This window comes from Caballeronia sp. NCF2, from assembly GCF_023631205.1.
Lineage (GTDB): Bacteria > Pseudomonadota > Gammaproteobacteria > Burkholderiales > Burkholderiaceae > Caballeronia > Caballeronia zhejiangensis.
Genome location: NZ_JALQDN010000019.1, coordinates 113,050 through 169,518, shown reverse-complemented (window position 1 = coordinate 169,518; position 56,469 = coordinate 113,050). Strand labels below are relative to the sequence as shown.

General features: G+C 63.5%; 52 protein-coding genes (1 of these 52 only partly in view). 28 read left to right on the top strand and 24 right to left on the bottom strand.

Annotation, left to right across the window (positions count from 1 at the left end; translation table 11 throughout):
- The 3 genes in view from NCS02_RS09675 to NCS02_RS09665 are tightly spaced (at most 11 nt apart) and all read left to right on the top strand, a layout consistent with a single transcriptional unit that may run on beyond the window.
- A protein-coding gene (locus NCS02_RS09675) for an ABC transporter ATP-binding protein (protein ID WP_250523021.1) crosses the window boundary here: on the top strand, positions 1-666 show its 3' portion. The gene continues 60 nt to the left of window position 1, outside the view; only the last 666 of its 726 coding nucleotides appear in the window; the start codon falls outside the window, past its left edge; its stop codon occupies positions 664-666.
- 11 nt (positions 667-677) lie between these two features.
- Positions 678-872: a FitA-like ribbon-helix-helix domain-containing protein gene (locus tag NCS02_RS09670; RefSeq protein ID WP_250523020.1), complete on the top strand. Its 195-nt coding sequence runs from the start codon at positions 678-680 to the stop codon at positions 870-872.
- Positions 869-1,207: a PIN domain-containing protein gene (locus NCS02_RS09665; RefSeq protein ID WP_250523019.1), complete on the top strand. Its 339-nt coding sequence runs from the start codon at positions 869-871 to the stop codon at positions 1,205-1,207. Before NCS02_RS09670 ends, NCS02_RS09665 begins: the two co-directional genes overlap by 4 nt.
- Before the next feature lie 43 nt (positions 1,208-1,250).
- Here NCS02_RS09665 and iolB read toward each other — a convergent pair whose 3' ends face one another.
- The 7 genes from iolB to NCS02_RS09630 all read right to left on the bottom strand — a co-directional run bounded on the left by iolB (position 1,251) and on the right by NCS02_RS09630 (position 10,694).
- Positions 1,251-2,063, bottom strand: coding sequence for a 5-deoxy-glucuronate isomerase (gene iolB / locus NCS02_RS09660; RefSeq protein WP_008341974.1), 813 nt, complete (start codon positions 2,061-2,063; stop codon positions 1,251-1,253).
- Positions 2,060-2,965, bottom strand: a complete 906-nt coding sequence (gene iolE / locus NCS02_RS09655; RefSeq protein ID WP_250523018.1) for a myo-inosose-2 dehydratase — start codon at positions 2,963-2,965, stop codon at positions 2,060-2,062. Before iolE ends, iolB begins: the two co-directional genes overlap by 4 nt.
- A gap of 682 nt (positions 2,966-3,647) precedes the next feature.
- A complete protein-coding gene (gene iolD / locus NCS02_RS09650) occupies positions 3,648-5,531 on the bottom strand; it encodes a 3D-(3,5/4)-trihydroxycyclohexane-1,2-dione acylhydrolase (decyclizing) (protein ID WP_250523017.1) in 1,884 nt (627 codons plus the stop codon).
- Positions 5,528-7,519 carry a bifunctional 5-dehydro-2-deoxygluconokinase/5-dehydro-2-deoxyphosphogluconate aldolase gene (locus NCS02_RS09645; protein WP_250523016.1) on the bottom strand — a complete coding sequence of 664 codons (1,992 nt, stop codon included), beginning with the start codon at positions 7,517-7,519 and terminating at the stop codon, positions 5,528-5,530. Before NCS02_RS09645 ends, iolD begins: the two co-directional genes overlap by 4 nt.
- A gap of 13 nt (positions 7,520-7,532) precedes the next feature.
- The gene (locus tag NCS02_RS09640; protein WP_008341966.1) at positions 7,533-8,318 is read right to left on the bottom strand and encodes an ATP-binding cassette domain-containing protein; all 786 of its coding nucleotides are present in this window, start codon (positions 8,316-8,318) and stop codon (positions 7,533-7,535) included.
- A 14-nt stretch (positions 8,319-8,332) separates the two neighbouring features.
- The gene (locus tag NCS02_RS09635; RefSeq protein WP_008341964.1) at positions 8,333-9,499 is read right to left on the bottom strand and encodes an ABC transporter permease; all 1,167 of its coding nucleotides are present in this window, start codon (positions 9,497-9,499) and stop codon (positions 8,333-8,335) included.
- A 142-nt stretch (positions 9,500-9,641) separates the two neighbouring features.
- A complete protein-coding gene (locus NCS02_RS09630; protein ID WP_008341961.1) occupies positions 9,642-10,694 on the bottom strand; it encodes a sugar ABC transporter substrate-binding protein in 1,053 nt (350 codons plus the stop codon).
- Between the two features lie 200 nt (positions 10,695-10,894).
- Here NCS02_RS09630 and NCS02_RS09625 point away from each other — a divergent pair, with 200 nt between their 5' ends.
- The 4 genes from NCS02_RS09625 (at position 10,895) to NCS02_RS09610 (ending at position 14,072) form a co-directional block, all read left to right on the top strand.
- A complete protein-coding gene (locus NCS02_RS09625) occupies positions 10,895-11,773 on the top strand; it encodes a MurR/RpiR family transcriptional regulator (protein WP_008341959.1) in 879 nt (292 codons plus the stop codon).
- Positions 11,763-12,767, top strand: coding sequence for an inositol 2-dehydrogenase (gene iolG / locus NCS02_RS09620; RefSeq protein ID WP_008341957.1), 1,005 nt, complete (start codon positions 11,763-11,765; stop codon positions 12,765-12,767). The genes NCS02_RS09625 and iolG overlap by 11 nt, the downstream gene beginning before the upstream one ends.
- Complete coding sequence (locus NCS02_RS09615; protein ID WP_250434921.1) at positions 12,764-13,780, top strand: Gfo/Idh/MocA family protein; 1,017 nt, start codon at positions 12,764-12,766, stop codon at positions 13,778-13,780. The genes iolG and NCS02_RS09615 overlap by 4 nt, the downstream gene beginning before the upstream one ends.
- Before the next feature lie 64 nt (positions 13,781-13,844).
- Positions 13,845-14,072: a sulfurtransferase TusA family protein gene (locus NCS02_RS09610; protein ID WP_008341954.1), complete on the top strand. Its 228-nt coding sequence runs from the start codon at positions 13,845-13,847 to the stop codon at positions 14,070-14,072.
- An 88-nt stretch (positions 14,073-14,160) separates the two neighbouring features.
- On the opposite strand, the gene galU is transcribed toward NCS02_RS09610, so the two are convergent.
- Together galU and NCS02_RS09600 are read right to left on the bottom strand one after the other, a co-directional pair.
- Positions 14,161-15,042, bottom strand: a complete 882-nt coding sequence (gene galU, locus NCS02_RS09605; protein ID WP_008341953.1) for a UTP--glucose-1-phosphate uridylyltransferase GalU — start codon at positions 15,040-15,042, stop codon at positions 14,161-14,163.
- A gap of 78 nt (positions 15,043-15,120) precedes the next feature.
- Complete coding sequence (locus NCS02_RS09600) at positions 15,121-17,988, bottom strand: valine--tRNA ligase (RefSeq protein WP_250523015.1); 2,868 nt, start codon at positions 17,986-17,988, stop codon at positions 15,121-15,123.
- 215 nt (positions 17,989-18,203) lie between these two features.
- On the opposite strand from NCS02_RS09600, the gene NCS02_RS09595 reads away from it, so the two are divergent.
- From NCS02_RS09595 to NCS02_RS09570, 6 genes are all read left to right on the top strand, one after another.
- A complete protein-coding gene (locus NCS02_RS09595) occupies positions 18,204-19,412 on the top strand; it encodes a hypothetical protein (protein WP_250523014.1) in 1,209 nt (402 codons plus the stop codon).
- An 86-nt stretch (positions 19,413-19,498) separates the two neighbouring features.
- Positions 19,499-21,865, top strand: coding sequence for a UvrD-helicase domain-containing protein (locus NCS02_RS09590; protein ID WP_250523013.1), 2,367 nt, complete (start codon positions 19,499-19,501; stop codon positions 21,863-21,865).
- Complete coding sequence (locus NCS02_RS09585) at positions 21,862-22,620, top strand: 5'-methylthioadenosine/adenosylhomocysteine nucleosidase (protein ID WP_250523012.1); 759 nt, start codon at positions 21,862-21,864, stop codon at positions 22,618-22,620. Before NCS02_RS09590 ends, NCS02_RS09585 begins: the two co-directional genes overlap by 4 nt.
- A 131-nt stretch (positions 22,621-22,751) precedes the next feature.
- Positions 22,752-23,045, top strand: coding sequence for a hypothetical protein (locus NCS02_RS09580; protein WP_250523011.1), 294 nt, complete (start codon positions 22,752-22,754; stop codon positions 23,043-23,045).
- On the top strand, positions 23,042-23,500 hold the full coding sequence (locus tag NCS02_RS09575; RefSeq protein WP_008341944.1) for a hypothetical protein: 459 nt from the start codon (positions 23,042-23,044) through the stop codon (positions 23,498-23,500). Before NCS02_RS09580 ends, NCS02_RS09575 begins: the two co-directional genes overlap by 4 nt.
- A 95-nt stretch (positions 23,501-23,595) precedes the next feature.
- The gene (locus NCS02_RS09570) at positions 23,596-25,488 is read left to right on the top strand and encodes a propionate--CoA ligase (protein ID WP_250523010.1); all 1,893 of its coding nucleotides are present in this window, start codon (positions 23,596-23,598) and stop codon (positions 25,486-25,488) included.
- A gap of 61 nt (positions 25,489-25,549) precedes the next feature.
- On the opposite strand, the gene NCS02_RS09565 is transcribed toward NCS02_RS09570, so the two are convergent.
- Entirely contained in the window at positions 25,550-26,824 is a 1,275-nt protein-coding gene (locus NCS02_RS09565; protein WP_008341940.1) for an MFS transporter, read from the bottom strand.
- A 344-nt stretch (positions 26,825-27,168) separates the two neighbouring features.
- On the opposite strand from NCS02_RS09565, the gene NCS02_RS09560 reads away from it, so the two are divergent.
- Complete coding sequence (locus NCS02_RS09560; protein WP_250523009.1) at positions 27,169-28,797, top strand: methyl-accepting chemotaxis protein; 1,629 nt, start codon at positions 27,169-27,171, stop codon at positions 28,795-28,797.
- A 157-nt stretch (positions 28,798-28,954) separates the two neighbouring features.
- Positions 28,955-29,398: a hypothetical protein gene (locus NCS02_RS09555; protein WP_008341938.1), complete on the top strand. Its 444-nt coding sequence runs from the start codon at positions 28,955-28,957 to the stop codon at positions 29,396-29,398.
- A gap of 37 nt (positions 29,399-29,435) precedes the next feature.
- Here the strand turns inward: NCS02_RS09555 and NCS02_RS09550 are convergent, their stop codons facing one another.
- Positions 29,436-30,908, bottom strand: coding sequence for an HDOD domain-containing protein (locus NCS02_RS09550; RefSeq protein ID WP_008341937.1), 1,473 nt, complete (start codon positions 30,906-30,908; stop codon positions 29,436-29,438).
- A gap of 137 nt (positions 30,909-31,045) precedes the next feature.
- Positions 31,046-32,926, bottom strand: a complete 1,881-nt coding sequence (locus tag NCS02_RS09545) for a putative bifunctional diguanylate cyclase/phosphodiesterase (protein ID WP_008341936.1) — start codon at positions 32,924-32,926, stop codon at positions 31,046-31,048.
- A gap of 464 nt (positions 32,927-33,390) precedes the next feature.
- Between NCS02_RS09545 and NCS02_RS09540 the strand changes: the two genes are divergently transcribed.
- Genes NCS02_RS09540 through NCS02_RS09530 form a run of 3 tightly spaced genes read left to right on the top strand, consistent with a single transcriptional unit; the run spans position 33,391 to position 35,819 of the window.
- Positions 33,391-34,689: an EAL and HDOD domain-containing protein gene (locus tag NCS02_RS09540; protein WP_008341935.1), complete on the top strand. Its 1,299-nt coding sequence runs from the start codon at positions 33,391-33,393 to the stop codon at positions 34,687-34,689.
- 41 nt (positions 34,690-34,730) lie between these two features.
- Positions 34,731-35,297 (top strand): peroxiredoxin, encoded by a 567-nt coding sequence (locus NCS02_RS09535; protein ID WP_051996614.1) that lies wholly within the window; start codon positions 34,731-34,733, stop codon positions 35,295-35,297.
- A 39-nt stretch (positions 35,298-35,336) separates the two neighbouring features.
- Positions 35,337-35,819, top strand: coding sequence for a hypothetical protein (locus NCS02_RS09530; RefSeq protein WP_250439974.1), 483 nt, complete (start codon positions 35,337-35,339; stop codon positions 35,817-35,819).
- Here the strand turns inward: NCS02_RS09530 and cydB are convergent, their stop codons facing one another.
- Both cydB and NCS02_RS09520 read right to left on the bottom strand, forming a co-directional pair.
- Complete coding sequence (cydB, locus tag NCS02_RS09525; RefSeq protein ID WP_034473035.1) at positions 35,820-36,827, bottom strand: cytochrome d ubiquinol oxidase subunit II; 1,008 nt, start codon at positions 36,825-36,827, stop codon at positions 35,820-35,822.
- A 20-nt stretch (positions 36,828-36,847) separates the two neighbouring features.
- Positions 36,848-38,305, bottom strand: a complete 1,458-nt coding sequence (locus tag NCS02_RS09520; protein ID WP_250523008.1) for a cytochrome ubiquinol oxidase subunit I — start codon at positions 38,303-38,305, stop codon at positions 36,848-36,850.
- A gap of 243 nt (positions 38,306-38,548) precedes the next feature.
- Between NCS02_RS09520 and sugE the strand changes: the two genes are divergently transcribed.
- The 9 genes from sugE to NCS02_RS09475 all read left to right on the top strand — a co-directional run bounded on the left by sugE (position 38,549) and on the right by NCS02_RS09475 (position 47,003).
- On the top strand, positions 38,549-38,869 hold the full coding sequence (sugE, locus tag NCS02_RS09515) for a quaternary ammonium compound efflux SMR transporter SugE (RefSeq protein ID WP_008341930.1): 321 nt from the start codon (positions 38,549-38,551) through the stop codon (positions 38,867-38,869).
- 233 nt (positions 38,870-39,102) lie between these two features.
- Positions 39,103-39,732 carry a DUF4126 domain-containing protein gene (locus NCS02_RS09510; RefSeq protein WP_008341929.1) on the top strand — a complete coding sequence of 210 codons (630 nt, stop codon included), beginning with the start codon at positions 39,103-39,105 and terminating at the stop codon, positions 39,730-39,732.
- A 71-nt stretch (positions 39,733-39,803) separates the two neighbouring features.
- A complete protein-coding gene (locus tag NCS02_RS09505) occupies positions 39,804-42,320 on the top strand; it encodes an ABC transporter permease (protein ID WP_502800872.1) in 2,517 nt (838 codons plus the stop codon).
- Positions 42,321-42,337: 17 nt separating this feature from the next.
- Entirely contained in the window at positions 42,338-42,751 is a 414-nt protein-coding gene (locus tag NCS02_RS09500; protein WP_008341927.1) for a group II truncated hemoglobin, read from the top strand.
- An 82-nt stretch (positions 42,752-42,833) separates the two neighbouring features.
- Entirely contained in the window at positions 42,834-43,565 is a 732-nt protein-coding gene (locus NCS02_RS09495) for an alanyl-tRNA editing protein (RefSeq protein ID WP_250523007.1), read from the top strand.
- 2 nt (positions 43,566-43,567) lie between these two features.
- Positions 43,568-44,146 carry a DUF924 family protein gene (locus NCS02_RS09490; RefSeq protein ID WP_250523006.1) on the top strand — a complete coding sequence of 193 codons (579 nt, stop codon included), beginning with the start codon at positions 43,568-43,570 and terminating at the stop codon, positions 44,144-44,146.
- Positions 44,147-44,336: 190 nt separating this feature from the next.
- On the top strand, positions 44,337-45,212 hold the full coding sequence (locus tag NCS02_RS09485) for a DUF5672 family protein (RefSeq protein WP_033535778.1): 876 nt from the start codon (positions 44,337-44,339) through the stop codon (positions 45,210-45,212).
- Positions 45,213-45,390: 178 nt separating this feature from the next.
- Positions 45,391-45,825: a S8 family peptidase gene (locus NCS02_RS09480; RefSeq protein WP_075583547.1), complete on the top strand. Its 435-nt coding sequence runs from the start codon at positions 45,391-45,393 to the stop codon at positions 45,823-45,825.
- A 302-nt stretch (positions 45,826-46,127) separates the two neighbouring features.
- The gene (locus NCS02_RS09475) at positions 46,128-47,003 is read left to right on the top strand and encodes a DUF5672 family protein (RefSeq protein ID WP_034473046.1); all 876 of its coding nucleotides are present in this window, start codon (positions 46,128-46,130) and stop codon (positions 47,001-47,003) included.
- On the opposite strand, the gene NCS02_RS09470 is transcribed toward NCS02_RS09475, so the two are convergent.
- The 10 genes from NCS02_RS09470 to NCS02_RS09425 form a co-directional block, all read right to left on the bottom strand.
- Positions 47,004-47,750: an SDR family oxidoreductase gene (locus NCS02_RS09470; protein ID WP_008341918.1), complete on the bottom strand. Its 747-nt coding sequence runs from the start codon at positions 47,748-47,750 to the stop codon at positions 47,004-47,006.
- Positions 47,751-47,762: 12 nt separating this feature from the next.
- Positions 47,763-48,347, bottom strand: a complete 585-nt coding sequence (locus NCS02_RS09465; RefSeq protein WP_244807439.1) for an LOG family protein — start codon at positions 48,345-48,347, stop codon at positions 47,763-47,765.
- Entirely contained in the window at positions 48,348-49,094 is a 747-nt protein-coding gene (locus NCS02_RS09460) for a TetR/AcrR family transcriptional regulator (RefSeq protein ID WP_008341915.1), read from the bottom strand.
- A gap of 144 nt (positions 49,095-49,238) precedes the next feature.
- The gene (locus tag NCS02_RS09455) at positions 49,239-49,793 is read right to left on the bottom strand and encodes a diacylglycerol kinase (protein ID WP_034473049.1); all 555 of its coding nucleotides are present in this window, start codon (positions 49,791-49,793) and stop codon (positions 49,239-49,241) included.
- A complete protein-coding gene (locus tag NCS02_RS09450; protein ID WP_034473050.1) occupies positions 49,790-50,821 on the bottom strand; it encodes a glycosyltransferase family 4 protein in 1,032 nt (343 codons plus the stop codon). The genes NCS02_RS09455 and NCS02_RS09450 overlap by 4 nt, the downstream gene beginning before the upstream one ends.
- Positions 50,822-50,850: 29 nt before the next feature.
- Positions 50,851-51,813, bottom strand: a complete 963-nt coding sequence (locus NCS02_RS09445) for a UDP-2,3-diacylglucosamine diphosphatase (protein ID WP_250523005.1) — start codon at positions 51,811-51,813, stop codon at positions 50,851-50,853.
- 67 nt (positions 51,814-51,880) lie between these two features.
- On the bottom strand, positions 51,881-52,402 hold the full coding sequence (locus NCS02_RS09440) for an RDD family protein (RefSeq protein WP_008341911.1): 522 nt from the start codon (positions 52,400-52,402) through the stop codon (positions 51,881-51,883).
- The gene (locus tag NCS02_RS09435) at positions 52,399-53,166 is read right to left on the bottom strand and encodes a DUF3106 domain-containing protein (RefSeq protein WP_250439961.1); all 768 of its coding nucleotides are present in this window, start codon (positions 53,164-53,166) and stop codon (positions 52,399-52,401) included. Before NCS02_RS09435 ends, NCS02_RS09440 begins: the two co-directional genes overlap by 4 nt.
- Before the next feature lie 28 nt (positions 53,167-53,194).
- Positions 53,195-53,641 (bottom strand): DUF3619 family protein, encoded by a 447-nt coding sequence (locus NCS02_RS09430; protein ID WP_034473052.1) that lies wholly within the window; start codon positions 53,639-53,641, stop codon positions 53,195-53,197.
- Positions 53,638-54,201 (bottom strand): RNA polymerase sigma factor, encoded by a 564-nt coding sequence (locus NCS02_RS09425; RefSeq protein ID WP_244807436.1) that lies wholly within the window; start codon positions 54,199-54,201, stop codon positions 53,638-53,640. The genes NCS02_RS09430 and NCS02_RS09425 overlap by 4 nt, the downstream gene beginning before the upstream one ends.
- 423 nt (positions 54,202-54,624) lie before the next feature.
- Here NCS02_RS09425 and NCS02_RS09420 point away from each other — a divergent pair, with 423 nt between their 5' ends.
- Complete coding sequence (locus tag NCS02_RS09420; protein ID WP_008341907.1) at positions 54,625-56,388, top strand: acetolactate synthase 3 catalytic subunit; 1,764 nt, start codon at positions 54,625-54,627, stop codon at positions 56,386-56,388.
- Positions 56,389-56,469 lie beyond the last annotated feature (81 nt).

The window sequence follows — 56,469 nt, the reverse complement described above, 5'->3', positions numbered from 1 at the left end:
CACGGCGTGCACCTGTGCATTGACGAAGGCGAAGCGGTGGCGCTTGTCGGCCGCAACGGATCGGGACGATCGACGCTCGCGAAAGCCATCATGGGACTCGTGCGATGCGCGGGCGACATGCGCTATCGCGATGTTCAGCTCGTCGGCTTGAGGGCGCATCGCATCGCGCGGCTGGGCATTGGTTACGTGCCCGAAACGCGCGATGTGTTCCCTGCGCTCACGGTGCGCGAAAATCTCGTGCTGGGCGAAAGAAGGGGCACGCGTTTTAGGTTGCGCGATGCTTATCGGCTGTTTCCCGTGCTCGAAGAACGCGCGTCGGTGAAGGCGGGCGCGCTGTCGGGCGGCGAGCAGCAGATGCTCGCGCTCGCGCGCACGTTGACGGGCGATCCGTCGCTGGTCGTCATCGACGAACCGGGCGAAGGGCTCGCGCCGCAAGTGCTCGCGCAAGTGGCCGCGTGTCTCGCGATGCTGCGCAACCGCGGCGTCGCGACGCTGCTGATCGAAGAGCGATTGACGATCGCGCGCACGCTCGATGCGCGCGTCGCGGTCATGGGGCATGGGGCGATACAGTTCGATGGGACGATCGAGACGCTCGCGCGCGATGAAGCGATCTCGCGGCAATGGCTGTCGGTCGGTGGGACGTTCGATTCGAGTCAATATGCCTGAAGTTCCTGCGTATGCAGGCAGCGAAGCACGGTCGCTCGATGGAGGAAGAGGCTCGCGACATTCTGCGGACAGCTCTTTGGACAGAACCGGCGCAAGGAAAGATTCTTGTCGAATCGATTCGTGGCCGCATCGATCCGCTTGGCGGAGTCGAGTTGGAGCTTCCCAAGCGCGAGGCGATTCGTAACCCGTCGGGGTTCGATGAATGATCGTTCTAGATACCAACGTCCTTTCCGAGTTGCTGCGTCCGGCGCCGGAACAGCGCGTTTTGACATGGCTCGCCAACGAGCCGCGTTCGGCACTGTTCACCACGACTGTCACGCGTGGAGAAATTCTCTATGGAATATGGTCGATGGCCGCAGGTATCAGGCGGCAGCGCCTATGGGACGCCACGCGGATCATCTTCAGTGAAGATTTCGCTGGCCGTCTGCCGAGTTTCGATAACGATGCAGCCGATGCGTACGCGGAAATTGCTGCGTCGAGAAGAGCATCGGCACCCATTAGTCAGTTCGACGCGACGATCTTCGATCCCTGGAACGCGTAGTGCAGCGAATGCCGCGACATGCGGCATTCGCCTTCCCGCTCGCTTAACCCTGCGCCTTGCTATCCCTCTCCACGATCCACTCATGCTTCGGATCGTTCTTGAAGTGCCACGTCCGCTTGTCGCCGGCCATCACGTTCAGATAGTAGTTATCGTAGCCATACGGCACGACCACCGGATGATACCCACGCGGCACCATGACGACATCGTGATCCTCGACGGCCATCGTTTCATCGAGATCGCGTTCATCGGTATAAACGCGCTGAAACGCGAATCCTTGCGGCGGATTCAGTCGATGGTAATACGTCTCTTCGAGCGAGCTTTCGACGGGCACATTGTCCTGATCGTGCTTGTGCGGCGGATAGCTCGACGCATGTCCGCCCGGCGTGCGCACTTCCACGACCAGCAACGACTCGGCATCTTCCGTTTGCGGAAGAATGTCGCACACGTAGCGCGTATTCGCGTTCTTGCCGCGCGTCGAGCGCTTCATCTGCGATGGCTCGATGAGACGCGGCGGAAACTCGCCCTTCGCGGGCGCGCTCGCGACGCCGATCTGCGCATCGCGTTCCGCACGCACGATGGCGGCGAGCTTCGGCGGCACGTAGACGGCATACGGCGCGGCGTCTTCGAACACGCTGTCGCGCGAGCCGATCGACTGATAATGCTCGTCGCCCGCTTCGACGCTCACCGTGCCCGTTAACACGACGATGCAGCTTTCGCGATCCGCGTCGTAGACATGCACGACATCGCCCGCATTCAGGCGATACGCCGCGAAGCCGACGTGCTTCCAGCCCGCGGAATCGGGCGTGACGCGCGCGATGGTTTGTCCTTCGCGCGATGCTTTCACTAGCAGGCTCATGCTGCCTCCTTGAATGTTGCGTCGACGAGCGTACGCAGCGTGCGATAGCCCTTGTCGGCGTATGCGTAGCTCGGCGCGATCACCGGATCCTGTTCCGCTTCCACGACGAGCCAGCCTTCGTAATCATGCTTCGCGAGACACGCGATGATGCCCGGATAGTCGACGCAGCCATCGCCGGGCACGGAGAACGCGCCGTTGATGACCGCATCGAGAAAGCTCCAGTTGCGATTGCGCGCGAGCTTCACGATTTCGGGGCGCACGTCTTTGCAGTGGACGTGGCATACACGAGCGATGTGCTTTTGCAGCACGCTCAGGGCATCGCCGCCCGCGAACGTGATGTGTCCCGCGTCGAACAGCAGGCCGACCGAATCGTTGGTGAGCGCCATGAGGCGGTCGACGTCGGCGGGCGTTTCGACATACGCGCCCATGTGATGATGATAGGCGACGCGCACGCCGCGCGAGAGGGTGTATTCGGCGAAGCGGTTCAGGCGGTCTGCGTACCCGGTCCATTGCGCATCCGAGAAAAAGCGCGGACGTTGATAGAGCGGTTTTGGCGCGCCCTGGATCGAGTTGGCGACCTCGCCGTAGACCATTACGGTCGCGCCGTTTTGCGCGAGCAGGTCGAGATGGGGGCCCACGGCTTCGATTTCTTCTTCTGCGCTGCGTTCTGCGAGTCGGCCTGAATACCAACCGGAGACTAGCGCTAGCTCGTACTGCGCGAGCAAGGCTTTTAGCGCTTGCGGTTCGCGAGGGAACTTGTTGCCTAGCTCGAAGCCTTCATAGCCGATCTGTTTTCCTTCCGTCAGGGCGGTGGAGAGAGGCGTCTCGCCGCCGAGCGAAGGCAGGTCGTCGTTCATCCATGACAATGGATTGATGCCGATGCGTATCTTTTTCAAAGGCATGATGTTGGGTTCTCCTTTTTGCTTTTTGCTTTCGCTTTCGCCGGATCCCTTATTCGCGTCGGTCTATTAGCACTGCCCCTGTGCGGGGCGGCAGTCACTTTCTTTGCTGCTGCAAAGAAAGTAACCAAAGAAAGCAGCTACTGATACGCCCGCGGTCACACGCAATTTGGGTAGTCCTCTCGTCGTTCGTGGGCTGCCTAAAGAGTGCCCTCATAGGCCCCATCGGGCTTGGCCCGCGCACGGTCTGCCACCTCGCACCACACACCAAACTGGTTCAGCACCAAATAGCTCCAGCCCGCTTCGCGGCCGACCGGTCAATCGGGAATGCGCGTGCTTCGCTACTAACATCTTTATCGCACTGCGCGCGCAAACCGATGGTTTCCCTTGCAGACCCGGCGGCAGCGCGCAGCGCTGTGCCGATACTGTTTCGTGCTGAACCAGCGCGCTCAACGTCTTCGGGCGGCGGACCGTGCGCGAGCCAAGCCCGGTTGGTCCTACGAGGGCACTCTTTAGGCGAGGGCCGCCGTGGACGAGAGAACTACCCAACGTGCGTGTGACCGCGGGCGGTGACGAGCTGCTTTCTTTGGTTACTTTCTTTGCAGCAGCAAAGAAAGTGACTGCCGCCCCGCACAGGGGCAACGCCAATAGACCGACGCGATCACAGGCTTCCATAGAAGCTCAATCAAACACTACGAGCTTTGACGGCCTGCTCATAGGCCTCACGCGCAACGACGACAGCCGCGCGATCCGACACTTCAGGAACGGCGACTTCCCACCACCATCCACCTTCCTCGGTAGTCCTCGAAGGATCCGTATCGATAGAGATGAGATAACTGCGATCCGCCGCCCGCGCGCGCTTCATCGCGACGATAAGCTCATCGATGCTGGAAACATGCTCCGCCAAAGCCCCGAGCGACCGCGCATGCATCGCGAAATCGATCTCCGGCGCCCCAAGCGCGCCCTGCTTGCAATCATCGATGAGATTGTTGAACGGCGCCCCGCCACAAGCCTGCTGCAAGCGATTGATGCACCCGAACCCGCGATTGTCGAGCAACACCACGATCAACTTCGCGCCGAGCATCACCGACGTAGCGAGCTCGCTATTCATCATCAGATACGAGCCGTCGCCGACAATCACGATCACTTCGCGCTCGGGCCGCGCGAGCTTCACGCCCAGTCCGCCCGCGACTTCATAGCCCATGCACGAATAGCCGTATTCGACGTGATAACCGCCCGGCGCGCTGGTGCGCCAGAGCTTCTGCAAATCCGCGGGCAAAGTGCCCGCAGCACACACGACGATATCGTTGGCTGAAGAAGCATCGTCCGAGCGCTGCACCGCGCCGATCACATCGGCTTCGCGCGGCAGCTTGCCATCCGCGACGGGCGTGTTCGTCACATGCGCCACGGTCTCGCGCCATTCATTCGCAAGCCGATGCGCGCGCGTCGTCCATTGCGGCGATGCGTGCCAGTCGCCGAGCGCCTCGGACAACGCTTCCAGCGCGGCACGCGCATCCGCCTGCACGGCGAGCGCGTTCTGCTTGAGCGCATCGAACGGATTCGCATTGACCGCGACAAGCCGCGCCTGCGTGAATAGCGTGTTCGATCCGGTCGTGAAATCCTGCAGACGCGTGCCGATAGCAAGCACGCAATCGCTCGCATGCGCGAGTTCGTTCGCAGCGGTGCCGCCCGTCACGCCGATACCGCCGACGTTCAACGCATCGTCCCAGGCGAGCGCGCCTTTGCCCGCCTGCGTCTCCGCGACGGGCACGCCATGCCTGTGCGCGAACGTGCGCAACGCATCGGTCGCGAGTCCGTACAGCACGCCGCCACCCGATACGATCAACGGCTCGCGCGCTTCACGCAGCATCGCGGCGGCGCGTTCGATCTCGCGCGGAATCGGTGCCGGCGCATGAAACTCGACGGCGCGCGGCTCGAAGAACGAAGCAGGGTAGTCGTACGCCATCGCCTGCACGTCCTGCGGCAACGCGAGCGTGACCGGGCCGCATTGCGCCGCATCGGTGAGCACGCGTATCGCGCGCGGCAATGCGCTCAACAATTGCGCGGGATGCACGATGCGATCGAAGTAACGCGATACCGCCTTCAACGCATCGTTAGCGGAGACGCCGCCATCGTGACCATCCTCCACTTGCTGCAACACCGGATCGGGCGCGCGCGACACGAAGATATCGCCCGGCAACAGCAGTACCGGCAAGCGGTTCACATGCGCGAGCGCGGCCGCCGTCACGAGATTGGTCGCGCCCGGACCGATCGACGTCGTCACCGCCATCATGCGTCGCCGCATATGCGCCTTCGCATACGCGATCGCGCTATGCGCCATCGCCTGCTCGTTGTGCGCGCGATACGTCGGCAATTCATCGCGATGCCGATACAACGCCTCGCCCATGCCCGCGACATTGCCATGCCCGAAGATCGCGAACACGCCGCCGAAAAGCGGCTCGCCGTGTTCGGTGCGAAGCGCCGCGAGATAGCGCACGAGCGCTTGCGCGGCGGTCAGTCGAATGGTCGAACTCACTGCAGTCTCCGATTGCGTTGCACGCTGGTTCATGCGGCTTGCTCCTGTGTCACTCGAAGTTCTGCGCCCGAAGACGAACGCGCCTCGCGCCATGCATCGATCAGCGCTTCGAACGTGCGTCGCACGCGCGCGATCAATTCGCGGTCGTCGATCTCATTGGCGAGCCACGCATGACTCGGCTCATGAAAAATCGTGCGCCCGACGGTGAAGCCCTTGCACGTCGTCGAGGATGCCGCCGCTGCGAAGCCTTCACGCAACTGATCGACGCCCGCCGACAAGCCCAGCAGCACGACGCCACGGCAATACGGATCGCGCTGCGCAATCAGCGCATCGATGGCTTGCCATTGCTTCGCGCTCATCGGTTCGAGCTTCCACCATTCCGGATAGATGCCGAGGTTATAAAGACGCTTCAACGCACGATGCACGGTGTCGTCTTCAATCGGTGGCCCGTTCTTCGGCACGATCACTTCGAGCAGCAGTTCGTTGCCGCTTTCCTGAACGGCATCGTAGAGCGCGCGCAACTGCGCTTCCTGTTCGAGACGCACGTCATGCGGATGATCGGGGTGATATTGAACGAGACACTTCGCGACCTGCTCGCGCGGCCACTGCACGAGCGTCGTGCCGATGGAGCGGCCATGATCGAATTCGAGCGGCATCGAGCCGGGCAATTCGACCGGCCGGCCGATCCACCAGCCGCGTCCCGTCGCCGCGTTCAACGCATCTTGCCCGTAGCGATCGTCGATCAGCACGCCAATGCGTCCTTCGAGCGCGAGTTCTTTCTCCGTCTGTGCAACGGCTTCGACGAACAGGTTTTTCAACGTCGAGATGCGCGCTTCGCTCGCGCCCGTTTGCTGCGCGAGATCGAAGAACTGATTGCGATGATCGAACGCGAAGCCGAGCACTTCGTCCCATTGCTTGCGCTTCGGACTCACGCGATGCAGACGCGCGAGCTTTGCATCGCGATCGGGGCGGCGCATGCGCGCGGGGTCTTCCTTCGCCGCGGCGAGAAAGTAATCGAGCTCGGCGGGCGTGGGCATCGCGGGCGCGCAGCCGTGACGCGACACGACGAGCGCGCCGCATGCATTGGCCGTTCGCGCGCAGGCTTCGAGCGGCTCGTCGCGCAGCCATCCCGACAAGAAGCCTGAAGCGAACGCGTCGCCGGCGCCGAGCACGTTGAGCACTTCCACTTCGACGCCGCCATGAACCGGCGCATCGTCGATGGACGACGGCACCGCGCCTTCGATGATCGAACAGCCGAGCGGCCCGCGCTTCACGACGAGCGTCGCGCTCGTGACCTTGCGGACCATCGCGAGCGCATCGATCAGACGGTCCTTGCCGCCCGCGATGCGAAATTCTTCTTCCGTGCCGATGACGAGATCGATCAACGGCAGAATGCGCTGCAAATGCGCAGTGACGCCTTCATTCGCGATGAAGCGCGTCTCGCCATCCGCCTTGCCCGTGAGACCCCACAAGACAGGCCGATAGTCGATGTCGAGAATCGTGCGAACGTCGTTGCTTCGCGCGTAGTCGAGCGCGCGACGGCTCGTGCGGTTCACCTGTTCCGTCGAGAAGTGCGTGCCCGTAATGAGCAGCGCCTTCGATGACGCGATATACGCTTCATCGAAATCGTTTTCGTCGACGGCCATGTCCGCGCAGTTCTCGCGATAGAACACGAGCGGAAACGTGTCGCGGTCTTCGAGGCCGAGCAGCACGAGCGCGGTGAGCCGGTCACGATCGATGCGAACGTGACTCACATCGCAGCCTTCGCGTTCGAGCGTCTCCGTGAGAAAGCGCCCCATGTGATCGTTGCCGACGCGCGCGAGCATCGACGCATTCAGCCCGAGCCGCGCGCAGCCGAACGCGATGTTCGCCGACGAGCCGCCGAGATACTTCGCGAACGTCGATACATCTTCGAGCCGCGCGCCGACATTTTGCGCATAGAGATCGACGGCGAGGCGGCCGAGACACACGATATCGCGCGTGCGATCCGGCGCGAAGCGAGAGGGATTTTGCGTTGGCATGGATTCAATGTCCTCAGATCGTCGCGCCTTCGAGTTCGGTCATCATCTGCTGCATTTCTGCGCCGCCCGCCATCATGTCGAGCACTTCGTTCTTGCTGATGTTGTCCTTGGTGAACGTGCCCATCGAGCGGCCGCGATTGAGCAGCGTGAACGAATCGCCGATCGGATAGGCATGGTGAACGTTGTGCGTGATGAAGATCACCGAGATGCCTTTTTCGCGCGCCTTGTGGATGAGCTTCAACACATTGAAGCTCTGCTTCACGCCGAGCGCGGCGGTCGGTTCGTCGAGGATCAGCACGCGCGCGCCGAAGTGAATCGCGCGGGCAATCGCGAGACATTGCTTCTCGCCGCCGGACATCGTGCCGATCGGCTGATGCGGATCGCGCACATTGATGCCCATTTCGGCGAGCTTGGCGCGCGACGTTTCGGCGGCGAGATCGAGGTCCATCACGCTGATGCCGAAGCGCTTCTTTTGCGGCTCGCGTCCCATGAAGAAGTTGCGCGCCACCGATAGCAACGGCACGAGCGCGAGATCCTGATACACGGTCGCGATACCGAGATCGAGCGCTTCTTTCGGCGAGTCGAAATGCACGGGGTTGCCATCGACGAGATAGTCGCCGGAAGAGGGCTGATGCACGCCTGCGAGCGTCTTGATGAGTGTCGATTTGCCGGCGCCGTTATCGCCGAGCAGACAATGCACTTCACCGCGTTTGAGCCGCAACGTGACGCCGTTCAGCGCGATCACCTTGCCGAAGAACTTGCTGACGTTTTCGAGCGCGAGGATGTTGTCGTCTTGCATGATCGTTGCTCCTCTCATTGAGCCTGGGACACGCGGCGGCGCACGTAGTGATTGAAGAGCACGGCGATGAGCAGCATCACGCCAAGGAATACGCGGAACCAGTCCGAGCTCACGTTCGTATAAGTGATGCCGATCTGCACGACACCGAAGATCAGGGCACCGAAACATGCGCCGACGACCGATCCGTAACCGCCCGTCAGCAAGGTGCCGCCGATGACCGCCGCGATGATCGCTTCGAATTCCTTCTGCAAGCCGCGATCCGCCGCCGCCGAGCCGATATCGCACACTTGCAGCACGGCGAAGAGGCACGAGCAGAACGCGGTGAGCACGAAGAGCGATATCTTCACGCGCTTCACTGGCACGCCGACGTTCTTCGCGGCATTCGCATCGCCGCCGACCGCGAGAATCCAGTTGCCGTAGCGCGTCTTGGCGAGCACGAACGCGCCGACCGCCGCGAGCGCGAGCCACCAGATGATGACTTTCGGAATGCCCGGCACGAGCGGCTGGCCGCTGTCGAGCAGCTTGCCGATGCCCATGTGCGCGAGCCAGGTGAACAGGCCGTGAAACGCGACGCCATGAAAGAGCGTGTCGGCGATGGGATCGGCCTGGGCCAGATCGCCGACACCCGAGATGATGGTGCGGTCCGCGAACATGATCGACAGCGCGAGCGTGAGGCCGCGCAGAATGAACAGGAACGCGAGCGTGACGATGAACGACGGCAGGCGCGTGCGCATGACGAGATAGCCATTCAATGCGCCGAGCAGCATCGACATGACGAACGCGAAGAGAATCGAAAGGGATAGCGGCCAATGAAAATAGACCGCCGGCAACGCGACCATCATGCCCGCGAAGCCGATCATCGAGCCGATGGACAAGTCGAACTCGCCCGCGATCATGAGCAGACACGCGCCGACCGCGAGCAGGCCGAGATAGGCGGCCACTTGCGACCAGTTCATCACGCCGTCGAGGTTGAACATGCCCGACGATCCCGCGCCGAAGCCGAACACGATGAAGACGAGCACGGTGCCGGAAATGGCCGCGAACTCCGGGCGATTCAGCAAATGACCGAACCACGACGTGTGGCGTACGCGCTCATCCGAGGGCTTGGCCTGGTCAGGTGTTTCAGCGTTGTCCTGCTGACGGTTCACGTGAGGAGGGTAGTGTTTGCCGGCTACGCCCATGATGGCTCCTTGAGACTCGATGTCGATGCGGTACCGATGCGCGCGTCGCCGCCGCGTCCGCGAACGGACGCAGCAAGGCGCGCTGAACGTCGATAAAAGCGGGCGGTGCGCGAAGCGCCGCCCGAATCAGGTCACGCCGGGATCAACGATATTGACCCGCGTACTTCACGACCTTGTCGAGATTTTCTTTGGTGATGAAACCCGGGCCCGAACGAATGTTCTTGGGTCCGTACGACGGCTGCAATCCGTAGGTTTCGAGGCGCGCCTTGAACTTCGGATTGGCTTCCAGAAGCTGACGGATCTTCGCCGGATCGGTCGTATGTTCCTTCTTCACGATCGCGAGCACGGCCACCGGGATATAGCCTTGCAGATACGGCTGCTGATCGATCGCGAACTTGATCGTGCCGTCCTTGATGGCCTTCGCGATGTCGTCCGAGAAGTCGAAAGTCACGAAATACACCTTGTTTTGCAGGCCCATTTGCGTGACGGCCTTGAGCGTCGCGGATGCGGGCGTCGGTCCGAGCGTGAGGATCGCGCCCGTATCCGGATGATTGCGCAGATACGCCGATACCTTCGACTGAATCTCGGTCGGGTCTTGTCCCGAATCGATCGTCGATGCCTTGTAGTCGATGCCGAGTGCGTCCGCGAAGCCCTTGCAGCGATCGAACGACACCGTGTTCGTCGCGATGTGATTCACGCAGACGAACGACTTCACGCCCGCGGCCTTCGCCTTCTCGCCGGCCGCCTTGCCCGCCACATATTCCGGCTGGCCGACGTGCATGATCGCGCCCAGTTGCGCGCTCTGTTCCTCGGTGCCCGAGTTGATCGTGACGAGCGGAATCTTCTTCGCCGTGACCTTGTTGATGGCGCTCTTCAGCACATCGAAGTCGGCGATGGTCGTGATGACGCCATCGTAGTTGCGCGCGGCGGCCTGCTCGATCAGGCGCGACATGTCCGCGATATCGCCGTTCGGCGGATTGCGGTAGTCCGTCTGCACGTTGAAGTCTTCGTCGGCCTGCTTGATCGCGTTCTTGATGGTGTTCCACCAGGAATCCGAGTCCGGCGCGTGGCTGATCAGCACGAACTTCGCGTCGGGCGCCGCGTGTGCGGGACTCGCCGCCATCATCGATGCGCTGCACAACGCAGCAGCAGCCACCAGCGCGCGCAGCGCGGCCCGACCGTTGCAAATGGTCATTGTCTCCACCTATCTCGGTTGTTGTTTGGTGTGATGTTTCGCGAGCCGACCCTTCGATGTGCCGTGCTCAGGACCAAGAGTAGGTCAGTTTTCGGTGGCCTGCAATAGAAATTTCATTGGTGCGGCAAATGGAAAATACATTCCAATTTGCTTGCCGTGTTCCTATAATCGGTTCACGACGAACATCGAAAGAGCCTGTGATGGATGAGACCAGCACCGACGTGCAAAGCGTCGACGAACTGATGCAGCGGATCACCGACGCCTACGACTCGCTGCCGCGCCAGCTGAAGAGCGTCGCGACGTATATCGAGCAGCATCGGCCAAGCGTGATGATGGATCGCACGAGCGATATCGCCAACGCGTGCGGCGTGCATGCGTCGGCGGTCGTGCGGTTTGCGCAGCGCTTCGGTTTCTCCGGTTTCTCCGACTTGCAGGCCGTGTTCCGGCAGGCGTACACGGGCGCGGGCGGTTCGCAGCAGACGTATCAGCAGCGCATACGCAAGCTCATCGACGAGAAGGCGGGCGATGCGTCCGGCGTGTCGGTCGCGCGCGAGTTCATCGCGGCGAGCCGCACGGGTCTCGACGAGCTCGAAGCCGGTCTCGACGACGCGCAGTTCGAAGCCGCCGTCGAGATGCTTTCGCAGGCGGAGAACATCTACGTGATCGGCGTGCGCCGGTCGTTCGCGGTCGCGAGCTACATCGTCTATGCATTGCAGCACACGAAGAAGCGCGTGCATTTGATCTCGGGCTTCGGCGGCATGTTTCGCGAACAGGTGCGCAGCGTGAAGAAGGGAGACGTGGTGATCGCGATCAGCTTCGCGCCCTACGGCAAGGAGACGCAATATTGCGTGCGCGCCGCGCAGCATCACGGCGCGGCGACCCTCGTCATCACCGATAGCCAGCTTTCGCCGCTCGCGCGTCACGCGAGCGCGAGTCTGTTCGTGAAGGAGGGCAGCGCATTCGCGTTTCGCTCGCTCACGAGCACCATTTGCCTGTGCCAGGCGTTGTTCATCGCGCTCGCGTACCGGCTCGAGTTGAACGTTGAGGAATCCAAGGAGACAGGTGGCTATGACGATTGATGTGGCGGTGTTTGGGGCGGGGCGCATCGGCAAGATTCACGCGGCCAATCTCGCGCGGCAACCGGGCGTGCGTCTGAAATACGTCGTCGATGTGAATCGCGACGCGGCCGCCGCGCTCGCGAAAGCGCATGGCGCGACCGTCGCCGATGTCGATGGCGCGATGGGCGATGCCTCCGTCGGCGCGACCGTCGTGTGTTCGAGCACGGATACGCACGCGGATCTGATTCTGGCGTCGGCGGCGCAGAAGAAGCATGTGTTCTGCGAGAAGCCCGTCGATCTCACGACCGAGCGTGCGCGCGCGTGCGCCGATGCTGTCGAGAAGGCGGGCGTCGTCTGCATGATCGGCTTTCAGCGTCGCTTCGATCCGACGTTCTCGGCGTTGAAGGCGCGTATCGACGCGGGCGAGATCGGCGATCCGGAAATGCTGATCGTGACGAGCCGCGATCCGGGCGCGCCGCCGGTCGAGTACATCTTGCATTCGGGCGGCATCTTCAAGGACATGCTGATTCACGACTTCGACATCTTCCGCTGGATTCTCGACGACGAAGCCGACACGCTGCACGCGACGGGCAGTTGCTTGAGCGATGCGGCCATCGCCGAAGCGGGCGATATCGATTCGACCGCGGTCACGATCCGCACGAAGCGCGGGCGTCTGTGCCAGATCAATACGGCGCGGCGCGCGGCGTATGGCTACGATCAGCGCTTCGAGCTGCTCGGCAGCGCGGGCATGCTGCAGGCGGGCAATGTGCGGCCGACGGAAGTCACCGCGTACACGTCGGCGTCGGTGTCGAGCGACAAGCCCGAGGCGTTCTTTCTCGAACGTTATCGCGCAGCGTATGCGGCGGAAATCGCGCATTTCTTCGATGCGGTCAGCAACGGCAAACCGGTGCGAACCACCGTCGCCGATGGCCTGAAGGCGCTGGAGCTCGCCGAAGCGGCGACCTTGTCGTGGCGCGAGAAGCGCATCGTCAAGCTCGGGGAGAACGTCGCATGAGCGCGGTGCGCTTCGGTATCGCCGGACTGGGGCGGCTCGGGCGCCGGCATGCGGAGAATCTCGCGTGGCGCGTGCCGGGCGCGAAACTCGTCGCGGCGTGCAGTCCGGTTGTGGACGAGCGCGAGTGGGCTTCGTCGAGTCTTCCCGAGTTGTCGCTTTATGCGGATTACGATGAACTGCTCGCCGATGCCTCCGTCGATGCCGTGTGGCTCGTCACGCCGACGTCGCTGCATGCGCGGCAGATCATCGCCGCGTTGCGCGCGGGCAAGCATGTGTTCTGCGAGAAGCCGCTGTCGCTCGATCTCGCCGAATGCGACGCGGTGATCGAAGAGCACGCGCGGCATCCGCATCTGCAAGTGATGATCGGCTTCGTGCGGCGCTTCGATGCGAGCTATCGCGATGCGTTCGATCGCGTCGCGAGCGGCGCGATCGGCCGGCCGTTCATGGTGCGCTCGCAGACCTGCGACAAGAACGATCCCGATGGCTTCTTCGTGCGATTCGCGCCGACATCGGGCGGGCTGTTTCTCGATTGCAGCGTGCACGACATCGATCTTGCGCGCTGGCTGCTCGGCAATCCGCGCGCGAAACGCGTGTATGCGAGCGGAACCATCGCGATTCACGAAGGCTTGCGCGAGTGCAATGACATCGACAATGGCGTGGGCACGATCGAGTTCGATGACGGACGGCTCGCGGTGCTGTATGCGTCGCGGACGATGGCGCATGGGCACGACACGCAGACGGAAGTGATCGGCACGGCGGGCGCGCTGTCGGTGGGACGCAATCCGCGGGCGAATCGCGTGGAAATCGCGGATGCGCAGGGCGTGCGCAATGCCTGCACGCCGACGTTCTTCGAGCGCTTCGAGGATGCGTTTTTGCGCGAGGCGCAGGCGTTCGTCGGGTTGCTTCGGCAAGGGCAGCCGACGGGGCTGACGCTCGACGATGCAAGAGAGGCGACGCGCATTGGTATTGCGATGCGGCAGGCTTATGAGAGTGGGCGGGCGGTGGAGTTTTGACCTCTGCGTTAAAATCGAACCTTCACGAGCGCTCCCCTCACCGGCAAACAAAGGTTCAATCGCGATGGAAGTTCACAAGGAAGTCGACGCGCGCGGGCTCAACTGCCCGTTGCCGATTTTGCGGGCAAAGAAGGCGCTCGCCGACATGACGAGCGGTCAGATTTTGAAAGTGCTCGCGACCGATCCCGGATCGCAACGCGATTTCGCGGCCTTCGCGAAGCAGACCGGCAACGAGATCGTCGAATCGACCGCACAGGACAAGACGTTCATCTTCCTGATGCGCCGGCGTTGAAGCCAACGAACGCACAAGCAAACGCCCAAAAGCAAAATGCCCGTCACGCAGGTGACGGGCATTTTTTTCATCCGATCCGGCCAGAAAGTCAGTCTTCGAGAATCGGCGCGCGATTGCGCAGATATTCCTCGAATTCCTGCTTCACTTCCGGATGACGCAGCGCGAACTCGACCGTCGCCTTCAGATAGCCGAGCTTGCTGCCGCAATCGAAGCGCGTGCCCTGATACTTGTACGCGAGCACTTGCTCATCCGACAGCAGCGATTGAATCGCGTCCGTCAGTTGCAGTTCTCCGCCCGCGCCCGGCTTCAGCGCGCGAATGTGATCGAAGATGCGCGGCTTCAGCACGTACCGGCCGACTACGCCCAGGTTCGACGGCGCCACGGCGGGTTCCGGCTTTTCGACGATTCCCGACAGCTTGAAGATGTTGTCTTCCCATTCCTTGCCGTCGATGATGCCGTAGGACTTCGAATCCTCCGGCGGGATTTCTTCGACGCCGATCACCGAGCTGTGATAGTGATCGAAGACTTCGATCATCTGCGACATGACGGGCGGCTTGCCGTACAGCAAGTCGTCCGCGAGGATCACGGCGAACGGATTGTCGCCGACGAGCTTCTCCGCGCAGAGCACAGCGTGGCCGAGACCGAGCGCTTCGGCCTGACGCACGTAGAAGCAGTCGACATGGCTCGGCTTGATGCTGCGCACGAGTTCGAGCAGCTTGTCCTTGCCGCGCGCTTCGAGTTCCGCTTCGATCTCATAGGACTTGTCGAAGTGATCTTCGATGGCGCGCTTGCTGCGTCCCGTCACGAAGATCATTTCGGTAATGCCGGCCGCCATTGCTTCTTCGACCGCGTACTGAATCAGCGGCTTGTCGACGACAGGCAGCATTTCCTTCGGGCTGGCCTTGGTCGCGGGAAGGAACCGCGTGCCCAGACCTGCGACGGGGAAAACCGCTTTGGTAACTTTTAGCATGTGATGACCCTGATCCTCTTAATCAATGAAACGTCGAGACAGACGGAGCGGATCGATAAATGATTCGAACCCTCAAATTCAAGCAGGCAGACGCAATAATTGGGCCTGAAGCTTCTCGATAGTGGTTCCGTATTCTGCCAGCCTTTTACGCTCCTGTTCAACGACAGCGGCCGGCGCTTTTGAAACAAAGCTTTCGTTTCCGAGTTTCGCGTTACATTTTGCGATCTCGGCCGTCAGACGGTCCACTTCCTTGGTCAGGCGCTCGCGTTCCGCGGCGATATCGATTTCGACTTTCAACACGAGCTTGCTCGTGCCGACGATCGCGACGGGCGCGCCATGAGCTTCCTTGTCGAGGGCGGCTTCGTCGTCGATGATTTTCACTTCGGAAAGACGCGCGAGGGCAGCGATATACGGTGCGAACGCGGTGAGGCGCGCCGCGTCGCCGTGCGCGAGCAACGGCACCTTCACCGCGGGCGACAGATTCATTTCGCCACGTAGATTACGACATGCATCGATGACACTCTTCAGTTCGGCAGCCCACTGTTCTGACGATTCATCGATCTTTTTCTGCTCGGCGCGCGGATAAGGCTGCGTCATGATCGAGACTTCGCCTTCCTTCGCGCCTTGCGGGAAGGCGTCGGTGAGAGGGGCAACCTTCTGCCACAACGCTTCCGTGATGAAAGGAATGATCGGATGCGCGAGGCGCAGCACCGTTTCGAGCACACGCAAGAGCGTGCGACGCGTCGCCCTCTGCCGCTCGGGCGTGCCGGTCTGGATCTGCACCTTCGCGAGTTCGAGATACCAGTCGCAGTACTCGTCCCACACGAATTTGTAGATCGCGCTCGCGACGTTGTCGAAACGATAGTCCGCGAAACCCTTTTCCACTTCGGCTTCCACGCGCTGAAGCAGCGACACGATCCAGCGATCCGCCTGCGAGTAATCCGTGTAGCCGCCAGGGCCGCAATCGCCTGGCTTGCACGCGCCCGGATTCGCAAAACCGCAATCGTGGCCCTCGCAGTTCATCAGCACGAAACGCGTGGCGTTCCAGAGCTTGTTGCAGAAGTTGCGATAACCCTCGCAGCGCGCGAGATCGAAGTTCACGTTGCGGCCGAGGGTGGCCATCGAGGCCATCGTGAAGCGCAGCGCGTCGGTGCCGAACGACGGAATGCCTTCGGGGAATTCCTTGCGCGTCTTCTTCTCGATCTGCGCGGCGGCCTTCGGATTCATGAGGCCGGTCGTGCGCTTGGCGACGAGCGATTCGAGGTCGATGCCATCGACGATATCGATCGGGTCGAGCGTGTTGCCCTTGCTCTTCGACATCTTCTGGCCTTCGGCGTCGCGCACGAGTCCGTGCACATAGACGGTGTCGAACGGCACCTTGCCGGTGAAATGCGTGGTCATCATCACCATTCTGGCGACCCAGAAGAAGATGATGTCGAAGCCTGTCACGAGCACCGACGACGGCAGGAACGCCTTCAGTTCCTTCGTCTCGTTCGGCCAGCCGAGCGACGAAAACGGCACGAGCGCGGACGAGAACCAGGTGTCGAGCACGTCTTCATCGCGCTTGAGTGCGCCTTTGTAGCCTTGCGCGTCGGCTTCGGCGCGGGCTTCTTCTTCGGTCTTCGCGACGAAAATCTCGCCGTTCTCGCCGTACCACGCGGGAATCTGATGGCCCCACCACAACTGGCGCGAAATGCACCAGTCCTGGATGTTTTCGAGCCACTGATAGTAGGTGGTCGTCCAGTTCTCCGGCACGAACTTGATCTGGCCGTTGCGCACGACATCGAGCGACGTTTCCGTGATCGACTTGCCCGGATTGAACGTGCCTTCGGGCGCCGGCTTGCTCATGGCGACGAACCACTGGTCCGTCAGCATCGGTTCGATGACCACGTTGGTGCGGTCGCCGCGCGGCACCATCAGCTTGTGCGGCTTGACGGATTCGAGCAGGCCGAGCGCTTCGAGATCTTTCACGACGGCTTTGCGCGCGTCGAAGCGATCCATGCCGCGATATTTTTCAGGCGCGTTGTCGTTGATCTTCGCGTCGAGCGTGAGAATTTCGATCTGCGGCAGCTTGTGGCGCTGGCCGACGGCATAGTCGTTGAAGTCGTGCGCGGGCGTGACTTTGACGACGCCGGTGCCGAATTCGCGATCGACGTATTCATCGGCGATGATCGGGATTTCGCGATCGCATAGCGGCAACGTCACCGTCTTGCCGATCAGATGCTGATAACGCTCGTCTTCCGGATGCACCATCACGGCGGTGTCGCCCAGCATGGTTTCCGGGCGCGTGGTCGCGACCGTCAGATGACCGGAACCGTCCGGCAGCGGATAGTTGATGTGCCACAGGCTGCCGTTTTCTTCTTCGCTCACGACTTCGAGATCGGACACGGCGGTGCCGAGCACCGGGTCCCAGTTCACGAGCCGCTTGCCGCGATAGATCAGCCCTTGTTTATAGAGCGTGACGAACACGTCGCGCACGGCGGCCGACATCTTGTCGTCCATCGTGAAGTATTCGCGCGACCAGTCGATCGATGCGCCCAGACGCCGAACCTGATTCGTGATGGTCGAGCCGGATTGCTGCTTCCACGCCCAGACGCGCTTCAGAAACTCTTCGCGGCCGAGGTCATGGCGCGAGATGCCTTGCGCATCGAGCTGGCGTTCGACGACGATCTGCGTCGCGATGCCCGCGTGGTCCGTGCCCGGCACCCACAGCGTGTTTTCGCCCAGCATGCGGTGATAGCGCGTCAGGCCATCCATGATGGTCTGGTTGAACGCGTGCCCCATGTGCAGCGTGCCGGTGACGTTCGGCGGCGGCAACTGGATGGAGAAATTCTTCGCGCCTTCCTTGAACGTGGGAGCGGCGTATCCGCGCTTTTCCCATTCCGGGCCCCATTGGGACTCGATGTTTTGAGGCTCGAAGCTTTTTGCCAGTGTGTTGTCGCTCATGTCGTCGTTCGTCTAGATCTGAAAGCAGGGAATCCGTCAATTATAGCGGTGCCCACGTGGCCTACTCGTACGGTGCCCGAGTGCCCCGTAAGAGCGATATCTGGAAGTAATTGTCAAAAGCGCGCTCTGTCCCTGTATCGCAAAAAGCCATGGTTCTACGCTGGCGGATTCGCACGCGTGCATCCGGCACGAGTGGCGCAAGAGAAAGGGGCGAGATGACCACAGATCAGGAGTGTCAGAAGGTTAGCGTCGCGGGCATGGTCCGCTTGCAGACCTTGGCAGTGTTGAATAGTTGCGGCTATATCGACGATAAAACGGCCCTGCGGGTGCTAGAGTCGATGGACCAGATGTCGGAGATCGACCTGCGCTTCGATTCCGCGCGCGCGATGCTCGACTGGCTCATTCAAGAAGGTTTCCTGGATGAGCAAGCGGCGGAAGCGGCGGCGGTCCGTTTCGTGGAAACGCTGGAGACGGACAAGGCGCCTGAGGACTTGTTGCAGTACGAGTCGGTCGTCGGGCAGATCGACCCGCGTTTCCGGGCGCCATTCGCGGCGTTCGCCGCGCGCACGCGCAAGAAGGTGAAACGTCGCATGATCGGATACGCATCGGCGTTTTGCGTGATCTTCGCGGCGGTCGGGGCCTACACTCTCTGGTCGGCAAGCACGCCATCCTGCGCGGCAACCAGCACGAAGGACGCGCTGTTCCGGATCGGCGTCCAATCGAAGACCGATCTCGCCACGAAGCGTCCGGGCCTGTCGCTGAACGATGACCGCGATTTGACGCCACGATTTTCGGATTTCCAGGAAGTGGGCTACGACGATGGCGACAGATCGCGCGGTTGCACAGCGGTCATCAAAGCGGGGGAGGCGACGAGCCCCATAGGCTACGTGATCCGGCCCAGGGAAAAGAATGGTGAGTTCGAAGTGCACACCTATCCGTACGAATACGTGGCCGCGCGCTACAACGAGGCCGGGCTGAACAAGGCGCTGGGCGCCCCGCTCGGCCGCGACGCGATTCGCGCGGCGGTCATCGCGGGAATCAAGGGAATCGACGATCGCATGGGCAGACGGTCGCCGTCGTATCACAAACCGGTGTACGGGGAAGATGTGCCGAGGACGATGGAAGCGAGGGTCATCGGCGTGCTTCCGGCAGCGGATTGCCGCAGGATCGATGATCATTCCTACGCATGTCCGGTTTTGGTCGACTATAAGGACAATCTGTTGAGCGTTATCGGTGCGATGCCATACGTGCAGCTCAAGGGCGAATTCGTGTTCGAGCGGGATCGGGACGCCTGGAAAGTGGCGAATGGCTTCGATGACAAATTTCTGAACACGCTTGTGAACGGACGTGTGCGAAATACGCTAGGCGCGGACGCGGCCCAGAAAATGCAACAATCCATGGAAAGTAGGCCGTCTGCGCCGTAATCGAGTGTCGGCTGCGATGGGCGACGCGGAAAGTCGTCGAAGAACCGGACATTTATAATGCTCGCTTACCTCGACGCCTCTTTCCCATGCCCGACCTGCTCGCGAATCTGAATCCCGAACAACTCGCCGCCGTGACGCTCCCGGACGAGCCCGCGCTCATTCTCGCGGGCGCCGGCAGCGGCAAGACGCGCGTGCTCATCACGCGCATCGCGTGGCTGATCCAGCAGGGCTACGCGTCGCCGCCGACCGTGCTCGCCGTCACCTTCACGAACAAGGCCGCGCGCGAGATGATGGCGCGCCTGTCCGCGCTGCTGCCCATCGATACGCGCGGCATGTGGATCGGCACGTTTCACGGCTTGTGCAACCGCATGCTGCGCGCGCATTACCGCGACGCCGGCCTGCCGCAGACATTCCAGATTCTCGACACGGCCGACCAGCTGTCCGCGATCAAGCGGCTGATGAAGGGCCTGAACGTCGACGACGAGAAGTATCCGGCGAAGAATCTGCAGTACTTCATCAACAACGCGAAGGAGCAGGGCCTGCGTCCGAAAGACGTCGACGCCACCGATGCGTTCAATCGCAAGTTCGTCGAGCTTTACGAAGCCTACGATCAGCAATGCCAGCGCGAAGGCGTCGTCGATTTTCCCGAGCTGCTGCTGCGCTGTTATGAACTCCTCGCGCACAATCCGCCGCTGCGCGCGCATTATCAGGCGCGCTTTCGCAACATTCTCGTCGACGAGTTTCAGGACACGAACAAGCTGCAGTACGCGTGGCTCAAGCTGCTCGCGGGCGAGCACAACGCGATCTTCGCGGTCGGCGACGACGACCAGTCGATCTACGCGTTCCGCGGCGCGAACGTCGGCAACATGCACGATTTCGAGCGCGAATTCCGCGTGCGCAATCTCATCAAGCTGGAGCAGAACTATCGCTCGCACGGCCATATTCTCGATACCGCGAACTATCTGATCGCCAACAACGCCAACCGGCTCGGCAAGAATCTGCGCACCGACGCGGGACACGGCGAGCCGGTGCGCGTCTACGAGGCCGCAACGGATTCGCAGGAAGCGGGCTGGATCGTCGAGGAAATCAAGGCGCTCATCAATACGGGCGTGTCGCGCGGCGAGGTCGCGGTGCTTTACCGCAGCAACGCGCAGTCGCGGACCATCGAACATACGCTCGTGAACGCGGGCATTCCGTATCGCGTGTATGGCGGTCTGCGCTTCTTCGAGCGGCAGGAAGTGAAGCATGCGCTCGCGTATTTGCGTCTCATCGACAATCCGAACGACGACACCGCGTTCGCGCGCGTCGTCAATTTCCCGACGCGCGGGATCGGTGCGCGCTCCATCGAGCAAGTGGCCGACGCGGCGCGTCTCTACAACTGTTCGATGGCCGCCGCCGTGCCGTACGTCACCGGCAAGGCGGGCACGAGCCTCGGCGCATTCGCGACGCTCATCGCGAAAATGCGCGCCGAAACGCAGCAGATGAGCCTGCCGGAAACCGTCGAATACGTCGTGCGCGCGAGCGGTCTCGCCGCGTTCTACGAAACCGAGCGCGAGGGCCAGGATCGGCTCGAGAACTTGCGGGAACTCGTGAATGCGGCGGCGGCGTTCGTCAGCGAGGAAGGCTACGGGCTCGATACGCCCGCGCGCTCCATTCCGCTGCGTCCGGGCGCGTCGGCGTTGCCGGAGATCGTCAGCGAGGACGGCGAGATCGAAGTGCTCGATGCGCCCGGCATCGCCGATCCCGCGCAGAATCCCGACACGATGACGCCGCTCGCCGGTTTCCTGTCGCACGCATCGCTCGAAGCCGGCGACAACCAGGCGCAGGCCGGCCAGGACGCCGTGCAACTGATGACCGTGCACGCGGCCAAGGGCCTCGAATTCACGGCGGTGTTCATCACCGGGCTGGAAGAGGGCTTGTTCCCGCACGAGAACAGCGCGCAGGAATCGGACGGGCTGGAGGAAGAGCGGCGTCTCATGTACGTGGCGATCACGCGCGCGAAAGAGCGGCTTTATCTGTCGTTCGCGCAGAGCCGCATGCTGCACGGCCAGACGCGCTACAACATCCGTTCGCGTTTCTTCGACGAATTGCCCGAAGGCTCGCTCAAGTGGCTCACGCCGAAGATGGAGGCGGGCGCGCGCTGGGGCGGACGCGCCGACAACGCCGGCTGGGGCCGCGACTGGTTTGCGCGTCCCGGACAGGAGCGCGGCGGTTCTTCCGGCTATGCGCGGGATCAGGGCGCCAGCGCGGCATTGCCGTCGTTCGCCAACGAGCAGCGCGCGGCGGAATCCGGCTTCAAGGTCGGCCAGGCCGTGTTCCATACGAAGTTCGGCGAAGGCACCGTGACCGCGCTGGAAGGCTCGGGCGGCGACGCGCGCGCGCAAGTGCGCTTCAAGCGCCACGGCGAAAAGTGGCTCGCGCTGGCCGTGGCGAAACTGCAGGCCGTCGAATGAAGACGAAGCGGCTCGGCATCATGGCGGCGCTGCCGCAGGAACTGGGCGACCTCATCGCGCAGATGCGCTCGGCAGGCGAAGTTCGCACCGTGACGCTCGGCCAGCGCGAGTATTACGTCGGCGACGCGCATGGGCTGCCGGCCGTCGTCACGCTCGCGCGCATCGGCAAGGTGGCGGCGGCGGCGACCGCGAGCGCGCTCATCCATGTGTTCGAAACCGATGCCATCGTCTTCACAGGCGTCGCGGGCGGCGTGCGGGCGGACGTGCAAGTGGGCGATGTCGTCATCGCCGATGCTTTGCTGCAGCATGATCTTGACGCATCGCCGCTCTTTCCGCGCTACGAAGTGCCGCTGCTCGACCGCGCGCGCTTCGGCGCCGATCGCGCGCTTTCCGATGCGCTCGCCGCCGCCGCCGATGCGTTCATCGCCGACGAGGGCGGTACGCTGACGGAGCGCTTCGCCGTCGCCGGGCCGCGCGTGCATCGCGGGCTGATCGTGAGCGGCGATCGCTTCATCGCGGGCCACGACGCGCTCTTCGGCTTGCGCGACGCGCTGCCCGACGCGCTCGCGGTCGAAATGGAAGGCGCGGCCATCGCGCAGGTCTGCTACGAGCACGGCGTGCCGTGCGCGGTCGTGCGGACCATTTCCGATGCGGCGGACGCCCCCGCGCCGCTATCGTTCACCGAATTTCTGACGTCGATCGCCGCGACTTACTCGTCGGGCATTTTGTCGCGCTTTCTCCGCGCTGCCGGCTGATCGAGCGCCGAGTCCCACGCGGACGCGGCTTTCCACGGGCCGCGCATCGTCGAAAATCCTGCTTGTAGTTGAGAATGATTCTCAATACAATGACTCGCACACCGTGAGGCAGACACAGGAGGCCCGACGACATGACCAACGATTTCACCGCCATCGGCACGATGGGCGAAGCGCGCCCGGCGTCCGAAAGCGGCGAGCGGGGCGAGCGTTGCGCTGTTTCGGCGAACGCCGCGAGAGTGCTCGAAACCACGCGCCGCGCGTGGACGGAGGCGACGGCGCAGGCGGCGCAGGCGGCGCAGGCGGCGCAGGAATCGGCTCGCCGCGCGCCACGCGCCACGCAGCCCAAGAAACGCGTGGTGCCGCGGCGTTCCCGCTGGCCGTCGCTCGTCGCCGCGCTCAACCACTGGAGTCCGAAACCGCTGTGAACGCCGCCGACCTCGCACCGAAATCCATCGAACTCGACGAGCGTCTTTTCGACGCGAGCCGATTCCCGCTCGTGCGCCTGCGTCCGCGCGCCGTGAAACCGGGCTATGCGTTCGCATGGGGCGCGCAGATGCGCCGTCTCGTGTCCCTCGCGACGCCTTTCGTTCTCGTGGCCGAGCACGACGCAAACGAAACCGCCGACGACGCCCGTCTGCGCGCCGCGTGGATGCGCACGCATCGCGCGATGCTGGCCGCGTACTGCCGCGGCCTGATCCTGATCGAACCGCGCATCGAGGCGCGCGCGAGCACGCGAGAAACGCTGCGCGCATTGACGGACGGATGCGGCGTACGAACGGTCGTCGTGTCGAGCATGCGCGTCGCGGGCGAGCTTGCGCCGGTGCTGCTCAAGCACACCGCGTCCGAGGGCCGCGCCGCAGCGCGAACCCGGGCGCTCTGACGCGCCGGACCGATCAGGGCGCGCCCGGTCTGGCGCGGGTTGGACGGCTGCTCTATGCTCAGGGCTCAGCCAACGCCGCTTTGCAGAGGACGCGCATGCCGACTTACCGAGAAGCGTATCGACGGTCGATCGACGAGCCCGAAGCGTTCTGGGCCGAACAGGCCCGTCGCATTCACTGGCAGACGCCGTTCGAGCGGGTGCTCGACCGCAGCAAGCCGCCGTTCGCGCGGTGGTTCGTCGGCGGCAAGACCAATCTGTGCCATAACGCCGTCGACCGGCATCTCGCGTCGCGTGCGCAACAGGACGCGCTCGTCTACGTATCGACGGAAACGGGCATCGAGCGCCGCTACACCTACGCCGAGCTGCACGCGGAAGTGAACCGCATGGCAGCCGTCATGCGCTCGCTGCACGTGAAGAAGGGCGATCGCGTGCTCATCTATCTGCCGATGATTCCCGAAGCGCTCTTCGCGATGCTCGCGTGCGCGCGCATCGGCGCGATCCACTCGGTCGTGTTCGGCGGCTTCGCGGCGCCGAATCTCGCGGCGCGCATCGACGATGCCGAGCCTGCGCTCATCGTCACCGCCGATGCCGGCGCGCGCGCGGGCAAGGTGATCGACTACACGCCGCTCGTCGACGAAGCGCTCTCGCGCGCCGAATACAAGGTGCCGCAAGTGCTCTTGATCGACCGGCAACTCGCGCCCGAGCGCTTGCAGGCGAGTTATCTCGTCGCGTACGAACCGCTGCGCGAGCAATTTTTCGACGCGCACGTGCCGTGCGAATGGCTCGAATCGAACGAGCCGTCGTACGTGCTCTACACGTCCGGCACGACGGGCAGGCCGAAGGGCGTGCAGCGCGATGTCGGCGGTTACGCGGTCGCGCTCGCCGCATCGATGGAGCACGTCTTTCAGGGCGCGCCGGGCGACACGATGTTCACCGCATCGGACATCGGCTGGGTCGTGGGGCACAGCTACATCATTTATGCGCCGCTGATCGCCGGCCTCACGACCGTGATGTACGAAGGCACGCCGATTCGTCCCGACGGCGGCATCTGGTGGCGGCTCGTCCAGCAGTACAAGATCAATCTGATGTTCACCGCGCCGACCGCGATCCGCGTGCTGAAGAAGCAGGATCCGGCGCTGATGGAGAAATACGATCTGTCGAGCCTGCGCACGCTGTTTCTCGCGGGCGAGCCGCTCGACGAGCCGACTGCGCACTGGATCCAGAGCGCGTTGAAAAAGCCCGTCATCGACAATTACTGGCAGACGGAAACCGGCTGGCCGATGATCGCGATTCCGCGCGGCATCGAAGAATTGCCGTCGAAGCTCGGTTCGCCGGGCGTACCGTCGATGGGCTTCAATCTCACGCTGCGCAACGAAGCGACCGGCGATGCCTGCGCGCCCGGCGAGAAGGGCGTCGTCACGCTGGCGTATCCGCTGCCGCCGGGCTGCATGCAGACGGTGTGGCGCGACGACCAGCGCTTCGTCGACACGTACTGGAAGAGCGTGCCGAATCAGATGGTCTATTCGACCTTCGACTGGGGTGTGCAGGACGAGGACGGCTACGTGTCGATCCTCGGCCGCACCGACGATGTCATCAACGTGGCGGGGCATCGGCTCGGCACGCGCGAGATCGAAGAGGCGTTGTCGGCGCATCCGGCGGTCGCGGAGGTCGCGGTGGTCGGCATCGCCGATTCCGTGAAGGGGCAGGCGGCCGCGGCGTTCGTCGTGCTGCGCGATGCCGATCGCATCAATGCGCCGGGCGCGCGCGAGGGCATGGAAGCGGAGTTGTGTCACGCGGTGGATTCGCAGCTCGGCGCGATCGCGCGTCCGGCGCGCGTGCATTTCGTGACGATGCTGCCGAAGACGCGTTCGGGGAAGCTGCTGCGACGCGCGATCGCGGCGTTGGCGGAAGGGCGCGATCCGGGCGAGCTGCCGACGATCGAGGATCCGGGCGCGTTGATGCAGGTGAGGGAGGCGTTGGGAAACTGAGCGCCCAAAACACAACGGGCACGCGGTCCGGCGTGCCCGTTGTTATCGTCATCGCGTGCGCTCAGGCCTTCGCCTTCCCCTCATGCGTCTTCGGCAACAACACCGTCAACACGCCCAGCAACGGCAGGAACGCGCAAACCTTGTACACATAATCGATGCTGGTCGCATCCGCGAGATGCCCGAGCACCGCCGCGCCCACGCCGCCCATGCCGAACGCGAATCCGAAGAACAAGCCCGCGACCATCCCGACCTTGCCCGGAATCAGTTCCTGCGCATACACGAGAATCGCCGAGAACGCCGATGCCAGCACGAGCCCGATGATCACCGACAGCACGCCCGTCCAGAACAGGTTCGCGTAAGGCATCAAGAGCGTGAACGGCGCGACGCCGAGAATCGACACCCAGATCACCGCCTTGCGCCCGACCTTGTCGCCGACCGGACCGCCGATGATCGTGCCCGCCGCCACCGCCGCGAGGAACACGAACAGATGGATCTGCGCGGCCTGCACCGAGATGCCGAACTTGCTGATCAGATAGAACGTGAAGTAACTCGTGATGCTCGCCAGATAGAAGTACTTCGAGAACACGAGCAGCACGAGCACGCTCATCGCCATGACGACCTTGTTGCGCGGCAGCGTCGCGTGCGCGGTCTGCGCGCGGCCCTTCTTCGTCGCCGGATGACGCTTGTACCAGCGGCCGATATTCGCCAGCACGAACATCGCGACGAGCGCGGCCACCGAGAACCACGCGATGCTCTTTTGCCCGTGCGGGATGACGATCAGCGCGGCGAGCAAGGGACCCAACGACGAACCCGCGTTGCCGCCGACCTGAAAGAGCGACTGCGCGAGACCGTGCTTGCCGCCCGACGCCATGCGCGCCACCCGCGACGATTCCGGATGAAACACCGACGATCCGCAGCCGACCAGCGCCGCCGCGATCAAGAGCGTGCCGAAGCTGCCCGCGACCGACATCAGCAAGAGACCCGACAGCGTGAAGCCCATGCCGACCGGAAGCGAATACGGCTTCGGATGCTTGTCCGTGTACAGGCCGACGAGCGGTTGCAGCAGCGAAGCCGTCACCTGATACACGAGCGTGATGAGGCCGATCTGTCCGAACGTGAGCGCGAATTCGCTCTTGAACATCGGATAGATCGCCAGAATCAGCGACTGGATCATGTCGTTCAAAAGGTGCGAAAAGCTGATCGCGCCCAGAACGGAATAAACGGTGCGTTGCGCGCCCGCTGATGTCGCGGCGGAAGCGTTTGCAGAAGCGTTGGCGGAAGCGCCGGCCGATGCGCCGGAAGGCGACAAAGCGCCCTTGTCGATGCTCGTTTGCATAGTGATGGCTTGTGAAAGCAGGAAAGCGTCTCGGAATCGATCTTTTGTCAGTGCGACATTTATGCGCAGACTGAATTTCTGACAAGTGTAGGCTGTCCCCGACGCGTTGTCCTGCCAAGCTTTGTCGCGAATCGGACAGGATCGGCAGCGAATCAAGCTGCGATTTCGTCGCACGCAAGGTTTTTTGGCCGGTTATAAGAAGCGACGGCGGAGCGAACGAACGTGCGCTCCTGCTAAAAAAAGGCTCAAGAAAGCCCGCAAACCTGCCGTAGTCCCGGCAGGGATCAGACCAGGACACGCCTCACGACGGCCCAGTCCAAAGAACAAATTCGGGGATTCGATCGATGAAACTGTTTTCGCTACGCGGCGCAAAAGACGCGGGCTTCATGGCGCATGACGAAGCGAAGCGCACGCTATCAGTCAAGGCATCGCTCAGGCTGGCTTTCGGACTCGTGCTCGCGGGCACGCTCGTCATCGGCGCAATTTCGCTCACGCAGATCAGCCGTCTGAACGGCGCGACCGAATCCATCTACACGCAAGGCTACGTCGCGAGCCGCGCGGCCGAGGAAACGCGCGGCTATCTGCTGCGCGCGAGCCGGTCGCAGAAAATGCTGCTCACCGCGAGCACGGTGAAAGAGCGCGACGATCTCGGCGCGCAGATCGAGCAATCGCTCGCCGAAATCGGACGTGAACAGGCGCAGCTCGCGCAATACATCGATCACGCCGACAAGGACGCGCTCGCGCAGCAAAAGAACTTCTCGATCGCGCTCGGCAAGTGGGCCGAGAATCTGCGGACGTTCGTGAAGCTCGTGAAGGAGCAACCGCTCGATCTCTCGCAGATGAACTGGCAAGTCGGCATGCAGGACGTGTCGCTGCTCGTCGAAACGGGCAAGCTCGAAAAGATGGTCGATGAACTCGTCGCGCGCCGCGGCGCCGCAGCCAAGGCGACGATCGAATCCGCCGCGTTCATCTTCCATTCGTCGTTCGTGATGGTGTCGGTGCTGACGCTCGCGTTGTTCGCGCTCGCGATCGTCGTCTCCGAATGGGTCGTGCGGCGTCTCGCCGGCCAGCTCGGCGGCGAGCCCGGTTATGCGAAGGACATCGCGCGTCGCATCGCATCGGGCGATCTCGCGTATCCGGTCAAGCTCAAGCGTCGCGACGACGCGTCGATGCTTCACGCGCTCTCCGAAATGCAGGCGGGACTGTCGTCGACCGTCGGCGATATAGCGGCGAGCGCGGAGGCGATCGCTTCGGCATCGAGCGAGATTTCAACGGGCAACGTCGACTTGTCGCGCCGTACCGAGGAGCAGGCCGTCGCGCTGGAAAAAACCGCGGCCAGCATGGAGCAGCTCACGTCGACGGTGCGTCAGAACGCCGACAATGCGAAGCAGGCGAGCACGCTCGCGGCGAGCGCGTCGGAGATCGCGGAGAAGGGCGGCGCGGTCGTGGGCCGCGTCGTCGAAACGATGCAGCGCATCGATGCGAGCGCGAAGAGCATCGGCGACATCATCGGCGTGATCGAGGGCATCGCGTTCCAGACCAACATCCTCGCGCTGAACGCGGCGGTCGAAGCGGCGCGCGCGGGCGAGCAGGGACGCGGCTTCGCGGTCGTCGCGGGCGAGGTGCGCAGTCTCGCGCAGCGTTCGTCGTCGGCGGCGAAGGAGATCAAAGGGCTCATCGATACATCGGTGTCGCGCGTGTCGGACGGCTCGACCTACGCGCAGGAAGCGGGCGCCACGATGGAGGAAGTCGTCAAGGCCGTGCGCCGCGTGACGGACATCATGGGCGAGATCTCGGCGGCATCAGCGGAGCAGAAGACGGGCATCGAGTCGATCGGCGAGGCCGTCACGAAGATGGACGCGAACACGCAGCAGAACGCCGCGCTCGTCGAACAGGCGGCGGCCGCCGCGCAATCGCTCGACGATCAGGCGCGCGCGCTCAAGTCGCTCGTCGGAAAATTCCAGTTGGCCTGACGCAAGGCTTGAGGATAGAATCGCGGACGGGCGCGGCAGGGCGCCCGGTCTCGCGAAAGTCTTACGCACCTGCCGTGCAGCACCTCAACTTTGGATCGAACCGCAACGTCGAACCTTTATAGCCGCAGCGAGAACGGCGCAACAAAGGAACAACGTCATGTGGTCTACATCCTGTCCGATCTCTTCTTCCGTTTCCAATAGCGACTATCTGCGCGAACATGCGCGGCGTCTGCTTCGTCACGCCCGCGACGGCGATACGAGCGCGTCGATGCCCGTTCTGCGCCGCCTGCTCGCGACGAACGTCACGCGCGCGGAACGCCTCGCCGATCTGCACGCGATGCGCGACGATCTGCAACTGAAGCATCTGCTTTCGATGCTCGCCGTCGAACTCGGCTACCCAGGCTGGGACGCGTGCAAATCCCACATCGACGAACAGCCGGACGCGGCGATCGACCGCTATCGGCTCGACGCCGGCGCGTTCAACGACTACGAAAAGAACTGGTTTGCGAACGAATCGGAAGCACGCGAATGGCAGCGCGCGCACGGCGGCTATATCGTGCGATACGGCGAGCAGGCCGTGGCGATTCTGAAGCGGGAATAAGGCGGAGGAAGGGGTCTGCGCGCAAGAAGGAAGCCGCTCAGATGAGCTCGACTTCCTTCCAGTTCGCGCTAAAGAAAAAACGGCTCAGCTCCTTCGTGAGCTCGTTCAGTGCGCTCATCTCGGCGGGCGAGATCTTGCGCACGTGTTGCGGCGAGGTCCAGTCGCCGTAGATCAGCGCGACGGTCGTATCGTTCGATTTCACCGGCAGCACGACGAACGCCTGCGCTTCGCCGAGCGTCTCCTTGTACCAGCGCGGCAGGCGGGCGTCGATGCGCGCGTCGTGCGCGTTCTCGATGAAGATGCCGACCGGATTGCTGATCGCGAGATGAAACACGTCGGGCCGGAACTCCGCCGAGAAGCGCAGTTTCGGCAACATCGGCTCGACGCCCGCGCCGAGGCCGAGACGCGCGTGGAATTCGTTGTTGGCCTGGCGCACGAACACCACGGTGCGCGACAGATGCAGGCTGCCGAGTATCGATTCCGACGCGAGCGCGAGCGCGGGCGCCAGCGCATTCTTTGACGGCAACGAGCGCAAGTCCGCGACGCTCGCGCCGATGCGCGCCTCCGCCGATACGTTCGCGCGCGCCATGGCATCGGCGTTGGCCTGCAGCTCGGAGATCTCGCGCATCACGCCGTCGCTCGCTTCTTCGTTCGCGAGCGCGAGGCTCATCGACGTGAGCGTGTCGGCGTCGGTGTTGAGCGGTCCGGTGTAGCGGTTCGCGATATCGAAGAGCACCGATTCGCGGCCGTCCGCGGCCACGTTTTGCGCCGTGAGCGCGTCCGCGACTTCGGTCGAATAGTTGGAGATCGCGCGCAGCCAGCGAACGTGCTTCGGCACGGTTTCATCGACGGGCGCGTTCGGATCGGTCGCGCGCATGCCTTCGCGAATCGTCTCGGGCAGACGCCAGCGGTCCGCCGCTTCGAGGCCGATCTCGTCGAAGGTGACGCCGAGCAGCGCGGCACAGGCGGCGCTGTCGGGGATGTTTTCCGAAGCGGCCTTGCGGCGCAACTGATCCCACTCGTGTTCGAGATAGAACGCGACGAGCAGCTTGCCGATCTGCCGCATCAGCGTGCAGACGACCGCTTCCTCGGCGGAGCGCAAGTCCTTGTGCTCGGTGAGCTGCCGCGCAACCGCGCCCGAGAGCAGGGTGCGGTTTAGTTCGAGCTTCGCGTCGATACGGCGCGGCGCGCTCTGATGGAAGTGGTCGACGAGCTTCAACCCGACGACGAGATGACCGACGGCGTCCATGCCGAGCACCATCAACGCGCGCGTGACGGTGGTGATGTTGCCGCCGAACGCGATGTACATCGCCGAGTTGGCGAGCCGCAGCACCTTCTGCGTGAGGCCGACGTCCGACAGCACGACTTGCACGAGGGACGTGAAGTCGAGGTCGTCATCGCTCATTGCGGACACAGTCGAGCGCAGCGCCTGAGACAGCATGGGGAAATCCCCGCGCTCGCTCATGCGCGACCACAGCTTGTCCAGTAGTTCGGCCTTGGTGCGTGCCATTGCAAAAAAATAAGAACTCGTTCGTTACGCGACGGCTAACCCGAGGCGGTCCTGCAATCCAGCACCCAACAACGAAATGTACACGTTATTAGGGAGTTACGGCGCGTGCTTCGATTAAAACACGAACAATCGTCCGTTCATAATGTCTCGTGCAATACGAGCGAATGCGACTGGAACGAGCGCGCCAGCTCGTCCGACGGCAACGCATGGCTGATGAGCCAGCCCTGAATATGGTCGCATCCCAGGTCCGCGAGCAAATCCCGCTGCGCCTCGGTTTCGACGCCTTCGGCCACCAGCTCCAGTCCGAGCGATTGCGCCAGCCCGACCACCGCGCTCACGATCGCGCGATTGTTTCGGGACGTAATCAGGTTCTCGACAAAGCTGCGGTCGATCTTGAGCTTCGAGAGCGGAAAACGTTGCAAATAGGCGAGGCTCGAATAGCCGGTGCCGAAATCGTCGACGGCGAAGCGGATGCCGATCGTCGTCAGCGTTTCGAGCAGGCGCGTCGCTTCCTCCGGATCGTGCATCAAAAGGCTTTCGGTGATCTCGAACACGAGCCGCCGCGCGTCGATGCCGGTGAGCGCGAGCGCTTCCTTCACTGCGGCGGTGAATCGTTTGTCGCGGAACTGCTGCGGCGACACGTTCACCGACACGTAATCGAGCCGGATGCCGATCGCGTCCCACTGCACGATCTGCATGCACGCGGCCTTCAGCACCCAGTTGCCCAGATAATTGATGAGGCCGATGGATTCCGCGAGCGGAATGAACGTCGACGGCGGCACGAGCCCGTGCACCGGATGATTCCAGCGCATCAGCGCTTCCACGCCGACCACCGCGCCCGTGCGGATCTTCGTGATCGGCTGGAAGTAGAGCGAGAACTCACCGTTGCGCACGGCTTCGTACAGGTCCGCTTCGAGCTTGAGGCGCTCGGCGTCAGCGGGGTTGTCGTCGATCGTGTGGAAGACGAGCGCATTGCCGCCCGATTCCTTCGCCTGCGCGAGCGCCTGATCGGCCATGCGCAAGAGGTTGGTCTGCGCTTCGCTTTTCGCGAGCCTGCCCGCCTGATCCGGATACAGCGCGACGCCCACGCTCGCCGACAAATGCGTGTGCTGCCCGCGATGCCGGTAGGGCTGCGCGATCGCGGTGAGCAAGCGCCGCCCGAGACTTTCGGCGAGTTCCGCCGTGGTGCCGGGCGGCAGCAGCACGGCGAATTCGTCGCCGGCCACGCGCGCGACCCGCTCGCCGTGTCCCGCCGTATGCTGGATGCGCCGCGCGGTTTCGCGCAGCAGCTCGTCGCCGGCGTCGTAGCCGAGCGCGCGGTTGATGCGCTGATAATCGTCGATGTCGAGCAGCACGAGTCCCGCGTGCGTGCGCGTGAGTTCGGCTTCGTCCTGCGCCGCAACGATCGCGGCCTTCAGGGCGATGAGATTGTCGAGGCCCGTCAGCGCATCGTGATTGATCGTATGCACGAGCGCCGCTTCGCGCTCGCGCCAGTGCGTCACGTCGAAGGCGGCGAGCGCGAAGCCGGGCATGCCGCGCGCGGCCGTCGACACGAGCCGCAACTCGACGCAGATCGGATAGGTGAGCGACTTCACGACCGTCAGCGTCGCCGATTCGAGCTTGCCGCTCACGCGCGCCCGCGCGACGAGCGCATGCAGCTCGTCGGCTTCCTCGGATGCGACGAGATCGTGCAGCGTCAGCATGCTCAGATAATCGCGGTGATAGCCGATGAACTCGATGCTCGCATCCGATACATACTGGAAGCGCAGCGCGTCGTCGAGCTGGGCGAGGAAGTCGACCGCGCCGAGCGTGGCCTCGGACGCGTCGGTCAGGGCATTCGCGACGGCGGCGACGGGCGCATCCGGCGCGCCGGCCCCGGGCGATGTCGCGGGCGCGGGCGGCTCCCCGGCGCTCTCGGGATGCCGCTCGCGCGCGGCGCTTCCCCATGCGCGAGAGAGCGCATCGAGCGCGATGCGCCACGGTGCGCGGCGGGAGACGTTGATCCGGTTCGCTTGCATGGTCTCGTTGGTTTCTGGCGGCTGCGCCTGCTGTTTCGGCCAGGCGGCGGCGCGCGGAACACGCGCCTCGCGGGTTCCGGCCGGGACGTGCCGCAATGAGGCGCGACACGCTCTATCAGGCGAGTTATCGGCGCGATCGGGGATTTCTTTAACCGGCGGCGCGGATGCGGCGGGCGCATCGCGGCATCAAGAATGTCCAGTTATTGTCGATATGAGGTTTCATATTATCTCGTCAGGAGAATTCGGTTACAGTGGCGCGTTTGCGGCCGGGAACCCGTTCTCTCGTCGGTGTGCCGCCGGACGCAGGGCTTTCGCCGTGCTGTTGACCATCAGAATTCCGTTCGACTCGTTCGCCCCATGATCGAATCCACCAAGCGGCCGGCCTGTGCCATAGCCAAGGCCATCGAGCCGGCCATCACGCAACGCTTCACGGCGCCGCCGCGCGCATCCGACCGGTCCGCGCCATGCCCGATTCTTCCCTGAAGCGCGCGGCATCGGCGCGGCGCGGGCAAAGCGTCTATGTCGGGCGTCAGCCGATCCTCGACGGCGAAGGCGCGCTCGTCGCCTACGAACTGCTCTTTCGCGACAGCCCCGACAATCGCGCCCGCATCCACGACGACGTGCAGGCGACCGCGCATGTCGTCGCGCGCACGATCGGCGAGATGGGCGTGCCGGCGGTGCTCGGGCCGCATCCCGGTTACGTGAACATGAACCGCGAGCTGCTGTTCGACGACATCGTCCACATCATGCAGCCCGAGCGTTTCGTGCTGGAGCTGCTGGAAAGCATCACGTTCGACGAGTCGCTATTCAAACGCTGCGCGCAGTTGCGCAACGCGGGCTTTCGCTTCGCGCTCGACGACGTCGTGAAGCTCGACGACGCGCTGCATGCCGCGCTGCCGACCGTCGATATCGTCAAGGTCGATTTCCTCGCCGCGGACGATCGGCATCTGCCGCTACTCGCTGCGGAAGTGAAGCGGCGCGGCAAGCTGCTCGTGGCGGAAAAGATCGAGACGTTCGACGATCTGACGCGCGCCAAACGTCTCGGCTTCGATCTCTTTCAGGGCTATTTCTTCGCGCGGCCGCAGGTGCTTTCGGCGCGGCGCGAGAGCCCGGCGCGCGGCTCGCTCCTGCGCCTCATGGCCGTGCTCGCCGGCGAGCCGGGCCTGCGCGAGCTGGAAGCGGAACTGAAGCGCAATCCGGATATCGTCGTGCAGCTGATGCGTCTCGCGAATTCGAGTGCGCAGACGCGCGGGCGGCGCGTGTCGTCGTTGCGCGAGGCGATCGCCGCGACCGGCACGCGCCAGTTGATGCGCTGGGCGCAGCTGCTGCTTTACGCGGACGGCAGCGGTTTGCCGTGGCGCTCGGATCCGCTGCTGCAACTCGTCGGCACGCGCGCGCGCTTCCTGGAGCTCGCGGCCGAAAAGCTGCGTCCCGCCGACGAAGCCTTCTCCGACGCCGCGTTCATGACCGGCATCTTCTCGCTCGTGCATGTCGTGCTGAACATGCAGCCCGTGGAAATTCTCGATAAGCTCCATCTGGCGGCCGAAATCCGCACGGCCATTCTCGCGGGCGAAGGCTTGCTCGGCGCGCTGCTCGGCATCGCGCGGGCTGCCGAGCGGGGCGATGCGCCCGCCATCGACGCGAGCCGGCACGCGCAGCCATCGCTCGACGTGCTCACGCCCGCGGTGCTCGCTAAACTGCAATTCGAAGCGGCGGCGTGGTTCGCGCAACACCGGATGGATCAGGGCGAGGACGACGCATAGCCGGCGTCTTTGCATGAACGAGGTCTTCGAAAGGAGCGCGCATGAAAAGATTTTCCGGTATGAAAGCGGCTGCTGTTCTGGCGATGGCCGCGGCCGCGGCCGTTTATCCGCTCGTCGCAGGCGCGACGCTCAAGCCCGGGGATGCCGCGCCCGACTTCACCGCGCAGGCGTCGCTCGGCGGCAACGTGTACGACTATTCGCTCGCCGATGCCCTCAAGAAAGGCCCGGTCGTGCTGTACTTCTATCCGGCGGCGTTCACGAAGGGCTGCACGATCGAGGCGCATGAGTTCGCGGAAGCGGTCGATCAGTACAAGGCCGAAGGCGCGACGGTCATCGGCGTGTCGCACGACAACATCGATACGTTGAAGAAGTTTTCGGTGAGCGAATGCCGCAGCAAGTTTCCGGTCGCGGCGGACGAAAACTCGAAGATCATCAAGTCCTACGACGCCTCCATGCCGATGAAAAGCACGATGGCCAATCGCGTGTCCTACGTGATCGCGCCCGACGGCCGCGTCATCTACGAATACACGAGCCTGTCGCCGGACCAGCACGTCGCCAACACGCTGCAGGCGCTGCGCGACTGGAACGCGAAGCACAAGGCGCAGTGATACGCTGCGGTCTCATCGATTGAGCGTGCGGGAGGCGCGATGCCCATCGTCGTCGGACTGATCGTCTTAGGATTGCTGATTTACGGCGCGATATGGTCGTTCGACGCGCTACACGCGCACTTCGGCCTCGGCGTCGCGGTGGCGGTTGCGATCGTCGTGCTGGCGATCATCGCGGCGGGCGTGATGCGCTGGCTCGCGAGCCGCCGCGAGATCGCGCCGAATCTGCGCAAAGGCGAACACGGCGACTGGACCCACGAACTCAAATCCGACTGGGGCGGCGTGCGGGTCGCGGCGGGCAAGCGTCTGTGCGATGTGCGCGTCGGCGACGAGCGCGGCAGCTATATCTTCGCGGACCTGCGCGGCGCGCGCATGCGGCAGGCGAATGGAACGAACGGCGCGTGGCAGGTCGTGCTCGACGTGCGGGACGCGAAGCACGGCGAATGGACGCTGCCGATGCGCGATCGCGGCGAGGCGCACAAATGGGCGCGCCTCCTGTCGCTCGCCACGCAGCAGAAGCTCTGACTATTCCGCGTGATAACCCATGTCGCCGCGTACCTTGCCGCGGAACACCCAGTACGACCAGATCACGTAGATCATCAGGACGGGCAGCAGAAACATCGTCCCGATCAGCAGAAACTGGTGCGACAAGGGCGCGGCGGACGCATCCCAGAGCGTGACCGAAGGCGGCGCGATGAACGGCCACAGGCTGATGACGAGCCCCGTGAACGCGAGAAAGAAGAGCCCGATCGAGCACAGGAACGGCAGCACGTCGCGGTCTTTCGCGAGGCTCGACCAGAGCGTCCACGCGAGCAGCACGGTGAGCACAGGCACCGGCGCGAACGCCAGGCTGTCGGGGAAGGCAAACCAGCGCGCGGCAATGCGCGCGTCCTTGAGCGGCGTCCACAGGCTGATGAGCAGAATGAACGCGATCACGCCGATGAGCGCATAGCGCGCCATCTTGCGGCTCCAGTCCTGCAGTTCGCCTTCGGTCTTGAGCACGAGCCACGTCGTGCCTTGCAGCGCATAGCCGAAGATCAGCCCCACGCCGACGAGCAACGGAAACGGCGCGACCCAGTTCCAGCTCGTGCCGGCGTAGACGCGGCCTTCGATCGGGAAGCCCTGTATGAACATGCCGAGCACGATGCCCTGCGAGAACGTCGCGACGAGCGAGCCGCAGCCGAACGCCCCGTCCCACAGCCATTTGCGCGCGCCGGTCACTTCGCGGAATTCGAACGCGACGCCGCGAAAGATCAGCCCGAGCAGCATGAAGAGAATCGGGAAATAAACGGCCGGCACGATGATCGCGAACGCGAGCGGAAACACCGCGAACAATCCGCCGCCGCCGAGAATGAGCCAGGTCTCGTTGAAGTCCCAGACGGGCGCGACGGAGTTGATCATCAGATTGCGCGATTCGGCGTCGCGGCGCAGCAGAAAAACCATGCCCACGCCGAGATCGAAGCCGTCGAGCAGCACATACATGAACACCGCCAGCGCGAGAATGGCGGCCCACAGCGGCACGAGATCGAGCATCGCGTTCTCCGGTTCGTTGCTTATTTGCGTCCGCGGCCGGGCGGCACGATGTCGTCCTCGCTCACGCGGGGCGTCGCGCCGTTCGCGCCCGCCGATACCGCCGACAGCGGACGCGCCGCGCGCGCCTTCGTATCGAGTTCGTCCTTTTCGTGCGCATGGCCGACTTCGGCCGGCCCGACGCGCACGAGCCGCCGCAGCAGGAACAAACCCGCGCCGAAGATCACGAGATAGGCGAGCACATAGAGCAGCCACGAGAGACCGACATCGGCGGCGGTGAGCGAGGGCGTCACCGAATCCTTCGTGCGCAGGATGCCGTAGACCGTCCACGGCTGACGGCCGGCCTCGGTCGTCGTCCAGCCGGCGATCACCGCGATGAAGCCGAGCGGCATCGCCCACGTCGCCGCGCGCAGCCAGCGCGTGCTCGTCTCGATGCGCCCGCGCGCGAACTGCACGATGCCCCACAGCACGAGCGCGAACATCAGCAGCGCGATGCCGACCATGATGTGAAACGCGAAGAATACGACCGCGACGGGCGGCCGGTCCTCGCGCGGAAAGTCCTTGAGGCCGCGCACGTAGCCGTTGGGGTCGTGCGTGAGATAAATGCTGCCGAGCACCGGAATCGAGATTTCGAAGTGATTGCGTTCCTCGTCCTGATCGGGAATCGAGAAGAGATTGGCCGGAACGCGCGTGCCGGATTCCCAGAGCGCTTCCATCGCCGCGAGCTTGGCCGGCTGATGCTTGAGCGTGTTGAGTCCATGCGCGTCGCCGATCACCATCTGCACCGGCACCATGATGATGAGAAAGATCAGCGACATCTTTACCATCACGCGGCTTTCCTCGAGCGCGCGGCGCTGGCGCAGATACATCGCGCCGACGCCGAGAATCACGAAGCCGGCCGTCACGAGAAACGCGCTCACCGTGTGCCCGAGCCGGTACGGAAACGACGGCGTGAAGATCACGTCGAAGAAGCTCACCACTTCGAAGCGGCCGTCCGGCAGCACGCGGTGGCCTTGCGGCGTCTGCATCCAGCTATTGACGGCGAGAATCCAGAACGACGAGATCACGGTGCCCGCCGCGACGAAAATCGCCGACATCACATGCGCCCACTGCGGCACGAGCTTGCGCCCGAAGAGCAGCACGCCGAGAAACGCCGATTCGAGGAAGAACGCCGTCAGCACTTCGTAGCCCATGAGCGGGCCGACGACGTTCGCGGTCGCATCCGAAAAACGGCTCCAGTTGGTGCCGAACTGAAACGGCATCACGATGCCCGACACCACGCCCATGCCGAACGACACCGCGAAAATTTTCAGCCAGAACGCCGACAGGCGACGATAGACGTCGCGCTTCGTGATCCACCAGTTGAATTCGAGCGTCGCGATGAAGCACGACAGACCGACCGTGAAGGCCGGCAACAGAATGTGAAAGGCGACGACCCACGCGAACTGGAGGCGGGAGAGCAGGACCGAGTCGACATCCATGAACGCTCCTTGTTCAGGCTTTTTGCAGCGGATGTGTCGAAAGGCGCGCCTCGCGCGGGCGCTTTTCTCCTTAATAGCATGGTTTTAAGGAACGCGACCACACGCCGCGCGGCGAAGCGCCGCGTGCGCGTGCCGCGAATGCACCCGTTTGGTACAATCTTCGGCTTTCGCGCCTAAGCCATGCGGACGACCGCATGCGCATCGTTTCGTCGGGGACGGCCCCATTTTCAAGGGAGTCGCTCGATGTCCTGGATTCTTCTTTTCGTCGCCGGTCTGCTGGAAGTCGCCTGGGCGGCCGGTCTCAAATCGTCCGAAGGCTTCACCCGGCTCGGACCGTCCGTCTTTACCGTCATCACCGCGCTGGGCAGCTTCGTCCTGCTCGCGATGGCCATGAAGCAACTGCCGCTCGGCACGGCCTACGCCGTTTGGACGGGCATCGGCGCGGTCGGCGCGTTCGTCTTCGGAATCGTGTTCATGGGCGAAGCGCTGTCGGCGGCGCGCATCCTGAGCGCGGTGCTGATCGTCGCCGGGCTGATCGGGCTCAAGCTCTCGTCAGGACACTGAGGGCGCCGGGAACGCCAATCGCTTGAACCGTGCTGCACCGCGCGTATTTGCGTGGATATAATGGTTCGAGGTCATCCGCATTTGTCTGAGCGCAACGTTTTGCGCGTTTTCGTTCTATCTTCGCGGATGTAGGCGGCTTCTTCCGGCATCTGCCGCAAAGACCGCTCTTTTCAGTCGGCAAATCGTCCCGTAGCGGCGAACGCCGGCGGCTGGCAGCATTAAGGGAGACGGCAATGCTTGAGTCACTTTCGCTCGCAGCGGGCCTGTCATGGGCGAGCGGGCTGCGCCTGTATCTCACTGTTTTCATCGCCGGCATGTTCCAGCGCATGGGAATCGTTCACCTGCCGGATTCGCTTGCGGTGCTCGGCTCGCCGTGGGTGATCGGCGTCGCGGGCGTGCTCGCGGTCGTCGAATTTCTCGCCGATAAAATTCCCGCCTTCGATTCCCTGTGGGACGCGGTGCACACGTTCATCCGCATTCCGGCGGGCGCGGTGCTCGCCGCCGGCTCCCTCGGCCACGCCGATCCCGCCATGCTCACCATCGCCGCGCTCGCGGGCGGCACGCTCGCCGGTGCATCGCATTTCGCGAAGGCGGGCACGCGGGCGCTCATCAATCTGTCGCCGGAGCCGGTGTCGAACTGGGCGGCGTCGGCGACCGAGGATGTCGGCGCGGTCACCGGCATCGCGCTCGCGCTCTTCGTGCCGCTGCTGTTTCTCGTGCTGCTTCTCGCGTTTCTGGTGCTGGCGGGCTGGGCGCTGCCGAGGCTCGCGCGCGGCGTGCACGGCGGGGTGTCGCGCATGGCCAAGCACATGCTGCCGAGCTCGGAACATCGGATGAACCGGCTGCGGAGCAAGCACGATTGAGCACCGCATTCAGGAACGATCAGGCCGCACGTAAGGCAGGACATTCGCATCCGCACATCACGCTCGGTTTCATGCAGACGATGCGTCAGGCGTGGCGCATGACCGGCCGCGACTGGCGCGCGGGCGAGCTCACGATGCTGCTGCTCGCGCTGGTGCTGGCGGTGGCGGCGCTCTCCAGCGTCGGGTTTCTCGCGGATCGCATGCGCCAGGGACTCGCGCGCGACGGACGCCAGATGATCGCCGCCGATTTCGTCGTGCGCGCCGATCATCCCGTCGATCCGATGTTCGCAACGCAAGCGAAATCGCTCGGACTCGAGACGGCGGGCACGACGATTTTCCCGAGCATGATCAGTTCGACGTCCGCGCAGCCGCTCTCGCGCCTCGCGGCGATCAAGGGCGTGACGCAGGGCTATCCGTTGCGCGGCGCGCTGCGCATCGCGCCCGCCGTCGACGCCGCCGATGCGCCCGCGCACGGCATTCCCGCGCCCGGCACCGTCTGGGTCGACGCCGCCTTGCTCGATGCGCTCAAGACGAAGGTCGGCGGCACGGTGAAAGTCGGCACGCGCACGTTCACGGTCGCGGGCGTCATCACGCGCGAACTGGATCGCGGCTTCTCGTTCGTCAATTTCTCGCCGCGCCTGATGATGCGCGCCGACGAAATCGCCGCCACGAGGCTCATCGGCTACGGCAGCCGCGTGACGTATCGCCTGCTCGTCGCCGGTTCCGACAGCCAGGTCGAGCAGTTCGCGAAGTTCGCGCGCGAGAACGTCGATGGCGGCAAGCTGCGCGGCGTCGCGCTGGAATCGCTCTCCGACGGCCAGCCGCAAGTGCGCCAGACGATCGATCGCGCGAGCCACTTCCTCACGCTGGTGTCGCTGTTGACGGCGCTGCTCGCGGCGGTCGCGATCGCGATGGCGGCGCATCGTTTCGCGCGGCGTCATCTCGACGGCTGCGCCGCGATGCGCTGTCTCGGCGTCAGCCAGCGCACGCTGCGCGCGCTCTTCCTGAACGAATTTCTGGCGATCGGCCTGATCGGCAGCGCGGCGGGCGTCGTGCTCGGTTTCGGCGGGCATCTCGTGCTGCTGAACTGGCTCGGCTCGCTCGTCGATGTCGAACTGCCGCAGCCGAGCGTCTGGCCCGCGCTGCAAGGCGTCGCGATGGGGCTCGTGCTGCTGCTCGGCTTCGCGCTGCCGCCGCTTCTGCCGATCACGCGCGTGCCGCCGGTGCATGTCATCCGGCGCGAACTCGGCGATGCGCAACGCGTCGCCCATGCCGCGTATGGCGTCGGCGTGCTGCTGTTCGCGGCGCTTTTGATCGTCGCGGCGGGCGAGTTGAAGCTCGGCGGCATCGTCGCGGGCGGTTTCGCGGCGGGCCTGCTCGTGTTCGGCGCGATCGCGCGCGCGGCGCTCTGGGCGGCGGCGCGCTTCGTGCGGCGCGAGCGCAGCCGCGCGGGCGTCGGCTGGCGTTATGCGCTCGCGTCGCTGGAGCGGCGCAGCGGGTCGAGCGCGCTGCAAATCACCGCGCTCGGCATCGGGCTGATGTGTCTGCTGCTCATCGGCATGACGCGCAACGATCTCATCAAGGGCTGGCGCGACGCGACGCCGCCCGACGCGCCGAATCAGTTTCTCATCGACATTCAGCCGGACCAGCGCGCCGGCGTGCTCGACTATCTGCACGCGCACGGCCAGCCCGACGCCGCGCTTTCGCCGATGGTGCGCGCGCGTCTCGTCGCCATCAACGGCAAGGCTGTGAATCCGGACAACTACGACCGTGCCGACGCGAAGCGCCTCGTCGATCGCGAATTCAATCTGTCGTACACGACCGAACTGCCCGGCGATAACCGCGTCACGCAAGGCGCGTGGTTCGGCAAAGACGGCAAGCCGCAGGTGTCGATCGAAGAGGGCATCGCGAAGACGATCCGCGTGAAGATGGGCGACGTGCTGCGTTTCGACGTCGCCGGACTGCCGGTCGAAGCGCCGGTGACGAGCGTGCGCAAGGTCGACTGGAATTCGTTCAAGGTCAACTTCTTCGTGCTGCTGCCGCCCGACGCGCTCGCCGATCTTCCCGCGACCTTCATCACGAGCTTTCATCTGCCGGCGGACGAGCAACGCGTGATCGACGGGCTCGTCGCGCGTTATCCGAACGTGACGGCGATCGATATCGCGCCGATTCTCGCGCAGATTCATCGCACGCTCGCGCAGGTGATCGGCGCGGTGCAGTTCCTGTTCCTCTTCACGCTCGCGGCGGGCGTGCTCGTGCTCTACGCGGCCCTTGCCGGCACGCGCGACGAACGCGTGCGCGAATCGGCGCTGTTGCGCGCGCTCGGCGCGTCGCACGGACAGATCCGCTCGGTGCAGGTCGCCGAGTTCGTCGCCGTGGGCGCGCTGTCCGGGCTGATGGCCGCGGTCGGCGCGCAGGGCATCGGCTATGTGCTGGCGGCGCGCGTGTTCGAGTTTCATATCGATTTCAATCCGTGGCTCGTGCCGGTGGGCATCGTCGCGGGCGTCGCGTGCGCGGGGCTCGGCGGCTGGCTGAGCCTGCGGCGCGTATTGGCGCGCCCCGCGCTGCAATCGCTGCGCGACGCGTAGTTTTTCGAATCAGAGCAATGACCGACGTCAATCCCGAAGACGATGTGCAAAAGCCGACCGCTTTCGAGCTGGTCGGCGGCGAAGAGCGCGTGCGCGCGCTCGTCGACCGTTTCTATGATCTGATGGACCTCGAGCCGGAGTTCGCGGGCATCCGCGCGCTGCATCCGCCGACGCTCGACAATTCGCGCGACAAGACGTTCTGGTTCCTGTGCGGCTGGATGGGCGGGCCGGATCACTACATCAGCCGCTTCGGTCACCCGCGTTTGCGGGCGCGGCATCTGCCGTTCGCGATTGCATCGAGCGAGCGCGATCAATGGCTGCGCTGCATGGCGTGGGCGATGGAAGACATCGGCATCGACGCATCCTTGCGCGAGCGGCTGCTCACTTCGTTCTTCGATACCGCCGACTGGATGCGCAACCGTCCCGGTTGATTCGCTTTCTTTTGTACCGGTTCAGGCGGGGCGCGGCTGATGCATCATCGGCTTTTTCGCCTCATCGCAAGGAAGCACGACCATGAGCACACGCGCACTCTTTCGCGAGGACGCTTATCAAACGCGTTGCGACGCGACCGTCACCGCCATCGACGAGCAGGGCATCCACCTCGATCAAACCGTGTTCTATCCGCTCGGCGGCGGCCAGGCGGGCGATGCCGGCACGCTGACGCTCGCGGACGGCACGGTCATCGCGATCGCCGATACGCGCAAGGCGAAGTTCGAAGGCGCAACGCCGGATGACGCGGTTCACGTTCCCGCGCCCGGTCAGGAGGATGCGCTTGCGAAGCTGAAAACCGGCGACAAGGTGAGCGCGGAGATCGACTGGGCGCAGCGTTACCGGCGCATGCGGCTGCATACGGCGAGCCATCTGATCTGCGCGGTGCTGCCGTATCCCGTCGACGGCTGCAGCATCACGACGGAATACGCGCGGCTCGATCTCGCGACGGTCGACCCGATCGAGCGCGAAGCCGTCGAAGCGAAGCTCAACGCGCTGATCGGCGGCGCGCACGGCGTGCAGACCGAATGGATCACCGATGATGAAATGGCCGCGCGTCCCGAGCTCGTCCGCACGATGAGCGTGAAGCCGCCGACGGGCCTCGGCCGCGTGCGTCTCTTGCGCATCGAGAATGTCGATCTGCAGCCGTGCGGCGGCACGCATGTGCGCAACACGGAGGAGATCGGCGAGTTGCGCATCGCGAAGCTGGAGAAGAAGAGCGCGCGCACGCGGCGACTGGTGCTGGAACTCGTCTGAACATGGATCCGCGCGCTCAGGCCGTGCTCGATCTCTGGTTCGGCGCGCCCGGTTCAGCGGAATTCGGTCAGGATCGCAAGCTGTGGTGGAAGAAGAAGCGCGCCTTCGATTCGCTGCTCACCGAACGTTTCGGCGCGCTGCTCGACGAGGCGCACGCGGGCGGCTTGCGCGATTGGGAAAGCACGCCGCTCGGCACGCTTGCGCTGATCGTGCTCATCGATCAGTTTTCGCGCAATTGTAATCGGAACACGCCGCGCGCGTTTGCGGGCGATGCGCGTGCGCTCGCGCTGGCGAAGACGCTGGTCGAGCGCGGCGACGATCTGCGCTTGCCGAGTGCGTACCATCGCGCGTTCGCGTACATGCCGTTCGAGCACGATGAATCGATGGGGAGCCAGCGCGAGGCGCTGCGCTTATTCGCAAAGCTGAAAGAAGAGACCGGCGTTTCGAGCTTCCATGAATCGGCGCTGGAGCACGCAGAAGTGGTCGAGCGCTTCGGACGCTTTCCGCATCGCAATCGGATTCTCGGACGCGAAATGCGCGCCGATGAGGAGGCGTGGCTGGCGGCGCATGGCGGGTTTTGACCCACGGGCGAAGCGTGTGCCGCATCCCTTTTACGTGAGGAAGCCCGCGTCACATCGTCGATCGAACGGATTGACATTGGTCGTTGACGATCCGTTTTCCGATTAGTTCTATTGATGCATGAGCGATGCGCCCCTAATATGAATACCGCTGTATCAAGGCACTATTCATATATCGGACCATCGCAACAGCATGACGCGCGCGAACTTTAATCGAATTACTTTGGTTTCCGTAACAGGTTTGCAGGACGCCACGCGCGCCGTTCCAGCGCTGGAATTGAGTCGCAGACAGATGCCAGGCGCGCGCGCATTACTTTGCAGCCCGAATTCGCCGCGCGGGCTGCCTGAAGGAATCGCGCACCGCAAGATCGCTCCCATGAACTACCACGAATACAGCTGGTTCGTGATGTTTGCGCTTTGGAAGCTGATCGACACCGATTTCGCGCTCGTCTTGCAGGATGATGGCTGGGTTCTGGACGGCAATAACTGGCGTGACGAATTCTTCGACTACGACTACATAGGGGCACCCGTTCATCAGGCGTGCGTCGAATCGGCCGCCGGTACCGAATGGATTTCACACTTCAAATGGCGCGATCGGATAGATCGTCCGGGTCATGTCGTGCGGCCTGTTTTGAATGGAGGCTTCAGCCTGCGCAGCAGGCGCATGTTGCGCGCATTGATGGATCATCCGGAAATCAAGGTTGAGATTCCGCGGCCGGAATTACTCGATAACAGCGAATTTCGCATGCGCTGGAGTAATCGCGCACCCAATGAAGACGTGCAACTGACTGCCACTTTGCGTCCGCAACTCGAGGCTGTCGGGATCAAGTATGCTCCGCTCGATTTGTGCAAGCGCTTTGCAGTCGAAGATTCCGGTCCTATCTATGGCGATGCCGATTTCATGGACCTTTTCGGCCATCACGCTTTCTGGCGCCGTTTGGTCAGCATCGATCCACCGAGCGTGGAGTACAAAGTCAAACGCAGTTTGGCACAGCGGGCATTCCGGGAAATGGATGTCGTGCGTATGTTGGAGGCGCGCGGGTATCGCGTAACGTTCGCTGCGGAGTGAGCAGGCATAGGGCGACGCACTGGAAGACATCGCCCCCAGACGATGACGCTAGGGAGGTTTTCGGGAACTCATCATCGACGAAGGAGGACGGCATGGTCGCATAGTATCTGGGTGCAATGTTCAGTTTTACGGTCGGTTAAATTAAGGATACGAAGCAAATAAGGTATCCGAATAATGAGTGACTGCTTCCGGAAACGGGCCTAACGGCAAGGGGGAAGTTTCGACGCAGCAGCCTGGGAACTGCAACGGGATCGTCACTGTTGGTGCAACGGATTCCGGTGGCAATCGAGCTGTATTCTCGAATTACGGGCCGCCGGTCACTGTGATGGCCCCCGGCGGATCGATCATCTCGACCATCGATACAGGTAAGACCGTTCCCGCATCCAACTCCATGTTTTCGATATTGAGTGGCACATCGCAGTCAACTCCGCACGTAGCAGGAGTGATTGCACTCATGTTTGAGGCGAACCCTGGGGCGACCGTCGACGAGATAAAGTCCGCCCTGACTTCAACGGCGACATCGATGGCCGCACAGTGTCCGGAGGGTTGTGGCGCGGGTCTCATCAATGCCCGGAAGGCCGTTGAGAGCATCCTGGCGATCAAACGAAGCTGACAGGGCAGATCCCGCTGTTACGCGCTCGAGACGTCGTCGAGTATGAATGGAAGGCTCGCCTGCCGCGGGCCTTCAACGATCTGAACAGTTGCCGCGCGCCTGAGTTCGGTGTCGATAACGACATATGCGACATCAGCCACCCGATCGATTTGCTCGCTTCATCGAAAGTGATCGCGCACTTTCCGCGTCAAAACCATATTCTCGCCGCCAAATGCGCGTCGATGAATGACCCAGCCTTTTGAGATGGCGTCGAATGCCAGTGATTTAGAATCGCTCGGCATCCTTATCATCCGACGTGTTTCATGCCCGATTTCAGCAACATCACTCTGGTCTCCGTGACCGGACTGAACGACGCCCACGGCGCGGCGCTGGCGCTCGAATTCTCCCGCCGGCAAATGCCCGGCGCTTCCGCCTTGCTTCTAAGCCCGTCCGCACCCGGCAATCTTCCGCCGGACATTCGTCACCGTGCCATCGCGCCGCTGAGCTTCAAGGAATACAGCCTTTTCATGATGTTCGCGTTGTGGCGCATGGTCGAAACGGAGTACGTGCTGATCGTCCAGGAAGACGGCTGGCTGCTCGACGCGTCGAACTGGACCGATGAATTCCTCGAATACGACTATATCGGCGCGCCCGGACACCTCGCGCGCGTCGACAGACCCGAAGGCATTTACTGGAAGAAGGATTTTTCTTGGTACGGCGATCTCGAGAACCCGGACTCCGTCGTGATTCCGGTGCTCAACGGAGGCTTCAGTCTCCGTAGCCGTCGCATGCTTCGTGCGCTGGTCGATCATCCGCACATCCGGATGGTGGTCCCGCCGCCCGACGTCAGCGATTCCGAGCCGATCGCCATGAGCTGGTTCAACGACGCCACGCATGAAGACGTGCAACTCACCTGCATGTTGCGTCCCGAGCTGGAAGCCGTGGGTCTGCGGTTCGCGCCGCTCGAAGTCGCGGCGCGTTTCGGTTTCGAACATGCCGCGCTCAGTCACATCGGCGTGAACCTTCACGCTGTATTTGGCATGCACGGTTCATGGCGGCGTCTTGCCAGCATCGATCCGCCGGTCGTGCGTTATGGCGCGACGCGGCGCCACATCGACGAACATCCGCTGGAGCCGCCTGTGGTCAAGATGCTCGAGGAGCGCGGTTATCGGCTCGAGTTCATGCCCGAGCCTGCTTGATCAACGCCCGCCCGACACGTCCAGAATCGCGCCCGTCACATACGACGACGCATCCGACAACAGCCATACGATCGATTCGCCGACTTCATCGGCGGTGCCCGCGCGTCCGATCGGCGTCTGCACGCCAAGTACGTGCGCGCGATCCGGCTTGCCGCCGCTCGCGTGGATGTCGGTATCGATGAGCCCGGGGCGAATCGCGTTCACGCGCACGCCTTCGCGCCCGAGTTCCTTCGACAGCCCGATCGTGAGCGTGTCGATCGCACCTTTGGATCCCGCGTAATCGACGTACTCGTTCGGCCCGCCGAGCCGCGCCGCCGCCGACGATACATTCACGAGCGATCCGCCCTTGCCGCCGCGCGAAGTCGACATGCGCCGCGCCGCCTCGCGCGCGCAGAGATACGCACCGAGCACGTTGATGTCGAAGATGCGCTTCATGCGCGCGATATCCATGTCCGCGAGCATCGAACCGGGCGCGACGATGCCCGCGTTGTTCACGACGCCATCGATCTTGCCGAAGGCTTTCTCGGTCGCGTCGAACATCGCGATGATCGCGGCTTCGTCGCTGACGTCGCCGGGAATCGCGATGGCCTTGCCGCCCGCCGCAACGACGGCCGCGACGGTGTCATCGGCGGCCGCGGCGTTCGACGCGTAGTTGACGCCGACCGACCAGCCGCGCGCGCCCGCGAGCACCGCAGCCGAGCGGCCGATGCCGCGGCTTGCCCCCGTAATCAGGATGACTTTCGACATCGGTTCCGCTCCTCAGACGGCGTTACGTTTTTCGGACCACTTGTCGATCGCGGGCGGCGTGTAGGTCTTCAGCTTTGCGATCATCTCGCCGGGTTCGGCTGCCACCTGAATGAAATCCAGATACGCCTCGCGCATGAAGCCTTCGTCGACCGTATGACGCAGCATCGCCATGAGCGGATCGTAGTAGCCGTTCACGTCGAGCAAGCCGACCGGCTTCTGGTGATAGCCGAGCTGCGCCCACGTGTAGACCTCGAAAAACTCCTCGAACGTGCCGACGCCGCCCGGCATCGCGACGAACGCGTCCGACAGATCGGCCATCTTCTTCTTGCGCTCGTGCATGTCGGGCACGACGTGCAATTCGGTGAGATCCGTGTGGCCCACTTCCTTCGCGAGCAGCAACTCGGGAATCACGCCGACGGCGCGTCCGCCCGCGGCGAGCACTTCATCGGCGATGAGTCCCATCAGCCCGACGCGGCCGCCGCCGTAGACGAGCGAGAGATCGTTCTCAACGAGCGCGCGGCCGAATGCCTTGGCCGCTTCGGCATAGACGGGGCGGGCGCCGGTCGCGGAGCCGCAATAAACACAAACTGCCTTCATTTATCTGGAATCCTTCGGTATTTCGGTCTTCGACGCGTTCGATGCGTTGGACGCGTCTTCGCGCGGCGGCAGGAAATCCGCATACTCGCGCTTTGGCAGCTTACCGGAAACGAGATCGTCGAAGAGCTGACGCGAGCGTCCGCGCAGATACGGCGCCATGATCGAGATGATATGCAGGCTCGCCTGATGCAGTTCCGTGCGGATCGCTTCCTGATCGTTGTACTTGCGCGGATTCATCACGTACTGATACGACAGCCAGTACGTCGCGATCACGCCGATGTTCGTCGCGATCACCTTGATCTCCTCGGGCGTCGCGACCATTTCCTGATCGGCCACGAGCGCCTCGCACAACTGGCTCGCGAAGTGCACCTTGTGCGTGATGATCTGCTTGAAGTGCGTTTCGAGCGTGCGGTTGCGCGCGAGCAGATCGTTCAGGTCGCGATACAGGAACCGGTAAGTCCACAGGAAATCCGCCATGTATTGCAGATACGACCACATCTCGTCGATCGTCGGGCGATGATCGTCCGGAAAGCGCAGACGCTTCTGAATCTGCTGCTCGAACTGCGCGAAGATGCTGTTGATGATGTCGTCTTTGTTGCGGAAATGGTAGTACAGGTTGCCTGGACTGATTTCCATCTCCTCGGCGATCGTCGTCGTGGTGACGTTCGGCTCGCCGATATCGTTGAACAACTTCAGCGACAGCTCGAGTATCCGTTCGCGGGTGCGGCGGGGTGGTTTGGCTTCCATGTCGTCCGACCTTGGGATCGGGCCGCGAGGGCTCGGGATGAGCGTTCGCGCGGCCGCTTCCGTTGCTATTTTTGAGAATATCGGACGATTATAAACCGGTCGTTCTGCGGCACGGACGCGAGCTTTGAGCGCACGAATTCTCTTTTATAAGATACGCGCGAGCCAAGCGGATGCAAACGGCCAAAGAATCAGACCCCAGGTAATGACGCAGACGCCGAGAGCGACCATCACCGCGGCGCTGCCGAAATCCTTCGCGCGCTTTGACAACTCGTGACGTTCGAGCGATATCCGGTCGATGGCCGCCTCGACGCTCGAATTCAGCAACTCGACGATCAGCACCAGCAGCACGGACGCGATCAGCGCCGCGCGCTCGACGGGCGCGACCGGCACGAAAAGGCTGCACGGCAACAGGATCGCGGCGAGCGTCAATTCCTGACGAAACGCGCTTTCCTCGCGAATCGCGACGCGAAAACCGTACAGCGAATTTTTCATCGCGTGCCACGCGCGCGTGAAGCCGCGGTTGCCCTTGTACGGATTGAAGGGCAGGTCGTCGGGGCCGAGCGGCTCGGGCGGCTGCGCGGACGTTTCGTCGATGTCTTCGGGGTCATCGTCGAAGGGATCGCGCGCGCGGCCCGTCGCGGACGAAGCGCCTCGCGCGTTCGCTTCGGCCCGTTCCTGCGCCACGGCGTGTCGCGTCATGCCGCTGCCCGGTCCGAGCTCGCGGCGCGCGGCCCGAACTGGCGCAGATGCGATGCGAACTGCTCCGAGGCCGCGCGCCACGAGAAGCGTTCGGCCCACGCGCGGGCATCGGCGCGTTCGATTTTCAGCGCCTGCAGGCAGGCTTCGTGAAGGTCGTCGTCCAGCGCGCCGGGGCCGTTTTCGCCGAGCACGTCGATCGGGCCCGTCACCGGATAGGCCGCGACCGGCGTGCCGCAGGCCATCGCTTCGAGCAGCACGAGGCCGAAAGTATCGGTCTTGCTGGGAAACACGAAGACATCCGCCGCCGCGTAGACCTTCGCGAGCTCGGGCTGCGACAGCACGCCCAGATAGTTGACGTTCGTATAGCGCGACTTCAGCTCCGCGAGCGCCGGACCTTCGCCCGCGACCCACTTCGAGCCGGGCAGATCGAGCTTGAGAAACGCCTCGACGTTCTTTTCCACGGCCACGCGCCCGACGTACAGAAAGATCGGCCGCGCCGTGTTGAGCACCTTCGACTCCATCGGATGAAAGATGTCGAGATCGACGCCGCGCGTCCACAGCACGACATTGGTGAAGCCGTATTTTTCGAGATCGCTTTTGACGACGGGCGTCGGCGCCATCACCGCCTGTGAGCCCTTGTGGAACCAGTGGAGGAAGCGATACGTCAGCGCGAGCGGGATGCCGAAGCGCGCCTTCACATACTCCGGAAAGCGCGTGTGGTACGCGGTCGTGAACGGCAGCTTGTGACGCAGCGCATACGCGCGCGCCGCGAGTCCGAGCGGACCTTCGGTGGCGATGTGCAGCGCGTCCGGCCCGAACGCGTCGATGCGGCTCGCGACGCGCTGTCCCGGCATCAGCGACAGGCGAATCTCCGGATAGGTCGGGCAGGGAATCGTTCTGAACTCGAGCGGCGTGAGCAATTCCACGCGATGTCCGAGCGCGGTGAGTTCCTTCGTCGTCTGCGTGAGCGTGCGCACGACGCCGTTGACCTGCGGTTCCCATGCGTCGGTAACGATCATGATCTTCATCGGCTTTGGCCCCGTTGGTTCGTTCGTGGTCAGACGGTCGCGCGTGCTTTCGCCGGCCGCGCTTCCGGCGAGCGCATCACCGTCCAGTAGACGATTTTCAGTTCGCCGTCGTAGGTTTCGACGAGCGCCGAGAGACTCTCGACCCAGTCGCCGTCGTTGCAGTAGAGAATGCCGTCGATGTCGCGGATTTCGGCCTTGTGGATGTGCCCGCACACGACGCCGTCGCAGCCGCGGCGGCGCGCTTCGTCGGTCATCACGCGCTCGAACTGCGAGATGAAGTTCACCGCGTTCTTGACCTGATGCTTCAGGTATTGCGACAGCGACCAGTAGTTGAAGCCGAGCTTCGTGCGCACGCGATTGAACCAGCGGTTGAGCAGCAGGATCATCGTGTAGGCGGTGTCGCCGAGATAGGCGAGCCATTTGGCGTGCTGGATCACGCCATCGAAGAGATCGCCGTGCACGATCCATAAACGCTTGCCCGCGAGCGTCGTGTGAAAGGCTTCGCCGCGAACGTGGATGTCGCCGAACGCGAGATCGCAGAACTGGCGCGCCGCTTCGTCGTGATTGCCGGGGATGTACACGACCTGCGTGCCCTTTCGCGCCTTGCGCAGGATTTTCTGCACGACGTCGTTGTGCGCCTGCGGCCAGAACCAGCCTTTGCGAAGCTGCCATCCGTCGATGATGTCGCCGACGAGATACAGATACTCCGACTCGTGGTGCCGCAGGAAATCGAGCAGATACGGCGCCTGGCAGCCGCCCGAGCCGAGGTGGATATCGGACAGCCAGATCGTGCGGTATCGATTCGGCTCTCCGCCAGAATCGGCGATGCCGTCGTGCTGGCCCGGCGACGCGGATTCGGACCCGAACGATTCCGTGGACTCCGATCGCAGCGCGAAGGGACCGGTGCGCAGTTCGTTATTGCTGAAGCTGAAGGGAGAGGGCGGGTCGATTGCCGGTCGGGCGGACGAGTTGAAGGCCATTGGCTCGCGCATCGGGTTTCGGTATGCGCATTACGCCTTCCGGCCGTGACCGAGCCGTGACAGTCACGAGAAGTTCTTATTACTTGACAACGGATTGCGCGGGAACGATGCGCGTGCCGGCGAGGCGGTCATGGAGAAATTGACGCGCCGGATCGAGCCACACGGCGGCGGCCCACAGCGCGACCCACGCGGCGAAGACGGCGAGCGTCTGCGGCACGGCGAGCGAGAAGAGCGGGTGCAGCGCGAGCGGCGGCAGGAACCACAGCCACGCGAGCGCGTAGCGCGCGAGCGCGCGGGCGGGTTTGACGGGTTGCCCGCGCGCATCGACGAGTTTGAGGCGCCAGGTTTTCATCGGCAGGGTCTGGCCGCCGTGCGTCCAGAAATACACGAAGTAAGCCGCGAGGACGATGCCGATCCACGACATCAGCCAGTTGTGATGCGTGAGGCCGTTGCGTTGCTGCGTGAGCGTGCTGAAGAGATAACCGGCGAGGAACACGACGCCGAAGAGAATGACGCCTTCGTAGAGCATCGTCGCGAGCCGGCGGCGCAGTGTGGGCGCGCGCATCGGATCGACGGTGGCCACTGCCGGCTGCGCGCTCACGAGCCGTTGTACATCGAAGGCGCCTGCTGCGGCGATACCGGAATCGGCGTGGCCGGCACGATGCTCGCCGCGTTCGGAATGGCGGGTTGCGCCGGCGCGCCGGAAACGGGCACTGCCGGCGCGGCCGCCGCCGCCGAACTGCCGTCCGCGTGGCCGCCGACGTGTCCCTGCTCGCGCGCCGCGACGAGCCGGTTGATGTCCTTCACTTCCGTCTTGCCGGTGGGCGGCGCGGAAACGATTGTCGGACGGCGCGTGTGCTCGCTCGCGGCCAGCTTTTTCTTCTGTTCTTCGGAGAGCTTCTGATACGCGTCCCACGCCTTCTCGCGCTTTTCGAGCGGCACCGACTTCGAAACCTGATAGTTCTCGCGCGCGACCTTGCGCTGGTCGGGCGTGAGCCGCACCCATTCTTCCATGCGCTGATGCAGATGCTTCTGCGCGTCGGGCGACATCCGATGGAACCGCGACGCGATCCTGAGCCACTTTTTCTTGCGCTCGTCGGAGAACGAGTCCCACTGCGTGGCGAAGGGCGCGAGCGCAACGTGCTGCGCTTCGGTGAGATGACTCCAGGAGATCGGGCTGTCGGACGACAGCGCCGCGAGCGGCGATGCGTTCGAATCGGCGGGCGTGCCGGAACTGCCGCTCGGCGCGGCGGCGGACGACGGCGCTGCGGCGGTGGAATAAAAGCGCGGATAAGTCGCGGCGAACGCAACCAGACCCGCAATCGCGCAACTAAAGACAATCGCGAGACCGCGCTTGTAACTCACCCGGAAATTCCCCCGCTGTTTTCAGTGCTTAATGATTGCGCGTCAGATACGCGTTGAAACCGTGATCCAGATAGGCGTCGATGGGCAGGCTGTCGCTCATCATGGCCGCGTCGATGTCGGCCAGTTCCGCCTTGCGCTGCTGATCTTCCCAATACGCGATGCCCGCAATCCCGATGACGAGCGCCGCGAGCGGCCACGCGAGTCCGAGGCCGCCGAGCCGCGCGAGCAGCCCTTTTGCGCCGCGGCCGTTATCGGCGCCGCCCGCGTCGAGCGTGCCTCCGGCGAACGCCGGAGCGAAGGCGGGCGCGGTCATCGCGACGGCCACCTTCTCCGGCTTCTTGCGCGCGATCGCGGCGCGGCGCGCATCGCGCAGCCGGTCGACGGCGGCAGCCGGAATGTTCAACGTGCTTTCATCCAGTGCGCGCACGACTTTCAGCGCGAACTCGTTTTCCTTCGTTTCAAGAGTGGAACTCATAGCGTGATCCCTTTGGCTTTCAGGGCTTGCGCGAGTGCATGCGTAGCGCGTGAACAGTGCGTCTTCACGCTACCCTCGGAGCATCCCATCGCGGCGGCCGTCTCGGCGACATCCATATCCTCCCAGTAACGCATGAGAAAAGCTTCTCGTTGACGCGCGGGCAGTTTCTGGATTTCGGCGTCGATCAGATTCAATACCTGCTCGCGCTCCAGACGGTTTTCGCTGCTCTCGCTGCTGGCCGCGCCGTCCTCGGATTCGAGGGTTTCGAGCGGGTCGAATTCGTCGTCGTCCGCGTTGCCGAAGGACGAAAACAGGCTGACCCAGGTGTTGCGCACCTTCTGGCGACGGAAATAATCATGCGTCGCGTTCTGAAGGATACGCTGGAATAAAAGGGGAAGCTCGGATGCAGGCCGGTCGCCGTATTTTTCCGCCAGCTTGATCATCGCGTCCTGCACGATGTCGAGCGCCGCGTCGTCGTCGCGAACGGTGTACACGGTTTGCTTGAACGCGCGTCTTTCGACGCCCGCCAGGAAGTCGGCGAGTTCCTTGTCTGATGCCATCCGTTGGGGACCCGGCGCAACGAAGCTGCGTCCGAAGTTGCGTCGATGAGGATCGTGGAGTTCTAGGAAAACCTGCGAATCCTAGCAAAGTTTCGCCGCATCCGGAGCGGATGAGAGCTTTTGTTGCCATTTGCCGCCTGCACTCGACCGGTCGAATGCGCCCCGGACAGCCTCTCCCCGTAAAGGAACTTTCGCGCCGCAACGGCGCAAAATCAGCGCGCATGCCGCGTTCGGTAACTTTTTGCTTGACCGCCCGCGCGCGCCGCTGTTACATTTTCTGACTCGCATCATCAGTGAAATGTCTGCTTTGAGGCGAGCCCAAGAAGCACGCCAGTCAAACCTAGACGCGCCGCTTGAACCCGAGCCACAAGCCCGGCAGAGAGCACCCGATCAATTTTTTGCCGAAAATTCGAAAGGTGATGAATGAACATGCCCAGCGCGGAATTCTCCACGTCGGATACGACTCCTCCTCACGAAGCTGACTCCATCGGCGCCACCGTGCTCATGCGCGCATTGGCCGATGAGAACGTCGAGTTCATTTGGGGCTATCCCGGCGGCTCGGTACTCTACATCTACGACGAGCTGTACAAGCAAGACCAGATTCAGCACATTCTCGTGCGCCACGAGCAGGCCGCCGTGCACGCCGCCGACGCGTATTCGCGCTCGACCGGCAACGTCGGCGTGTGTCTCGTGACCTCGGGCCCGGGCGTCACCAATGCCGTCACCGGCATCGCCACGGCCTACATGGATTCGATTCCGCTCGTCGTCATCAGCGGGCAGGTTCCGACCGCGGCCATCGGTCTCGACGCATTCCAGGAGTGCGACACCGTCGGCATCACGCGTCCATGCGTGAAGCACAACTTCCTCGTGAAGGACGTGCGCGACTTGGCCGAGACCGTCAAGAAAGCGTTCTACATCGCGCGTACCGGCCGTCCCGGCCCGGTGCTGATCGACATTCCGAAGGACGTGTCGAAGGCGCCGTGCAAGTACGAGCCGGTCAAGAGCGTGTCGCTGCGTTCGTACAATCCGGTCACGAAGGGCCATTCGGGCCAGATCCGCAAGGCGGTGCAGCTTCTGCTGTCGGCGAAGCGCCCGTACATCTATACCGGCGGCGGCATCATCCTCGCCGATGCATCGCGCGAGCTGAACCAGTTCGCCGATCTGCTCGGCTATCCCGTCACCAACACGCTGATGGGCCTCGGCGGCTATCGCGCATCGGACAAGAAGTTCCTCGGCATGCTCGGCATGCACGGCACGTACGAAGCCAACATGGCGATGCAGAACTGCGACGTGCTGATCGCCATCGGCGCGCGCTTCGACGACCGCGTGATCGGCGATCCGAAGCACTTCGCGTCGTCGCCGCGCAAGATCATCCATATCGACGTCGACCCGTCGTCCATTTCCAAGCGCGTGAAGGTGGATATCCCCATCGTCGGCGACGTGAAGGAAGTGCTCAAGGAGCTCATCGAGCAGCTTCAGCACGCCGAGCACGGCCCGGACACGCAGGCGCTCGCGAAGTGGTGGGACGAGATCGAAGGCTGGCGCTCGAAGGATTGCCTGTCCTACGACCGCAAGAGCGAGATCATCAAGCCGCAGTACGTCGTCGAAAAGCTCTGGGAACTGACCGACGGCAACGCGTTCGTGTGTTCCGATGTCGGCCAGCATCAGATGTGGGCGGCGCAGTTCTATCCGTTCAACAAGCCGCGCCGCTGGATCAACTCGGGCGGTCTCGGCACGATGGGCTTCGGCCTGCCGGCGGCGATGGGCGTGAAGATGGCCTATCCGGACGACGAAGTGGTCTGCATCACGGGCGAAGGCTCGATCCAGATGTGCATTCAGGAGCTCTCGACGTGCAAGCAGTACAACACGCCCGTCAAGATCATCTCGCTGAACAACCGCTATCTCGGCATGGTGCGCCAGTGGCAGCAGATCGAATACAAGAAGCGCTATTCCAGTTCGTACATGGACGCGCTGCCCGACTTCGTGAAGCTCGCTGAGGCGTACGGTCACGTCGGCATTCGCGTCGAAAAGACCGCGGACGTCGAGCCGGCGCTGAAGGAAGCGCTGCGCCTGAAGGATCGCACCGTATTTCTCGACTTCCAGACCGATCCCACCGAAAACGTATTCCCGATGGTGCAGGCAGGCAAAGGCATCACGGAAATGCTGCTCGGGTCTGAGGATCTATAACGCGGCTTCGACTCGCGAGGCCCGCGCGCGCCTGTCTTCACAAAGGACATGTGACGCGCGCGGGTTTTTCGGACGAACGCC

Excerpts from the sequence above, each read along its gene's own strand:
- NCS02_RS09490 (WP_250523006.1), top strand. The coding sequence starts at position 43,568 with ATGGATCCGCGCGCTCAGGCCGTGCTCGATCTCTGGTTCGGCGCGCCC.
- NCS02_RS09615 (WP_250434921.1), top strand. The coding sequence starts at position 12,764 with ATGAGCGCGGTGCGCTTCGGTATCGCCGGACTGGGGCGGCTCGGGCGC.
- NCS02_RS09550 (WP_008341937.1), bottom strand. The coding sequence starts at position 30,908 with ATGGCACGCACCAAGGCCGAACTACTGGACAAGCTGTGGTCGCGCATG.
- NCS02_RS09670 (WP_250523020.1), top strand. The coding sequence starts at position 678 with ATGCAGGCAGCGAAGCACGGTCGCTCGATGGAGGAAGAGGCTCGCGAC.
- NCS02_RS09470 (WP_008341918.1), bottom strand. The coding sequence starts at position 47,750 with ATGTCGAAAGTCATCCTGATTACGGGGGCAAGCCGCGGCATCGGCCGC.
- NCS02_RS09640 (WP_008341966.1), bottom strand. The coding sequence starts at position 8,318 with ATGCAAGACGACAACATCCTCGCGCTCGAAAACGTCAGCAAGTTCTTC.
- NCS02_RS09510 (WP_008341929.1), top strand. The coding sequence starts at position 39,103 with ATGCTTGAGTCACTTTCGCTCGCAGCGGGCCTGTCATGGGCGAGCGGG.
- NCS02_RS09585 (WP_250523012.1), top strand. The coding sequence starts at position 21,862 with ATGAAGACGAAGCGGCTCGGCATCATGGCGGCGCTGCCGCAGGAACTG.
- NCS02_RS09635 (WP_008341964.1), bottom strand. The coding sequence starts at position 9,499 with ATGGGCGTAGCCGGCAAACACTACCCTCCTCACGTGAACCGTCAGCAG.
- NCS02_RS09580 (WP_250523011.1), top strand. The coding sequence starts at position 22,752 with ATGACCAACGATTTCACCGCCATCGGCACGATGGGCGAAGCGCGCCCG.
- NCS02_RS09505 (WP_502800872.1), top strand. The coding sequence starts at position 39,804 with ATGCAGACGATGCGTCAGGCGTGGCGCATGACCGGCCGCGACTGGCGC.
- NCS02_RS09590 (WP_250523013.1), top strand. The coding sequence starts at position 19,499 with ATGCCCGACCTGCTCGCGAATCTGAATCCCGAACAACTCGCCGCCGTG.
- NCS02_RS09455 (WP_034473049.1), bottom strand. The coding sequence starts at position 49,793 with ATGACGCGACACGCCGTGGCGCAGGAACGGGCCGAAGCGAACGCGCGA.
- NCS02_RS09535 (WP_051996614.1), top strand. The coding sequence starts at position 34,731 with ATGAAAAGATTTTCCGGTATGAAAGCGGCTGCTGTTCTGGCGATGGCC.
- NCS02_RS09520 (WP_250523008.1), bottom strand. The coding sequence starts at position 38,305 with ATGGATGTCGACTCGGTCCTGCTCTCCCGCCTCCAGTTCGCGTGGGTC.
- NCS02_RS09420 (WP_008341907.1), top strand. The coding sequence starts at position 54,625 with ATGAACATGCCCAGCGCGGAATTCTCCACGTCGGATACGACTCCTCCT.
- NCS02_RS09600 (WP_250523015.1), bottom strand. The coding sequence starts at position 17,988 with ATGAGCGACAACACACTGGCAAAAAGCTTCGAGCCTCAAAACATCGAG.
- iolD (WP_250523017.1), bottom strand. The coding sequence starts at position 5,531 with ATGAACCAGCGTGCAACGCAATCGGAGACTGCAGTGAGTTCGACCATT.
- NCS02_RS09495 (WP_250523007.1), top strand. The coding sequence starts at position 42,834 with ATGAGCACACGCGCACTCTTTCGCGAGGACGCTTATCAAACGCGTTGC.
- NCS02_RS09465 (WP_244807439.1), bottom strand. The coding sequence starts at position 48,347 with ATGAAGGCAGTTTGTGTTTATTGCGGCTCCGCGACCGGCGCCCGCCCC.
- NCS02_RS09500 (WP_008341927.1), top strand. The coding sequence starts at position 42,338 with ATGACCGACGTCAATCCCGAAGACGATGTGCAAAAGCCGACCGCTTTC.
- NCS02_RS09645 (WP_250523016.1), bottom strand. The coding sequence starts at position 7,519 with ATGCCAACGCAAAATCCCTCTCGCTTCGCGCCGGATCGCACGCGCGAT.
- sugE (WP_008341930.1), top strand. The coding sequence starts at position 38,549 with ATGTCCTGGATTCTTCTTTTCGTCGCCGGTCTGCTGGAAGTCGCCTGG.
- cydB (WP_034473035.1), bottom strand. The coding sequence starts at position 36,827 with ATGCTCGATCTCGTGCCGCTGTGGGCCGCCATTCTCGCGCTGGCGGTG.
- NCS02_RS09665 (WP_250523019.1), top strand. The coding sequence starts at position 869 with ATGATCGTTCTAGATACCAACGTCCTTTCCGAGTTGCTGCGTCCGGCG.
- NCS02_RS09445 (WP_250523005.1), bottom strand. The coding sequence starts at position 51,813 with ATGCGCGAGCCAATGGCCTTCAACTCGTCCGCCCGACCGGCAATCGAC.
- NCS02_RS09545 (WP_008341936.1), bottom strand. The coding sequence starts at position 32,926 with ATGCAAGCGAACCGGATCAACGTCTCCCGCCGCGCACCGTGGCGCATC.
- NCS02_RS09460 (WP_008341915.1), bottom strand. The coding sequence starts at position 49,094 with ATGGAAGCCAAACCACCCCGCCGCACCCGCGAACGGATACTCGAGCTG.
- NCS02_RS09630 (WP_008341961.1), bottom strand. The coding sequence starts at position 10,694 with ATGACCATTTGCAACGGTCGGGCCGCGCTGCGCGCGCTGGTGGCTGCT.
- NCS02_RS09475 (WP_034473046.1), top strand. The coding sequence starts at position 46,128 with ATGCCCGATTTCAGCAACATCACTCTGGTCTCCGTGACCGGACTGAAC.
- iolE (WP_250523018.1), bottom strand. The coding sequence starts at position 2,965 with ATGCCTTTGAAAAAGATACGCATCGGCATCAATCCATTGTCATGGATG.
- iolG (WP_008341957.1), top strand. The coding sequence starts at position 11,763 with ATGACGATTGATGTGGCGGTGTTTGGGGCGGGGCGCATCGGCAAGATT.
- galU (WP_008341953.1), bottom strand. The coding sequence starts at position 15,042 with ATGCTAAAAGTTACCAAAGCGGTTTTCCCCGTCGCAGGTCTGGGCACG.
- NCS02_RS09625 (WP_008341959.1), top strand. The coding sequence starts at position 10,895 with ATGGATGAGACCAGCACCGACGTGCAAAGCGTCGACGAACTGATGCAG.
- NCS02_RS09555 (WP_008341938.1), top strand. The coding sequence starts at position 28,955 with ATGTGGTCTACATCCTGTCCGATCTCTTCTTCCGTTTCCAATAGCGAC.
- NCS02_RS09430 (WP_034473052.1), bottom strand. The coding sequence starts at position 53,641 with ATGAGTTCCACTCTTGAAACGAAGGAAAACGAGTTCGCGCTGAAAGTC.
- NCS02_RS09570 (WP_250523010.1), top strand. The coding sequence starts at position 23,596 with ATGCCGACTTACCGAGAAGCGTATCGACGGTCGATCGACGAGCCCGAA.
- NCS02_RS09610 (WP_008341954.1), top strand. The coding sequence starts at position 13,845 with ATGGAAGTTCACAAGGAAGTCGACGCGCGCGGGCTCAACTGCCCGTTG.
- NCS02_RS09425 (WP_244807436.1), bottom strand. The coding sequence starts at position 54,201 with ATGGCATCAGACAAGGAACTCGCCGACTTCCTGGCGGGCGTCGAAAGA.
- NCS02_RS09565 (WP_008341940.1), bottom strand. The coding sequence starts at position 26,824 with ATGCAAACGAGCATCGACAAGGGCGCTTTGTCGCCTTCCGGCGCATCG.
- NCS02_RS09540 (WP_008341935.1), top strand. The coding sequence starts at position 33,391 with ATGCCCGATTCTTCCCTGAAGCGCGCGGCATCGGCGCGGCGCGGGCAA.
- NCS02_RS09595 (WP_250523014.1), top strand. The coding sequence starts at position 18,204 with ATGACCACAGATCAGGAGTGTCAGAAGGTTAGCGTCGCGGGCATGGTC.
- NCS02_RS09485 (WP_033535778.1), top strand. The coding sequence starts at position 44,337 with ATGACGCGCGCGAACTTTAATCGAATTACTTTGGTTTCCGTAACAGGT.
- NCS02_RS09450 (WP_034473050.1), bottom strand. The coding sequence starts at position 50,821 with ATGAAGATCATGATCGTTACCGACGCATGGGAACCGCAGGTCAACGGC.
- NCS02_RS09530 (WP_250439974.1), top strand. The coding sequence starts at position 35,337 with ATGCCCATCGTCGTCGGACTGATCGTCTTAGGATTGCTGATTTACGGC.
- iolB (WP_008341974.1), bottom strand. The coding sequence starts at position 2,063 with ATGAGCCTGCTAGTGAAAGCATCGCGCGAAGGACAAACCATCGCGCGC.
- NCS02_RS09560 (WP_250523009.1), top strand. The coding sequence starts at position 27,169 with ATGAAACTGTTTTCGCTACGCGGCGCAAAAGACGCGGGCTTCATGGCG.